The 56,635-nt window shown below is 69.0% G+C and carries 48 protein-coding genes, 2 tRNA genes and 1 pseudogene (1 of these 51 cut by a window edge); 21 read left to right on the forward strand and 30 right to left on the reverse strand.

From position 1 onward, the window contains the following. A pseudogene (locus tag GXW71_RS14420) lies at positions 1-386 on the reverse strand (hypothetical protein); the annotation flags it as partial. 346 nt (positions 387-732) lie between these two features. Here GXW71_RS14420 and GXW71_RS14425 point away from each other — a divergent pair. After that, the gene (locus tag GXW71_RS14425) at positions 733-1,299 is read left to right on the forward strand and encodes a DUF2569 family protein (protein WP_211853231.1); all 567 of its coding nucleotides are present in this window, start codon (positions 733-735) and stop codon (positions 1,297-1,299) included. Positions 1,300-1,305: 6 nt separating this feature from the next. On the opposite strand, the gene argS is transcribed toward GXW71_RS14425, so the two are convergent. Beyond that, the gene (gene argS / locus GXW71_RS14430; RefSeq protein WP_211853232.1) at positions 1,306-3,078 is read right to left on the reverse strand and encodes an arginine--tRNA ligase; all 1,773 of its coding nucleotides are present in this window, start codon (positions 3,076-3,078) and stop codon (positions 1,306-1,308) included. A gap of 16 nt (positions 3,079-3,094) precedes the next feature. After that, the gene (locus tag GXW71_RS14435; protein ID WP_211853233.1) at positions 3,095-4,249 is read right to left on the reverse strand and encodes a deoxyguanosinetriphosphate triphosphohydrolase; all 1,155 of its coding nucleotides are present in this window, start codon (positions 4,247-4,249) and stop codon (positions 3,095-3,097) included. Between the two features lie 217 nt (positions 4,250-4,466). On the opposite strand from GXW71_RS14435, the gene GXW71_RS14440 reads away from it, so the two are divergent. Beyond that, on the forward strand, positions 4,467-4,817 hold the full coding sequence (locus GXW71_RS14440; RefSeq protein WP_211853234.1) for a HesB/IscA family protein: 351 nt from the start codon (positions 4,467-4,469) through the stop codon (positions 4,815-4,817). After that, positions 4,817-5,596, forward strand: coding sequence for an exodeoxyribonuclease III (locus tag GXW71_RS14445; protein ID WP_211853235.1), 780 nt, complete (start codon positions 4,817-4,819; stop codon positions 5,594-5,596). The genes GXW71_RS14440 and GXW71_RS14445 overlap by 1 nt, the downstream gene beginning before the upstream one ends. A gap of 431 nt (positions 5,597-6,027) precedes the next feature. Here the strand turns inward: GXW71_RS14445 and ilvD are convergent, their stop codons facing one another. From ilvD to GXW71_RS14470, 5 genes are all read right to left on the reverse strand, one after another. Continuing rightward, the gene (ilvD, locus tag GXW71_RS14450) at positions 6,028-7,746 is read right to left on the reverse strand and encodes a dihydroxy-acid dehydratase (protein ID WP_211853236.1); all 1,719 of its coding nucleotides are present in this window, start codon (positions 7,744-7,746) and stop codon (positions 6,028-6,030) included. A 40-nt stretch (positions 7,747-7,786) separates the two neighbouring features. After that, a complete protein-coding gene (locus GXW71_RS14455) occupies positions 7,787-10,483 on the reverse strand; it encodes a valine--tRNA ligase (RefSeq protein WP_211853237.1) in 2,697 nt (898 codons plus the stop codon). A 228-nt stretch (positions 10,484-10,711) separates the two neighbouring features. Continuing rightward, on the reverse strand, positions 10,712-11,239 hold the full coding sequence (locus GXW71_RS14460; protein WP_211853238.1) for a DUF2497 domain-containing protein: 528 nt from the start codon (positions 11,237-11,239) through the stop codon (positions 10,712-10,714). A 62-nt stretch (positions 11,240-11,301) separates the two neighbouring features. After that, positions 11,302-12,744, reverse strand: coding sequence for a TolC family outer membrane protein (locus tag GXW71_RS14465; RefSeq protein WP_246526578.1), 1,443 nt, complete (start codon positions 12,742-12,744; stop codon positions 11,302-11,304). 141 nt (positions 12,745-12,885) lie between these two features. Beyond that, positions 12,886-13,578 (reverse strand): protein-L-isoaspartate O-methyltransferase family protein, encoded by a 693-nt coding sequence (locus GXW71_RS14470; protein ID WP_211853239.1) that lies wholly within the window; start codon positions 13,576-13,578, stop codon positions 12,886-12,888. Positions 13,579-13,696: 118 nt separating this feature from the next. On the opposite strand from GXW71_RS14470, the gene GXW71_RS14475 reads away from it, so the two are divergent. From GXW71_RS14475 to GXW71_RS14485, 3 genes are all read left to right on the forward strand, one after another. Beyond that, positions 13,697-13,770 (forward strand) — tRNA-Cys (locus GXW71_RS14475). A gap of 93 nt (positions 13,771-13,863) precedes the next feature. Next, positions 13,864-13,939: transfer RNA gene (locus GXW71_RS14480), tRNA-Asn, on the forward strand. A 172-nt stretch (positions 13,940-14,111) separates the two neighbouring features. After that, positions 14,112-14,261, forward strand: coding sequence for an Arm DNA-binding domain-containing protein (locus GXW71_RS14485; RefSeq protein ID WP_211853240.1), 150 nt, complete (start codon positions 14,112-14,114; stop codon positions 14,259-14,261). Positions 14,262-14,574: 313 nt separating this feature from the next. Here the strand turns inward: GXW71_RS14485 and GXW71_RS14490 are convergent, their stop codons facing one another. Further along, positions 14,575-15,063: a hypothetical protein gene (locus GXW71_RS14490; RefSeq protein ID WP_211853241.1), complete on the reverse strand. Its 489-nt coding sequence runs from the start codon at positions 15,061-15,063 to the stop codon at positions 14,575-14,577. A 534-nt stretch (positions 15,064-15,597) separates the two neighbouring features. On the opposite strand from GXW71_RS14490, the gene GXW71_RS14495 reads away from it, so the two are divergent. From GXW71_RS14495 to GXW71_RS14505, 3 genes are all read left to right on the forward strand, one after another. Next, positions 15,598-15,882 (forward strand): hypothetical protein, encoded by a 285-nt coding sequence (locus GXW71_RS14495; protein WP_211853242.1) that lies wholly within the window; start codon positions 15,598-15,600, stop codon positions 15,880-15,882. Between the two features lie 256 nt (positions 15,883-16,138). Beyond that, positions 16,139-17,281 carry a polysaccharide pyruvyl transferase family protein gene (locus tag GXW71_RS14500; protein WP_211853243.1) on the forward strand — a complete coding sequence of 381 codons (1,143 nt, stop codon included), beginning with the start codon at positions 16,139-16,141 and terminating at the stop codon, positions 17,279-17,281. 27 nt (positions 17,282-17,308) lie between these two features. After that, the gene (locus GXW71_RS14505) at positions 17,309-17,881 is read left to right on the forward strand and encodes a hypothetical protein (RefSeq protein WP_211853244.1); all 573 of its coding nucleotides are present in this window, start codon (positions 17,309-17,311) and stop codon (positions 17,879-17,881) included. Between the two features lie 114 nt (positions 17,882-17,995). Here the strand turns inward: GXW71_RS14505 and GXW71_RS14510 are convergent, their stop codons facing one another. The 13 genes from GXW71_RS14510 to GXW71_RS14570 form a co-directional block, all read right to left on the reverse strand. Continuing rightward, complete coding sequence (locus GXW71_RS14510) at positions 17,996-19,144, reverse strand: glycoside hydrolase family protein (RefSeq protein ID WP_211853245.1); 1,149 nt, start codon at positions 19,142-19,144, stop codon at positions 17,996-17,998. Between the two features lie 14 nt (positions 19,145-19,158). Then, the gene (locus GXW71_RS14515; protein WP_211853246.1) at positions 19,159-19,983 is read right to left on the reverse strand and encodes a glycosyltransferase family 2 protein; all 825 of its coding nucleotides are present in this window, start codon (positions 19,981-19,983) and stop codon (positions 19,159-19,161) included. Position 19,984: 1 nt separating this feature from the next. Beyond that, on the reverse strand, positions 19,985-21,058 hold the full coding sequence (locus GXW71_RS14520) for a GSCFA domain-containing protein (RefSeq protein WP_211853247.1): 1,074 nt from the start codon (positions 21,056-21,058) through the stop codon (positions 19,985-19,987). Positions 21,059-21,089: 31 nt separating this feature from the next. Next, entirely contained in the window at positions 21,090-22,886 is a 1,797-nt protein-coding gene (locus GXW71_RS14525; protein WP_211853248.1) for a tetratricopeptide repeat protein, read from the reverse strand. A gap of 4 nt (positions 22,887-22,890) precedes the next feature. Further along, positions 22,891-24,240, reverse strand: coding sequence for an HlyD family type I secretion periplasmic adaptor subunit (locus tag GXW71_RS14530; protein WP_211853249.1), 1,350 nt, complete (start codon positions 24,238-24,240; stop codon positions 22,891-22,893). 11 nt (positions 24,241-24,251) lie between these two features. Continuing rightward, a complete protein-coding gene (locus GXW71_RS14535) occupies positions 24,252-26,435 on the reverse strand; it encodes a peptidase domain-containing ABC transporter (protein ID WP_211853250.1) in 2,184 nt (727 codons plus the stop codon). Next, a complete protein-coding gene (locus tag GXW71_RS14540) occupies positions 26,432-28,222 on the reverse strand; it encodes a glycosyltransferase family 2 protein (protein ID WP_211853251.1) in 1,791 nt (596 codons plus the stop codon). Before GXW71_RS14540 ends, GXW71_RS14535 begins: the two co-directional genes overlap by 4 nt. A 1-nt stretch (position 28,223) precedes the next feature. Continuing rightward, a complete protein-coding gene (locus GXW71_RS14545; protein WP_211853252.1) occupies positions 28,224-29,333 on the reverse strand; it encodes a hypothetical protein in 1,110 nt (369 codons plus the stop codon). Positions 29,334-29,356: 23 nt separating this feature from the next. After that, positions 29,357-30,796 (reverse strand): glycosyltransferase family 4 protein, encoded by a 1,440-nt coding sequence (locus GXW71_RS14550; protein ID WP_211853253.1) that lies wholly within the window; start codon positions 30,794-30,796, stop codon positions 29,357-29,359. 133 nt (positions 30,797-30,929) lie between these two features. Beyond that, positions 30,930-32,723: a glycosyltransferase gene (locus GXW71_RS35460; protein WP_211853254.1), complete on the reverse strand. Its 1,794-nt coding sequence runs from the start codon at positions 32,721-32,723 to the stop codon at positions 30,930-30,932. A gap of 56 nt (positions 32,724-32,779) precedes the next feature. Continuing rightward, a complete protein-coding gene (locus GXW71_RS14560) occupies positions 32,780-34,072 on the reverse strand; it encodes a glycosyltransferase family 4 protein (protein WP_367617307.1) in 1,293 nt (430 codons plus the stop codon). Further along, the gene (locus tag GXW71_RS14565; RefSeq protein ID WP_211853255.1) at positions 34,069-35,007 is read right to left on the reverse strand and encodes a hypothetical protein; all 939 of its coding nucleotides are present in this window, start codon (positions 35,005-35,007) and stop codon (positions 34,069-34,071) included. Before GXW71_RS14565 ends, GXW71_RS14560 begins: the two co-directional genes overlap by 4 nt. Positions 35,008-35,181: 174 nt before the next feature. Next, positions 35,182-36,435 (reverse strand): calcium-binding protein, encoded by a 1,254-nt coding sequence (locus GXW71_RS14570; RefSeq protein WP_211853256.1) that lies wholly within the window; start codon positions 36,433-36,435, stop codon positions 35,182-35,184. 905 nt (positions 36,436-37,340) lie between these two features. Here GXW71_RS14570 and queE point away from each other — a divergent pair. Then, a complete protein-coding gene (gene queE / locus GXW71_RS14575) occupies positions 37,341-37,976 on the forward strand; it encodes a 7-carboxy-7-deazaguanine synthase (protein WP_211853257.1) in 636 nt (211 codons plus the stop codon). Next, the gene (locus tag GXW71_RS14580; RefSeq protein WP_211853258.1) at positions 37,976-38,353 is read left to right on the forward strand and encodes a 6-pyruvoyl trahydropterin synthase family protein; all 378 of its coding nucleotides are present in this window, start codon (positions 37,976-37,978) and stop codon (positions 38,351-38,353) included. The genes queE and GXW71_RS14580 overlap by 1 nt, the downstream gene beginning before the upstream one ends. An 18-nt stretch (positions 38,354-38,371) precedes the next feature. On the opposite strand, the gene GXW71_RS14585 is transcribed toward GXW71_RS14580, so the two are convergent. Continuing rightward, complete coding sequence (locus GXW71_RS14585) at positions 38,372-39,676, reverse strand: ABC transporter ATP-binding protein (protein ID WP_211853259.1); 1,305 nt, start codon at positions 39,674-39,676, stop codon at positions 38,372-38,374. 123 nt (positions 39,677-39,799) lie between these two features. Further along, entirely contained in the window at positions 39,800-41,554 is a 1,755-nt protein-coding gene (locus GXW71_RS14590) for an ABC transporter permease (RefSeq protein WP_211853260.1), read from the reverse strand. A gap of 127 nt (positions 41,555-41,681) precedes the next feature. Here GXW71_RS14590 and GXW71_RS14595 point away from each other — a divergent pair, with 127 nt between their 5' ends. Continuing rightward, positions 41,682-42,734: a LysR substrate-binding domain-containing protein gene (locus GXW71_RS14595; RefSeq protein WP_211853261.1), complete on the forward strand. Its 1,053-nt coding sequence runs from the start codon at positions 41,682-41,684 to the stop codon at positions 42,732-42,734. 102 nt (positions 42,735-42,836) lie between these two features. On the opposite strand, the gene GXW71_RS14600 is transcribed toward GXW71_RS14595, so the two are convergent. The 5 genes from GXW71_RS14600 to phnF form a co-directional block, all read right to left on the reverse strand. Beyond that, complete coding sequence (locus tag GXW71_RS14600; RefSeq protein ID WP_246526579.1) at positions 42,837-44,423, reverse strand: ABC transporter substrate-binding protein; 1,587 nt, start codon at positions 44,421-44,423, stop codon at positions 42,837-42,839. An 86-nt stretch (positions 44,424-44,509) separates the two neighbouring features. Beyond that, positions 44,510-45,481 (reverse strand): isopenicillin N synthase family dioxygenase, encoded by a 972-nt coding sequence (locus GXW71_RS14605; RefSeq protein WP_211853263.1) that lies wholly within the window; start codon positions 45,479-45,481, stop codon positions 44,510-44,512. Positions 45,482-45,656: 175 nt separating this feature from the next. Continuing rightward, a complete protein-coding gene (locus GXW71_RS14610; RefSeq protein ID WP_211853264.1) occupies positions 45,657-46,841 on the reverse strand; it encodes a M20 aminoacylase family protein in 1,185 nt (394 codons plus the stop codon). Between the two features lie 81 nt (positions 46,842-46,922). Then, positions 46,923-48,053: an alpha-D-ribose 1-methylphosphonate 5-triphosphate diphosphatase gene (locus tag GXW71_RS14615; protein WP_211853265.1), complete on the reverse strand. Its 1,131-nt coding sequence runs from the start codon at positions 48,051-48,053 to the stop codon at positions 46,923-46,925. Continuing rightward, a complete protein-coding gene (phnF, locus tag GXW71_RS14620) occupies positions 48,054-48,806 on the reverse strand; it encodes a phosphonate metabolism transcriptional regulator PhnF (protein WP_211853266.1) in 753 nt (250 codons plus the stop codon). 102 nt (positions 48,807-48,908) lie between these two features. On the opposite strand from phnF, the gene phnG reads away from it, so the two are divergent. Genes phnG through GXW71_RS14660 form a run of 8 tightly spaced genes read left to right on the forward strand, consistent with a single transcriptional unit; the run spans position 48,909 to position 55,175 of the window. Beyond that, positions 48,909-49,367 carry a phosphonate C-P lyase system protein PhnG gene (gene phnG / locus GXW71_RS14625; RefSeq protein ID WP_281417370.1) on the forward strand — a complete coding sequence of 153 codons (459 nt, stop codon included), beginning with the start codon at positions 48,909-48,911 and terminating at the stop codon, positions 49,365-49,367. Next, positions 49,364-49,999: a phosphonate C-P lyase system protein PhnH gene (gene phnH, locus GXW71_RS14630; protein ID WP_211853268.1), complete on the forward strand. Its 636-nt coding sequence runs from the start codon at positions 49,364-49,366 to the stop codon at positions 49,997-49,999. The genes phnG and phnH overlap by 4 nt, the downstream gene beginning before the upstream one ends. 3 nt (positions 50,000-50,002) lie before the next feature. Then, positions 50,003-51,088, forward strand: coding sequence for a carbon-phosphorus lyase complex subunit PhnI (locus tag GXW71_RS14635; RefSeq protein WP_211853269.1), 1,086 nt, complete (start codon positions 50,003-50,005; stop codon positions 51,086-51,088). After that, complete coding sequence (locus tag GXW71_RS14640) at positions 51,088-51,924, forward strand: alpha-D-ribose 1-methylphosphonate 5-phosphate C-P-lyase PhnJ (protein ID WP_211853270.1); 837 nt, start codon at positions 51,088-51,090, stop codon at positions 51,922-51,924. The genes GXW71_RS14635 and GXW71_RS14640 overlap by 1 nt, the downstream gene beginning before the upstream one ends. After that, entirely contained in the window at positions 51,921-52,676 is a 756-nt protein-coding gene (gene phnK / locus GXW71_RS14645; RefSeq protein WP_211853271.1) for a phosphonate C-P lyase system protein PhnK, read from the forward strand. Before GXW71_RS14640 ends, phnK begins: the two co-directional genes overlap by 4 nt. Further along, on the forward strand, positions 52,673-53,371 hold the full coding sequence (phnL, locus tag GXW71_RS14650) for a phosphonate C-P lyase system protein PhnL (RefSeq protein WP_211853272.1): 699 nt from the start codon (positions 52,673-52,675) through the stop codon (positions 53,369-53,371). The genes phnK and phnL overlap by 4 nt, the downstream gene beginning before the upstream one ends. Beyond that, positions 53,371-54,510, forward strand: coding sequence for an alpha-D-ribose 1-methylphosphonate 5-triphosphate diphosphatase (locus GXW71_RS14655; RefSeq protein WP_211853273.1), 1,140 nt, complete (start codon positions 53,371-53,373; stop codon positions 54,508-54,510). Before phnL ends, GXW71_RS14655 begins: the two co-directional genes overlap by 1 nt. Next, positions 54,510-55,175, forward strand: a complete 666-nt coding sequence (locus tag GXW71_RS14660) for a DUF1045 domain-containing protein (protein WP_211853274.1) — start codon at positions 54,510-54,512, stop codon at positions 55,173-55,175. The genes GXW71_RS14655 and GXW71_RS14660 overlap by 1 nt, the downstream gene beginning before the upstream one ends. Here the strand turns inward: GXW71_RS14660 and phnN are convergent. Then, the gene (gene phnN, locus GXW71_RS14665) at positions 55,144-55,692 is read right to left on the reverse strand and encodes a phosphonate metabolism protein/1,5-bisphosphokinase (PRPP-forming) PhnN (RefSeq protein WP_211853275.1); all 549 of its coding nucleotides are present in this window, start codon (positions 55,690-55,692) and stop codon (positions 55,144-55,146) included. The genes GXW71_RS14660 and phnN overlap by 32 nt on opposite strands. A 133-nt stretch (positions 55,693-55,825) precedes the next feature. Between phnN and GXW71_RS14670 the strand changes: the two genes are divergently transcribed. Continuing rightward, on the forward strand, positions 55,826-56,635 hold the 5' portion of the coding sequence (locus tag GXW71_RS14670) for a gamma-glutamyltransferase family protein (protein WP_211853276.1). 975 nt of this gene lie beyond the right edge of the window; the window shows 810 of its 1,785 coding nt (coding positions 1-810); its start codon is at positions 55,826-55,828; its stop codon lies off the right edge, out of view.

The following is a 56,635-nucleotide window of genomic DNA, read 5'->3' on the forward strand; positions in this document are numbered from 1 at the left end:
GCCGGTGCCGCGGGGGCCGGCGCGACCGCGGGCGGGGGCGCGGCGGCCGGCGGCTGCGCCACCTGCTGGCGGAGCGCATCCAGGCGCGGTCCTTCCGATTCGGGCGCCAGCCGTGCCGTGCCGGTGGGGCGCCGGTCGCGATCGAAGATCAGCTCGTCCTGGTTCTGCACCCGGAGCCCGCCGGGATCGGTCGGCCGTACGCGGATCGGCCGCGGATCCGGCTCGATCAGCGGCACGCCGCGGCCGCCGCCGCGCGAGAAGCTCCAGACTGTCAGGGCGCCGATCAGCAGGGCGCCGAGGATCGCCGCGAAGACTCCGAGCATGCGCCAAGGCGGCCCGCTCTCGCGCTCCGGCCGCACACGATAGGAAGGCGTCAGGTCGCTCACCGCGTCACATCCCCTGGGCCCGGCCCGAAACCACCATGATCAACAGCCTCCGCCGACGCACCCGCGGCGGCGCCCCCTGTGTTGTGACACGAACCGGCCGGAATCTAGGCCGGACCGCGGGGACTTCTAGGCGGAACCGGCGGAGGAGGAAACCGCGCGAAGGCCCGGGCGCCAGGAAGCCGCATATCCCATAGCCCAGCCCCCGGATTCGATCGGAGCGGGATCGGTTGCATGGCCGGGCTCGCCGGTGTCATGACGCCTCATAATTCGAACAAAGAAAGAACGAATTCAGGCGACATGGCTCGCGACCTCCTCTAAACTGAAACGACCATTGCCGGAGCCAATGATGGACACCTCCCTGTTTGTGCAGATCTTGCCTGCCCTGATCGTGGTGCTCTTGATTCTAGGAGCAATCAGTTACTTCGCGGCCAAAGGGGCTCGCGAGGAAGCCAATCGGGGCCTCGGCGTCACGCCGGGCTTCAAAGGATGGCTCCTCGTGCTCGTCGTCATATTGACCTTGACGCCGATCCGAATCCTGTTTGGCTTTGTTGGATACTACAGAAGCCCCTTCATCGCGACCCTGATGCACGAGTTTCCGATTTCCTTTTATACCGAAGCAATCCTGAACGGCGCTCTTCTCATCACCGCACTGACGACAGTCGCATATACGCATGGGAAGAAGAGGGAGTTCAAATTCGCCTACTATATTCAGTACTTCGTCGGCGCAATCGCCTTCCCGGTGAATTTGCTGGCCATGACCGTCGCCCTGCATCGCCGCGGCCTCGAGGCCCAACTTTTCGACGAGGAAGGAATGGTGGCGATCGCAGGCTGGATCGCCATGGTGGCGATCGGCGGCCTCTGGGCCACCTACGTGGCGAAGTCCCGGCGCGTGGCCGTGACCTTCGTCAACTGACGAAGGTCACCGCATCTCCTCGACCGGGGTCACGCCCATCACCGCGAGGCCGGCGCGGATCACGCTGGCCGTTGCGGCGACCAGCGCCAGGCGGGCCCGGGTCGCTTCCGGCTCATCCTCGCGGATGAAGCGCAAGGTCGCGTCCTCGCGCCCGCGATTCCAAAGCGCGTGGAAGTCACCCGCCAGATCCGCCAGGTAGAAGGCCACACGATGCGGCTCCCGCGCTTCGGAGGCGGCTTCGATCAGGCGCGGGAAGGTCAGGATGCGGCGGAGCAGCGCCATCTCTGCGACATCGGTCAGCGCATCGAGCGGCGCTCCCGCCAGCACCGCGGCCTCCGGGTCGCCGGCCTGGCGCAACACCGACCGGCAGCGGGCATGTGCGTATTGCACGTAGAAGACCGGATTGTCGCGCGACTGTTCGATCACCCGGTCGAGGTCGAACTCCATCTGCGCATCGGATTTGCGGGTCAGCATCGTGAAGCGCACGGCGTCGCGCCCCACCTCCTCGATCAGGTCGCGGAGCGTGATGTAGGTGCCGGCGCGCTTCGACATGCGCACCGGCTCACCGCCCTTCAGCACATGCACGATCTGGGTCAGCACGACATCGAGCGGCACACGGCCGTTGGAGAGCGCCGAGACGGCCGCCTGCATGCGCCGCACATACCCGCCGTGATCGGCGCCCCAGACATGCACCAGCGCGTCGAAGCCGCGCTCGATCTTGTGCAGGTGGTTGGCGATGTCATTGGCGAAATAGGTGCCGGAACCATCCGACTTGCGCAGCGCGCGGTCCACCTCGTCGCCGAACTGGGTGGCGCGGAACAGGGTCTGCGGCCGCGGCTCCCAGTCATCGGGCGTCTTGCCCTTGGGCGGTTCCAGCACGCCGACATAGATCAGGCCGGCGGCGTCGAGCCGTGCCTCCGCTTGGGCGAGCTTACCGTCGCGGACGAGCCCGGCTTCGCTGACGAACACGTCGTGCTGCACGCCGAGCAACGCGAGATCCTCACGGATCGCTTCCATCATGCGGGCGACAGCGAAGTCGCGGACAGTATCGAGCCAGAGCGCGGGTTCGATCGGGGTCTTCTCCGGCGTCGCCAGGGCGCCGCCATGCGCAGCGGCCAGCGCTTCACCGACCGGGATCAGGTATTCGCCGCGATACTGCAGCCCGCCCGGCACCGCGGCGGCATAATCCTCCTCGGTCATCGCGGTGCCGATCGCCTGGAGGTAGCGCCAGTAGGTGGCATAGCCGAGCGCCTGCACCTGCGCGCCGGCGTCATTGATGTAGTATTCCTTGGTCACGTCCCAGCCGGCCTTGGCCAGCAGGTTCGCCAGCGCATCGCCCACCACGGCGCCGCGGCAATGGCCGACATGCATCGGCCCGGTGGGGTTGGCCGAGACATACTCCACGTCCACGCGCCGCCCGGCGCCGATCGTCGCCTCGCCATAGCGCGGCCCCGCCGTCAGCACTCCCGGCAGCCGCGCCCGCAGCCAGCTCTCGTGCAGGCGCAGGTTGACGAATCCCGGGCCGGCCGGCGCCGCTTCCGCCACCATGGGCGCCGCGATCAGCTTCTCCGCCAGCGCGGCCGCGATCTTCTGCGGCGGCTGCCGTGCCGGCTTGGCCGCGACCATCGCCGCATTGGTCGCCATGTCGCCATGCGCCGCATCGCGCGGCGGTTCCACCAGCACGCGCGCCAGGACATCGTCCGGCAGTTCGGGGAACAGCGCGCGCATCGCCCCGCGCACCTCATCCAGCACGGCAGCGAAGATATGAGTTTCGGTCATTGTCACTCGCGAAAGTTCAACCGGGAATGTCGGGATCGGTGAGGCGGCGATGCTCTTCCAGCGCGAAGCGGTCGGTCATGCCGGCGATGTAGTCGCAGACGGTCAGCGCGCAGTCGCGGCTGCCGGCATCGCCCGCCCGTGCCTGCCACGCGGCCGGCAGCATCTGCGGGCTGCCGTGCAGCAGGGTGAAGAGCAACTGCAGCACCCGGCGGGACTTCGCCATCGAACGGTTGACGCGCCAATGCCGGTACATGCGGGTGAACAGGAAGCGCCGCACCACCTTGTTGGCCTCCGCCATGGTGTCGGAGAAGGCGATCACCGGGTCCGCGGCGGCGCGGATATCCGCGGCGGAGCGCGGCGCCAGCGCGGCGATGCGCCGCCCGGCCTCCGCCACCACGTCGATCACCATGCGATTGATGACGCGGCGGATCATCTCGGGTGCCAAGCGCTCCGGCGGCGCGCCCGGCGCCGCATCCCGCGCATCGGCCAGAGCCTCGCCGAGCAGGGGCAGCGCCGCCACCTCGTCGAAGGTGAAGAGCCGGGCGCGCAGCCCGTCGTCGAGGTCGTGGTTGTTGTAGGCGATATCGTCGGCGATCGCCGCGACCTGCGCCTCGGCCGAGGCATGGCTTGCCAGATCCAGCGGATGCAGCCGGTCGTATTCGGCGATGTAGGGCGGCGGGCTCCGCACCGGGCCATTGTGCTTGGCCAGGCCCTCGAGCGTCTCCCAGGTCAGGTTCAGCCCGTCGAAAGCGGCATAGCGCGCTTCCAGCAAGGTCACGGCCCGGAGCGACTGCGCGTTGTGGCTGAAGCCCCCATAGGGTTTCATCATGGCGTCCAGCGCCTCCTCCCCGGCATGGCCGAAGGGGGGATGGCCAAGGTCATGGGCCAGGGCGAGCGCTTCCGCCATGTCCTCGTCCAGCGCCAGCCGCCGCGCGATCGAGCGTGCGATCTGCGCCACCTCGATGCTGTGGGTCAGCCGGGTGCGGAAATGATCGCCCTCGTGGAAGACGAAGACCTGGGTCTTGTATTGCAGGCGCCGAAAGGCCGTTGCGTGGATGATACGATCCCGGTCGCGCTGGAAGGGCGAACGCGAATCGCCCGCCGGCTCGGGATGGAGCCGGCCGCGCGAGGTTTCGGGCTGGACGGCCCAGGGAGCGCGCTGGCTGGACATGGGCGGGCTCTAGAGCAGATCGCCGTGGGGCGGAAGCCCGGAGGCAGCAATCTGCCCGTCCGGCAGGAGGCCCGCCCCAAGCGGCATGCCCGCAACCCCCGCATCATTGGAATGGATCGCGATCCGCCCTATCTTCCAGGGCAAGATCGTGTTTGCGAGCAGTTTCCCGCCTCCGGGCTTCCGCCCCGCGGCGATCTGCTCCCGGAGATTGCCCACCATGCCAGACGGCGCCCTCACCCAGAGCTTCCGCGTCACCCCAGCCGCCGCCGCCCAGGTCGCGGCCATCGCCGCGCGCGAGGGCAAGCCCGGCGCCGGGCTGCGGCTCGCCGTGGAGGCCGGCGGCTGCTCCGGCTTCCAATACCGTTTCGCGATCGAGGAGGTCCCCGCCGACGAGGACCTGGTGATCGATGGCGGCCCGGCGCGGGTCTTCGTCGACCCGGTCTCGCTGGAGCTGCTGGCCGGGGCCGAGCTGGACTGGGCGGAAGAGCTGATCGGCGCGCATTTCGCCATCCGCAATCCCCAGGCAAGCTCAAGCTGCGGCTGCGGCACCTCCTTCGCCATCGCCTAATGCGCCTCGCCACGTTCAATGTGAATTCGGTGCGCCGGCGCGTGCCGCATCTGGCGCGTTTCCTGGAACGCGCGCAGCCGGATCTGCTCTTCCTGCAGGAGCTGAAGTGCCAGACCGCCGAGATGCCCTGCCTGGATTTCGAGGCGCTGGGCTACAAGGCGCATGCGGTCGGCCAGACCGGCGGGCGCAACGGCGTTGCGGTGCTCGCGCGCATCCCCTTCGAGGTGGTGGCCGAGCGCCTGCCCGGCGAGGATGACGACGCCCAGGCACGCTACATCGAAGTCGCCGCCGGCGGCATCCGGGCCGCCGGCATCTACCTGCCGAACGGCAATTCCGGCGGCGAGGATGGCTATGCCTACAAGCTGCGCTGGATGGCGCGGCTGCGCGCGCTGGTCGAGGAGCGGCTGGACAGCTTCACGCCCTTCGCGGTGCTCGGCGACTACAATGTCTGCCCGGCCGAGGCGGATCTTGCGCCGGGTGCGCTGCCGCCCACCGACGCGCTGGTGCGCCCGGAAAGCCGGGCGGCTTTCCGAGCGCTGATTAACCCCGGCATGACCGACGCGCTGCGCGCGCTGCATCCGGCCGAGCGGATCTACACCTATTGGGATTACGGCCCGGCTTTCGAACAGAACCGGGGTCTGCGCATCGATCACGCCCTGCTCTCACCCGAGCTGACCGAGCGGCTCGCGTCCTGCACCGTCGATACGGCGCCGCGCAGCGAGGAGCAGCCTTCCGACCACACCCCGCTGCTGATCGAGCTTCAGAGCGGATCGCCCTAAGGCGACATCGCCCGGAAGCTCGATCTGCCCGCCGCTTTAGTACGGCCGGACGGTCACAGAAGGCGACGGTGCCACATAGGTTGGCGCCGGCGCCGGCGTCACATAGGTGGTGGACGGCGGAGCCGGTTCACGAACGACGACACGGTCCGGCTCCCGCGGGTTCACGACGCACCCAGCCAACGGGACGGCGGTGGCGGCGAGCAGGACAGCCATGACAACGGTGCGCATTGAGGTCTCCTTTTCTGAAATCGCAATGGCCGACCGGGAACGCGCCCAATCGGCCCAGGGTTTCAGGGAGCTGAAGCGTGGCCATTGCGGAAGCCTGCCGCAGCAGGCCAGGCCAGGATGCCAGCCGGAGGCCAAGGCATTGAAATTGCATACGATTTGGAGCGCGCGGAACGGCTGCTCCAAGGAGCCGTTCCGCGGCCTACTCAGATATCGGCGTAGGTGTGTGTCTCCGCTGCCGCACCCGGCTGGGTCACGGCGCCGAGATAAGCCGGTCCCACCGTCTGCGCATATTTCCAGAGCACGCCGGAATTGTAGTCGGTCCTGCGCGGGGTCCAGGCAGCGCGGCGCTGCGCGATCTCCTCCTCCGGCAGGATCATGTCGATCGTGCCCTTCTCGGCGTCGATGACGATCCTGTCGCCGTTTCGGAGCAGCGCGATCGGTCCGCCGACCGCGGCTTCCGGCCCGACATGGCCGATGCAGAAACCGCGCGTCGCGCCGGAGAAGCGGCCATCGGTGATCAGCGCCACCTGCTCGCCCATCCCCTGCCCGTAGATGGCGCTGGTGGTGGACAGCATCTCGCGCATGCCGGGCCCGCCCTTCGGCCCCTCGTAGCGGATGACGATGATGTCGCCCGGCTTGTAGGCGCGCATCTCGACCGCCTTGAAGGCATCCTCCTCGCAATCGAAGCAGAGCGCGGTGCCCTCGAAGCGCAGGGCGTGCAGGCCGGCGATCTTCACGATGGCGCCTTCCGGCGCCAGGTTGCCCTTCAGGTCCACGACGCCGCCGATCGGCGAGATCGGGTCGGAAACCGGACGGACCACGTCCTGATCCCTGGGGAAAACCACGGCCTTGTGGTTCTCAGCAAGGGTCTTGCCGGTGACCGTCATGCAGTCGCCGTGCAACAGCCCGCCATCGAGCAGCGCCTTGATGATCACCGGCACACCGCCGACCTTGAAGACGTCATAGGCGACATAGCGCCCGCCCGGCTTCAGGTCCGCGATGTGCGGCGTGCGGCGCATGATCTCCGCCACGTCCTGCAAGGTGAAGCGGATGCCGCATTCATTGGCGATCGCGGGCAAATGGAGGCCGGCATTGGTGGACCCGCCGGTCGCGCCGACGATCACCGCGGCATTCTCCAGCGCCTTCAGCGTGACGATGTCGCGCGGACGGATGTTGCGGCGGAGCAACTCCACCACCGCCTTGCCGCTCTCATAGGCCCAGTGGTCGCGATCGAGATCCGGGGCCGGGGCGCCGGCCGAATAAGGCAGTGCGAGGCCGATCACCTCGCTGATGCAGGCCATGGTGTTGGCGGTGAACTGGCCGCCGCAGGCGCCTTCGCCCGGGCAGGCATGGCGCTCGATCTGGCAGAGGCGCTCCTCGGTCATCAACCCGGCGCCGTATTGCCCGACCGCCTCGAACACATCGACGACGGTGACGTCCTTGCCCTCGAACCGGCCGGGCATGATGGAGCCGCCATACATGAAGACGCTCGGTACGTTGAGCCGCGTCATCGCCATCATCATGCCGGGCAGCGACTTGTCGCAGCCCGCGAGCCCGACCAGCGCATCGTAGCAGTGGCCCCGCATCGTGAGCTCGACGGAATCGGCGATGACCTCGCGCGAGACCAGCGAGGACTTCATGCCCTGGTGGCCCATGGCGATGCCGTCGGTCACTGTGATCGTCGTGAACTCGCGTGGCGAGGCGCCGGCCTCCTTCACGCCGCGCTTCGAGGACTGCGCCTGGCGCGAGAGCGCGGTGTTGCAGGGCGCCGCCTCGTTCCAGCAGGTGGCGACGCCGACCAGCGGCGCCGCGATGTCCTCCTCCGTCATGCCCATCGCATAGTAGTAGGAGCGGTGCGGCGCCCGCTCCGGCCCGATGGTCACGTGGCGGCTCGGCAACCTGGACTTGTCCCACTTGGTCATGGCGGCGGCTTTCCCTCCCTATTGATTGCTCAGCGCTGACTTACTTTCCGAGGCGCGCGAGCGCGGCATCGAGCCGCGCGATCTCAGCCTGTGCTGTAGCCAGCCGCTCGCGATTCTCCTCGACCACCTCTTCCTTCGCGCGCGCGACGAAGTCGGGATTGCCGAGCTTGGCCTCGATCTTCTGAGCCTCGACGTCGAGCTTGCCGCGCTCCTTGGAAAGGCGCGCGCGTTCGGCGGCGAAGTCGATGATGCCGGCGAGTGGCAGCATCGCGGTCGCCTCGCCGACCACGAATTGCGCAACGCCGGCCGGCGCCTCGCCGGCCAGGGCGGTGAGCTCGGTGACGCGGCCGAGGCGGCGAATGGCATCGATCCAGCGGCCGGCGCGGGCCAGCGTCTCCGGCGTCGCGCCCTGCAGCAGCAGGGGCGCGGTGACCGAGGGCGGCACGTTCATCTCCGCGCGCACGGTGCGCAGATCGCCGATCAGCGAGACCACCCAGTCGAGCTCGGCGCGCGCATCGGCTGCGCCTTCGACGGTGATGGCCCCGGGCCATTCCGCCCGGATCAGGCTGCAGGGCTCGCCATAGCCGAAGCGGTCCCAGAGCTCCTCCGTGATGTAGGGCATCGATGGGTGCAGTAAGCGCAGGATCACGCCGAGCACATGCTGCGCGACCCCCTTGATCTCGGTCTTCTCCGCCCCGTCCGGGCCGTTCAGCACGGGCTTGGCGAATTCCAGGAACCAGTCGCAGAAGCCGTTCCAGACGAAGCGGTAGCTCGCCTGCGCATAGTCGTCGAAGCGATAGGCCTCGAGCGCGAGCGAGGCATCCGCGACCGCGCGGTTGGTCGCATCCAGCAGCCAGCGTGCCAGCGGCGTCTTGACCGCGGCGGCATCGAACCGCACGTCCGGCGCGATACCGTTCATCTCCAGGAAGCGCGCGGCGTTCCAGAGCTTGGTCGCGAAGGCGCGATAGCCCTCGACGCGCTGCCGCCCGAGCTTCACGTCGCGTCCGGGGCCGGTCAGCGCGCAGATGGTGAACCGCACGGCGTCGGCGCCATAGGCGTCGATCAGCTCCAGCGGGTCCATCACATTGCCCTTGGACTTCGACATCTTCTGCCCGCGCTCGTCGCGCACCAGGCCGTGGATGTAGATGTCCCGGAACGGCACATCGCCCATGAAGTGCATGCCCATCATCATCATCCTGGCGACCCAGAAAAAGATGATGTCGAAGCCGGTCACCAGCACGCTGCCCGGGTAGTATTTGGCGAGCTCGGGCGTCTTCTCCGGCCAGCCGAGCGTGCTGAAGGGCCAGAGCGCGCTGCTGAACCAGGTGTCGAGCACGTCGGGGTCGCGGTCCAGCGCCACGTCATGCCCGAAATGCGCGCGTGCCTTCGCCTGCGCCGCCGCCTCGTCACGGGCGACGAAGATCATGCCTTCGGGCCCGTACCAGGCCGGGATGCGATGCCCCCACCAGAGCTGGCGGGAGACGCACCAGGGCTGGATGTCGCGCATCCAGGCGAAGAAGGTGTTTTCCCATTGGCGCGGGTGGAAAGTCATGGCGCCGCTCTCGACTGCCTTGATCGCCGGCTGCGCGAGGGTCTTGGCGTCGCAGTACCATTGCCAGGTCAGCCGCGGCTCGATCGGCACGCCGCCGCGGTCGCCATGCGGCACGGCATGGGTGTGCGGGTCGATCTTCTCGACGAGGCCGAGCTCCTCCAGCCGGGCCACGATCGCCTTGCGGGCCGCGAAGCGGTCCTGCCCGGCAAGGCCGCGCACGAAATCCGCATCCGCGACGCCGGGAATGTCGCGCAGGTCGGCCTCGATCTCCTCCAGCGTCACCAGCGCATCCGCGGTCAGCACGGACGGCATCGCCAGTGCGTGGCGCCGGCCGACCTCGAAATCGTTGAAGTCGTGCGCGGGGGTGATCTTCACCGCGCCGCTGCCCTTCTCCGGATCGGAATATTCATCCGCCACGATCGGGATGGCGCGCCCGACCAGCGGCAGGATGGCGCGCTTGCCGACTAGGTCCGCGAAACGAGGATCCTCCGGGTGCACCGCGATCGCGGTGTCGCCCAGCATGGTCTCCGGCCGCGTGGTCGCGACCGTGATGAAGCGGCCTTCCTTGCCTTCCACCGGATAGCGCAGGTGCCAGAGGCTGCCCTTCACCTCCCGGCTTTCGACCTCGAGGTCGGAGATCGCGGTCAGCAGCTTGGGGTCCCAGTTCACCAGGCGCCGGTCACGGTAGATCAGCCCCTGGTCATGCAGCGTGACGAAGACCTCCCGCACCGCGGTCGAGAGCCCGTCATCCATGGTGAAGCGCTCGCGTGGCCAATCGAGCGAGGCGCCGAGGCGGCGGAGCTGGCGGGTGATGCTGCCGCCCGATTCCGCCTTCCATTGCCAGACGCGGTCGAGGAAGGCCTCCCGCCCCATCTGGCGCCGATCCTTGCCTTCGGAGGCCAGCAGCCGTTCCACCACCATCTGGGTCGCGATGCCGGCATGGTCGGTGCCTGGCTGCCAGAGCGCGTCCCGGCCCTGCATCCGCCGCCAGCGGGTCAGCGTGTCCTGGATCGTCATGGTCAGCGCGTGCCCGATATGCAGGCTGCCGGTGACGTTGGGCGGCGGGATCATGATGGTGAAGGGCGCGGCATTGCCCTCGGGGCGCGCGCCGAAGGCGCCCGCCTTCTCCCAGCCCTCATAGAGGCGCTGTTCGACGGCGGCGGGATCGAAATTCTTGTCAAGCATGGCGCATCCCTTCCGCGCCCGAGGGGCCCGCGTCAAGTGCGCGGGCGGCATAACAGACGCATCAGCCATAGCGCCACGCGGCCGCAGGCCGCCGCCGGTTCCTGCGGAGCGAGCGAAGCGATGCTCCGGGGCCGCGAATGCGGCCCCGCGCGCGACCATCAGTTGTCGCCGGTGCGCCCTGACAGCGCGAAAGCCAAGCCGGCGGATGCCGGCGCCGGCGATTGAGGACTAAGAAAGGGCCCTACCCACCACGCGCTCGATCTCGGTCCGGACCAGCCGCTCCACCATCGGCGGCAGGTGCTCGTCGAGCCAGGCCTTGAGCAGCGGACGGATCTCCTCCCGCACCAGATCCTCGATGGTCGGGCCGCCACGATGCACGGCGGCGTGGCGATCGGCGCTGACCGCCCGCAGCAGGTTGCCGACCGAAGCGGCGGCGGCGGCCGCGGCAGCCGGCGCGAGCAGATTCGCCGCCTCAGGCAAGGATGGAGCGGGCTCAGGGGTGGCGGGCGGCGGTGCTGCGGTTTCGGTCATCGGTTCCGGCTCCGGCTCCGGCGGGACGGCGGGCGGCGGTTCGACCGCGGCCGGCGGGGTGGGTGTTTCGGCCGGCGGGGCGGCGGGAGCATCGGCGGCGGGCGCATCGCCGCCCACCAGCATCGCCTCGGTCAGCGCGAAGGGCTCCGCCTCGGGCGGCGCAGCGGAAGGCTGAGCATCGTCTTCGTTCAGGATGCGGCGGATGGAAGCCAGGATGTCTTCCATCGTGGGATCGCCAGCGGATGGCCCTGGCGATCCCGGCGATCCCGGCTTCCTGTCCGCCCCACTCACGGCCGCGGCGCTCCGGCCGATGCCGCGGAGGCGGTCGGCACGGCGGGTGCCGCCGCGACGCCGGAGAGGTCGCCGGTGCCGGCCCAGCGGTTCCGCACCGCCCGGTAATAGGCCTCCATGTCATAGGACTGGACCGGCAGGTTGAGGTCCCGCGTGTTCAGCCGCCCGACGGAGCCGGCCAGCGAATAGGATGCGGTGACCACATTGGCCAACGCCTGCACCAGGTTGACGCGGGCGCTCAGCAGCTCCTGCTCGGCGTTCAGCACGTCGAGCGTGGTCCGGCTGCCGACCACCGCCTCGCGCTGCACGCCATCGAGCGCGATCTCGGCGGCACGGATCTGCGCACGTACCGAATCGACCTGGGCGCGGGCGGCGGCCAGCGTCTCCCACGCCGCCTGGGCCTGCTGGCGGGCCTGGAGGCGCGCATCCTCGATCGCAGCGCGCGCCTGCTGCGCCTGCTGGCGCGCCTGGCGCACCAGCGCATGCTCGGCCCCGCCCTGATACAGCGGCACCGACAGCGTGGCCGTGACCTGGGAGCCCGTGAGGCGGGTGCCGCGCGTCTGCGGATTGTCGTTGCGGAAGATCTGCGCCTGCAGGTTGGCCTGCGGCAGCAGCGCGCCGAACTGCACGTCGATGAAGTCGCGGGCCGCCGCTTCATCGAACAGCGCCGCGACCACGGTCGGGTTGTTGAGGCCTGCCCGCTCCACCGCGTCCTGGGCGGAGCGGGTCGGTGGCGCCAGCGGTTGCGGAGGCGTCAGCCGCGCCGGCACAGCACCGATGGTGCGCTGGAAGACGGCGCGGGAGGTCTGCAGATTGCCTTCCGCCGCGGCACGGTCGGCGCGGGCGCCGGCCAGCCGGCTTTCCGCCTGCGCCACGTCGGTGCGGGTGATCTCGCCGACCCGGAAACGCTCATTCGTCGCCTGCAACTGGCGGGTCAGCACCTGCACGTTGTTGGTGCGGAGGCGCAACAGCTCTTCGTCGCGGATGACATTGGCATAGGCCGTGACGCTGTCCTGGAGGACCTGCTGCTCGGTCGCCAGCAGCCGGGCGCGCTGCGCCAGGACCTGGTTCTCGGCGCGCCGGGTCGATGCGACGGTGCGACCGCCCCGATAGAGCGGCTGGGTCACCGTGCCGGCCAGCGACAGGCCGTCGCGGCTGACATCGTTGTAGACCGAGCCGCGGCCCGTTCCGCTCGGCGAGCGGGCGGTCGCGTCGGTATAGCTGCCGGAGGCGGACATGGTGACCGTCGGCCGCCAGCCGGCGAGCGCCTGCGGCACATTCTCATCCACCGCGCGGAGCTGGGCGCGGCCGGCAAGCAGGGCGGGGTTGTTGGCATAGGCGGCGGCCAATGCCTGCTGCAGGGTCTGTGCGGCAGCGGGGGCAGCGGACAGACCAAGCGACGCTGCCCCGAAGAGCATGGCGTATCGTAGAGCCGTCATCGGCGGAACTATCTCCGGGTGGGCGGCGCGGGGCCGCCCGTGAAGGACAAGGTTGGCGCGAGCCTAGCGCGCCCCTCCCCGGCATTGCCAGCGCGCCCGGTCCGGCCCTGCGGGGAACCGGCGCCTATATGGCCTGGGACCTCAGAAAATGAAGTGGGGCCCAGGCAGGAAGGCCGGCAGTGGCGTCGTCGCGCAATCGAAGGCGGGCAGAGTCGTGAAGCTCTCGCCCACCCGCCGGACCAGGATGGCGTGGCGGGCCGGCGGGCGGTCCCGCAGCACCGTCGCCAGCCGCCCACCTTCGGCGAGCTGTTCGAGAATCGGGCGCGGCACCGCCGGCACCTCCCCCTCGATGAGGATGACGTCATAGGGCGCGCCGGCGGAATGCCCGGCGGCCGGCGAGGCCTCGACCAACGTCACGCTGCCGGCCTCGGTCACCGCCGGCAGCGCGGCTCGGGCGATCGTGAGCAGCGCGGCGTCATCCTCCACCGCAGTCACGGCGGCACCCATGCGGGCCAGCAATGCAGCGCCGTAGCCGGTGCCCGCGCCAAGCAGCAGCGCACGCTCTCCGCGCCGCAGCGCCAGGAGCTGCGCCAGCCGGGCCAGCACCATCGGCTCCATGAGGGCGCGGCCGCCGGGCAGCGCCACGTCCTCGTCCTGGTAGGCGCGCGCGGCGAGGCCGGGCGGCAGGAACTGCTCCCGCGGCAGGTCGAGCATGGCGGCGACGATGCGCGGATCCGTCACCTTGTTCGGCCGCAACTGGCCATCGACCATGAAGCGCCGGGCGGCGGCGAAATGGGCGGTCATGTCCTGCGCGGCAGCGGCGGCGGCGTCCATGCGGTGCATATCCTTCGCGTTCGGCGGCGTTATAGGTCGGCGCGCGCCGGGGCGCCAAGCCGATGCTTGACCCGGCGCCCCGCGCACAGGATAGAGGGGGCGCCCGCGAGGGAGCGATGGTCGGTTGGCCGAGTGGTTAGGCTCGGGACTGCAAATCCCGCCACGCCGGTTCGATTCCGGCACCGACCTCCATTCCCGCGCTGGCGGCATGGCGCGCCGAAAAATCTCCCGGCGGGGGGTTTCCATCGGTATCGCTTCCTTGTTATAGGGCGCGCCCGCGGCTGATCCCCGATAGCTCAGTTGGTAGAGCAAGGGACTGTTAATCCCTGGGTCGTAGGTTCGAGTCCTACTCGGGGAGCCATCCACCCTTCCTGGACAGTCCCAGGAAGCCCCAAAGATGGCTCCGCACCGCGGTTTCTGCGCCCTCGCGCTTCCCCTGCCATCCCGCATAGACCACCATCATCCCGAACGATCAGCGGGTATTCAGCGGGTATCGGGTCCGCTCGATACCCGCTCCTGGGACGACGCAGGGAATGCCGCTCACCGATTTGAAGGTCCGCGCCGCGAAGGCGCGTGAGAAGCCGTACCGGCTGCCCGACGCCGGCGGTCTCCACCTCTATGTCCCGACCACCGGCAGCCGCCTCATCCTGATGCTGTCCGTACCCTCACTCGCCCCCGCCTGACCTAGCGGGCCCGTTCCCCCGCTGGCTTCTCGTGTCCGTAGCTGTCTTCATGGTCGGCGCTGCCGGGCGCGTTCCCTCCGCATGAATCCGAACAGCCTTCCTTGGAACTCGGACCCTTTTCAGGAACCGGACGTGAGAGCCACTCTGTTCCAATATATGATCGGGACTGACGCGGAGGGCTGGATCGGATGGCCGGAGTTCGAAGAGGCCTTCAAAGCCAGCTGGGTTGATACTGACGCCATGACCGCGCGCTGCCAGCCGTCGCGCTCACGTTAGGCGGCGGTATGGACGCATCCAACTCGGCCGCGACGCCTCAATTCCGCGCGGCTCCCGAGGAGCGATCCCGGACGGTCTTCGCCAGTTCCTGCAGAACGGTATCGTGAAGCCGGACCATGCCGTTGATGCTCCAGAGCAGATGCTCGGCGTTGGCCCAGTAGTTTCCGCTGAGGGAGCCATCCTTCGCCTCGAAGCCGCCGATAATGTCCTCTGGGGGCACCCGTCCGTTCGGACCTTCCGGCGTTCGGGCATCGATGATGTAGATCCATCCGTCCCCCTGCTCGGCTGCGTCCCGGCGCATCTCTTCGCTGCGCGGCATTATACGCTGGATGGCCTCGTGCATGAGGCCGACGAAGACCGGGTTGGGTTCGAAATTGTCGTGGCCCTCGGGGCCGACGAAGAAGCCGACGATGGCCTCATCAGGCAGCTGTCCGAATTCCCCAACCTGCTCGGGCGGAAGGAAGGACAGCGCCCGCTTCTGGGAAGCCGGCGGCCGATTTGGTTGCTTCGATCGGAACGGCCACATCGAAATCTCCTCGTCACCCGTGAGAAGCGGCGCGCCTCACTCTGAAGTCGCCAAGCCAGGGTACAGCGTCTTGCCGAGAAGGCGCCAGGAGCAGCGCTAGCAGATCTGCCGCGCCTGCGGCCGTCGCGGGCGAGCTTCAGGCCGCTTTGCCCCGGCCGCAGCCTGTCGGTTCTCTCATCTCGGTCTTGAGCCACGCATCTAGTTCGGCCGGCAGGTAGTGGGCGTGCTTGCCGAGGCGCTTACAGGCAGGCCCTGCGCCTCTCCACGCCAGCTTGGCCAGCGCGGTCACCGTGAGGTGCGTGAGGCCCTTCCTGGCGAACCAGGCGACGGCCTGAGAGACCGGTCACCACGGCGTGCTGTTGCAGCATGCGCTCCTGGCTGGCGCGGACTTGCCTCCCTCGGCCATGCTCCCTTACGCCGCAGTGCACAATCCCGGCCTGACCCGGGGCACCGCTCGACGCCTTTGTTTGATCGCGTGATTCAGATTTTTCGGCGATTCCGCCTCAAGTCATCACGCTCTAGGGAGACATCCAGATGTCGCAGCCGGAGATCGCGTTCGTGGACAACCCGCATGCGCCGGACGTCTTCGCCGATGAAGCCGTGGGCTTCCTGATCCACCGCGGGGTCGTGCGGGTCACGCTCACCAGCGGGCATGTCAGCCACAACATCAATCCAAGCCCGGCCAGCCGCGTGGTGATCGGCCGGCTGGTCATGCCCGCGCAGTCGGCGGCCGAGTTGGCGGTCGGGCTCTTCGACTTCCTGCAGAAGCACGGCGTGCAGGTGCCCGGCCTCCGGCGCGAGGGCGAACGCGTGCAGTAAGCGACGGCGGCGCGGCGAGCCGCCGCACAGCACTTTGACGGAGCGCGGGACAGATTCAGGATAGATTGCAGCCGCACGGGTGTTCCTGGTCGCCGCCCGGGGCTGCAGCATCGCGCGTTGCCGCACCGCAATAAAGCGAAGTTGTATATCCATACCTTGCTCAATGCACGGTTGTGAGCGACCTTGCGTAGAGATCGCCGGGCGGTCAGCCCCACCCCTTGGCAATACGAAACGCGTCGCCATAAGGAATTGACGAATGCGCCGTCCAATTGTCATGGGTGGTAACCCATACATCACGGACTACTACCGTAGAAACGCGCAGGACTTATTCGACCAGACCGGCGGCAATACCGGCAATCTCGCTTTCATGTTCGCCGTGGCAAGCCATGCCGTCGGCGCAAAGTTTCTTCCCTTCAGTACGCCCGCGGAGGAAGTCCGGCGGCAAGGCGACATCATTCTCCTGCCGCTGGCCAACCAGCTCGGGCGGCACACCGATCTCGGCTCGGCCGCCGACCGGCTGATCGACTTCAATCTTCCGGTGCTCGGTCTCGGCCTCGGCGCCCAGGCCGATAGCCGGGACGCCGATATCACGCTGACATCAGGCACCGAGAAATGGCTGCGGGTGATCGCGTCCTTGGCGCCGGCCGGCGCCCCGAACCTCGGCGTGCGCGGCGAATACACCAAGACCCAGATCGCGCGCTTCGGCCTCGGCGACAGTGCCCTGGTCACCGGCTGCCCTTCCAACTTCATCAATGCCAATGCCGATATCGCGCTGAGCATCGCCGAGGGTTTCCGCAGGAAGCCGCGCCACATCGCCGTGGCCGCCGGCATCCCCTTCATCCCGGCGCTGGCGCGGCTGGAGCGGGATCTGGCGGACATGGTCACCCTGACCGGCGGTGCCTACATCGTGCAGCACGGCCTGCAGATGCTGCAGATCGCCCGCAATGAGTTCGACAGCATGTCGGACGAGGTACTGGAGACATGCCGGAGCTACATCGCGCCCGCCCAGTCGAAGACGGAGTTCATCACCTGGTGCCGGCGCCACGCCCATGGCTTCTACGACGTGCGCGGCTGGATGGATTTCCTCCGGCGCTTCGATTTCGTCATCGGCACCCGCTTCCATGGCGCCATGCTCGCCTTGCAGGCTGGCGTTCCCGCGGCCTGCATCGCCCATGACAGCCGGACGCAGGAGATGTGCGAGACGATGGGCATACCGGTCCGCCACTACAGCGAGATCCCGGGCGGCCTGACGCTCAACAACCTGCTCGACTACTTCTCCTTCGATGCGGAGGCCTACATGGCCCGCCGCAGGCAGCTTTGCGAAAGCTACATTTCCATCTTCGACACCGCCGAGGTGGAGATCCCCAAGCGCCTGCGTGCCCTCGCCACCGCCGCCTAATCCGCCGAAGCCGCCGAGGACCAGCGCATGAAGCTCGCGATGAAGCCTGAAGAGATCGCGCTGTTCAAAAGTCTCCTCGCCTGTTCCCGACGCTATGTGGAGTTCGGTGCCGGCGGCAGCACGGTATTGGCCGCTTCCCTGGTGAAAGAGGCCGTGACCTCGGTCGACAGCTCCAAGGAATGGCTCGACCGGGTGCGGCAGGACTGCGAGGCGCAGAAATGCCCCGTCTCGCCGACGCTGATCCATGTGGATATCGGCGAGCTGAAGGACTGGGGCTATCCCAGGGACACCAAGCGGAGGCCGGATTGGCCGCGCTACTATTCCTGGCTCGGCGACTCCCGGGACGGCGCTTTAGCGGATCTCTTCCTTGTGGATGGCCGCTTCCGGGTCGCCTCCTTCCTGCAGGTCTTCCTGCAGGGGAATCCGGACTCCCTCATCGCCATCCATGATTTCGCGAACCGCCCAAAATACCACGTCATCCACGAGTTCGGCCGGGAGGTGGCGCGGGCGGAGAACTTCTCCGTCTTCCTGCGACGCCCTGGCGCGGACAGGAAGCGCGCTCTGGAGGTTCTCGAGGCGCACGCCTACGTCGCCGACTGATTCCGTCGGCTCTCAGACGCCGGAAGCGCGCTATTCACACGACGCCTATTCCGGCGCTCGGCACAAGTGAAACTCGTGCCGTTGGCATGAGGGCTCGCGCGAGCCCCCTCCCCGTCAGTCGACGCGCAGCCGCACGTAGCGCAGATCCCGGTTCATGGTGCCGGTGCCTCTCCCGGGCGCCAGATTCTGCACCGTGAAGATCAGCGCCGGCGCATTGGAATCCAAGGTGTCGAAATTGCGCGAGCGGCTGCCGGGATCGATGATGGCCGGATAGTCCATCGTCTCGGTGGTGGAATCCGTGCGCGCCCGCGTCGGTGCCATCATGATCCGGCGCGGCCCCTCCCAGCGCAGCAGATCCGCCGAGGTCGCGTAGTAGAAGCCAGGCACCGGCTGCGTGTCGCCGGCAAGTTGCAGGCGATGGCGGATCACAGCGATCCAGGTATGCCGCCGGCTGTCATAGCTCAACGAGCGCACCTCCTGGGACAGCACCGAAGGGCTGACCGGCCGGCAGGAACGCGACGCGGCGGCATCGCGCATCTCCACGGTGAATGCCTGGCCATCCCAGGCGCGCCAGCGTTCCGGCGCGAAGGGGTCGTCGCTGCGGAAGAGGCAATTGCCCGGCGGCTGCACGCCCTCGCCCTGCAGATAGACCATGACGTAGTAGGCGCCGTCATGCTGGACGATGTTCGAGGTCGTGAACGCACCGTAGCGCCTGGTGGCACGGTCCGGATAGCGGCCGAGCGTGGCCACCGTCCGCGCCTCCGGCCGCACCAGCGCGAAGCTCCGCCCGCCATCCTCGGAGGCCGCCGCGAGGATGTTGTTCAGCCAGCAGCGCCCGGCCTGGCCTTGCGGGTCGCAGCCGCCGCGTTGCGTGGGCCGGCGCAGATCCTCGCTCACCAGCGCGGCGACGCGGCGCCCGTCCGGCGTATAGGTGGCCTCGATCCAGAGGAAGCCATCATCCTGAGGCCGTTCCCGGGAACTGCGCAGCGTGGCCTCGCAGGATGGCCGCAGCGATGCGAAGTCCCGCCCGACGAGCGCCCAGTTCTCGCGATGCGACGCCATCAGCACCATCTCGCCATCCGCCCTGCGGAAGGCGCGCGCCGGCGCATCGGGGATGAACTCATCCTCGCATCGGTCGCTCGTCCAACGGTAGAGCGTCTCAGGCGGGCCTGCGGGCGCCAGCGTCGGCGCCTGTGCGGCGGCGCGCCCGATCGCGAAGCTCAGCATGATGGTCGCCAGGATGAATGGCTTGGATCGCATCATCGTCCAACCCCCCTTCAGTGTCGAAGTTGCTCCAGCATTGCCGCGACCCGTGGCTGGAAGCGCAGGATGCTGTCGTCGATCTGGTCATTGCGGTTGTGGAAGTGGAAATGCCCGTCCGGCCGGACCGCGACCGCATGGTCCGCGTTCACCGCGGCGCGCCCCCGGTTGCGCTTCCGCTCCCACTCCGCCCAGGACTTCCCGAAGTAATGGTTCACCTGGGCCTTGCTGAAGCTGACGAGGTCCTGCCGCGCCGCCGGCAGCGGCTTCAGCTCGACATGATCGGGATTGACGAACAGCCTGCCCGGCTTCAGCCGCGGCGTGTGGATGCCGATCTCCTCCACATCCGCGACGCGGATGATCGCCTTGCCGAGGTGGTTGGGGCCGAAATCCTCGGCGGCGGCGGCCGTGAAGCGTTCGATCACCAGGCCGGGCAGATGCTCCTTGTGACCATTGTCGCCGAACAGCCGCCAGTTGAGACCGATCGCCCCCGGATCCGGATAATCGGCCAGGAAGGCGCCGATGGTGTCGTGGCGCTTCAGGTTGATGAACTCGTCGAGGTCGAGCGGCGCGACCCATTCGGTCTCGGGCCCGAAGCGGCGCAGCCAATCCGCATAGGCGCGCGCCTGCGGCGCCTTGCCGTCGACGGTGCGCCACGGCGTGACCGTCACATGTCTCGCCACACCCGGCAGGGACAGCAGCGCCGCGGTGTCGTCCGTGCTTTCATTGTCATAGAGGAAGATGTGGTCGAAGCCGACCGCCAGATGGAACGCGATCCACTCCAGGAGATAGGGCCCCTCGTTCTTGGCGATGGCCAAGACGACGGCCTTGTATCGCGCCATGTCACGCCGCTCCGGCGGCGGCGGACATCATCTCGCCGCGCGCCGCGGGCGCCGCTTCGGCTTCCTCGTCCAGGTAGCAGGCGCGGAAGCTCCGCATCACATGGCCGACCATGCGATGGTTCACGTGCAGCCTGTCCTCGCTCCAGGCGAGCTCGCGCGGGCTGTTGGTGACGATCTCGTAGCTCGGGAAGTAGTCGACGAAGTCGTGCCGCGACGACACCTCGTCGGTCAGCGTCCGCAGCAGCGACTTTGACAGGGTATTCGCGGTGACGACGTCGAGCGGCCGGAAGGTCGCATGGAAAGGCACGGGGCTTACCGTGATCACGAAGTGCATGTCCGGATTGCAGACCTCCCGGATCAACGCGATCGTCTCCTCGAGTTCCACCAGGGCCTCGCCATAGCTCGGCACGACGAAATTGAAGCGATCGGCCAGACGCATCATCGGACGGCCGCCCGGCGCCCGGTTCATCGCGAGACCAGTCTTCGTATCGACCCATCCCTCGACCAGGCCGAGCGTCAGGAAGACCACATCGGCCTTGCGGATCTGCGCCGTCGCCGCAGCGATCTGCCGGCGGCATTCGCGGACCATCTCATACGGCCCCGACCTGGTTCCCGCAGCGTGCGGATCGAACCAGAGATCGCTCTGGAGCTCGATCAGGCCATCATCCTCGTGCTGCTCGTCCAGCAGCACCCGCCGGATCTCATGCGTCATCGACGCGACGGTGTATTTGTTGAAGGCGCCACGGCTCAGACGCCCCTTGGGGACGCCACCGCCGGTACCCTTGGCCTCGTCCCAGCTATCGAAGAGTTCCGGCGCGATCCCGAATTCCTTGGTGACCAGCGGCACGCCGGACTGGATCAGGACGTTCTCCACCTCCCGCGCGAAGCAGGACCCCATGGTGAAGATCCGTGTGTCTCGCTTGATCTTGAACTTTGGCTGGTGCCGGATCGCGAAATACTCGCCGGTGTCGAAGCGATCCTTGGCGCTGCTTCCGGCAGCGCCGCCGACCCATTGGCGCGCCGGGTTCCGGCTCGCCACGGACAAGGCTGCGGAGCCTGCGATCTCGTAAGCCATCACGATCTCCCTATGCGCTGGTGGTCGTCCGTCATGATGCGGCCTGCATCACTTGGCTCTCGCCGATCGCCGCGAGTTCACGGGCGCCATCCGGATCGCCTGCATCCGCAGCCCGCCGCAGCCAGGCGATCCCCGCCTCGCGATCAACCTCGCCGCCATGCCCGCGCAGCAGGTAACGGCCCAGCATGAGCTGCGCCTTGCGATGGCCGCACTCCGCCGCCGAGCGGAACCATTGCCGCGCCGCCTCGCGATCGGCGGGCTGGTCATGGCCACCGCCCAGCAGCGCGCCGGCGGCGAACATCGATCCGACATGGCCACCCTTGGCGGCCTGCTCGAAGAGGCGCAGGGCCGTCGCGACATCGCGCGGTCCGCCGCGGCCATTCGCCAGCAGCTCGGCATAAGCGGCGGCCGCATCCATCATCCCTTCCGCGGCCGCGCGCTTGAGCCAGATGCGCGCCTCCCGCAGCGACGCATCGTCGCCGAGATCGCGCATCAGCATCACCGCGTACCAGAACTGGGCATTGACGACCTGCTCCGCGGCCTGGCGCATCCAGTGCCGCGCCTTCTCCAGATCACGTCTCGCGCCCAGCCCTTCCGCGTAGCAGACGGCGAGATTGTAGGCGGCGATCGGATCACCCGCTTCCGCGTCGCGCGTGAACCAGGCTTCGGCCTGGATCTCCTGGCGCTCCAGCTCCAGCCCGGCGAGCGCGCGGCGGCCGACTTCGGCGCGCGCGAAATCATCGCCGCGCTGCGCCGCGATAGCGAGCCAGCGCCGCCCCTCATCCTCGTCGCGCGCGACCCCGAGCCCGAGCAGGTAAAGCAGGCCGAGCGCGCGCGTCGCCTGAGCGTGCCCGGCCTCGGCGGCCAGGCGAAACCATTTGCCGGCCTCGATATGGTTGGGCGGCAGCCCCTCCCCGCGCGCGTAGAGGTCGCCGACCAGCACCGCCGCTTCTGCATCACCCGCCAGCGCGGCGCGCCGCAGCCAGGTCTCGGCGGCCACGGGGTCAGCCTCGACGCCACGCCCGACCAGCAGGGCGAGGCCGAGCCGCGCCTGCGCCGGCCGCACATTCTGGCTGGCGGCGACGCGATATCTCGCCACCGCCGCGACCGGGTCGCTGATCACCCCGTGGCCCCGTTCCAGCAATACGCCATGGGCATAGAGCGCGCTGGGCAGCCCGGCCTCCGCCGCCCGGCCGATGAGGGAGGCCGCCTCCACCGCGTAGCTGACGCCGCGCCCGGACAACAACAGGCCGAGGCCGAGCAGACCCTGCGGGGAATCGGCCTCAACGGATCTCCGGTACCAGCGCTCCGCCTCCTCCAGGCTGCGCAGCTCCTCCGGCCCATTGGCGAGGATATAGCCGGCGATCGCCTGACCATCGGCGGAGCCGCCCTCGGCCGCCTGGCGTGCCCAGCTCAGGGCGGTGCGGTAATCGGGCGCGCCGCGATCGGCCGTCGTCTCGAAGAGCAGCGCCGACGCCTCCTCCCCCACGGCGGGCGGGCGCCCATGCAGGAAGAGCGCCGCGAGAAGCGCCTGGGCCGGTGCCGATCCCGCGCCGGCGGCGCGCTCCAGCCAGAGAACGGCGTGGGAGAGGCTGGCGGGAGCGCCCCTGCCGCTGGCATAGGCACGGCCGACCTCGTACTGCGCTTCCGCGATGCCGGCCCTGGCGGCGCGCAGCTCCAGCCGCAGCGCTTCGCCGTCTCGCCCTTGTGCGCGGAACCGCGCCGCCGCGGCGTGGCAGCGCCGCGACGAGGCGACGGTGCCGAGCCGCAGCGCCAGCCGGTCCAGGATGCCCGGCGCCGGCGGTGCCGATGCTGTCGTGGCCGACATGGCGCTAAGGCTCCCGGAAAGCTTCGGTGGTCGGCTGCAGGAAGCGGTCGAAGAAGTAGGTGACGACATTCCGCTCGCCGACCCGGACGTCGACCGTCACCGGCATGCCGGGCACCAGACGGAAATCCGATTGCACGTTGTGCAGCTGGATCGCCTCGATCGAGACCCGCGCCCGGTAGAGCGGCGCGGTCGGGCGCCCCTGCTCGTCGGTGACGAAGCTGTCCGGACTCATCACACGGACGCGGCCCTCGAGCTTGCCGTAGCGCATGAAGGGGAAGCTATCGAGCTTGATGTCCGCGGTCTGGCCGGCATGCACGAAGCCGGCGTCGCGCCCGGCCACCTCGGCTTCCACCTCGAGCACGGCATCGAGCGGCACCAGGTTGATGAACTCGTTGCCGGGCTGCATGACCGACCCGACCGAGACCCGTGCCACCGACAGCACGATGCCGTCACCCGGCGCGGTCAGCTCCACCAACTGCCGGCGCAGCCGCGCCTTGTTGATCTGCTCGCGCACATCCGCGAGCTCGCGCTGCCGCGCGACCAAGTCCTGCGAGGTCTGGGTACGCCATTGCCGGTCATAGGCGTCACGCTCGGCGCTTATACCCAGCAATTCCTCCCGACTGGAGCGCGACGTTGCCTCGGCAACCGTCAGGGAGCGCATCATCTCGACGCGGCTGTCGGTCGCGACCAGCGCGTTCAGGCGGCTGCCGACCTGCTGGCGCTCCAGCTCGCGGCGCATGCCCTCGATCTGTGTCGCGAGCTGCAGCCGCTGGCGGAGAAATCCCGCCTCCGCTTCAGCGCGCGCGATATTCGATTCCACCCCCGCCGCGCGTTGCCGATAGACCTCCGAGCGGAAGGCGCGCTCGGCCCGGCGTTGCGCGAAGAGCCCAGCCTGCAGGACGGCGGCCGGGCTGTTCTGGGTGGGCGCGAAGTCGACCTCGTTGTTCTCCGCCTCGAGCCGTTGCACCTCCGGCTCCAGCGCCGCGTGACGATCCTCGAGTGCGGTGAGATCGGCCGTGGCAAAGGTCGGATCCAGGCGCGCTACGACGTCCCCGGCGCGCACGACCTGGCCGACCCGCACGTCGATCGAGCGGACGATGGCCGTCTCCAGCGGCTGCAAGCGGATCGTCGGCGCCTGGGAGACGATACGGCCCTGCGCCACGACCACACGATCGACCGGAATCAGGGTCGCCGCCGCCAGCATGCTCGCCACCATCGCGAGGATCAGCCAGGGCAGCACGCGCGCGGCCAGCGGTGCCCGCGCCTCGATCAGCGCGCTCGTGGGCGGGCGGAACTCGAGCAGGACGACATTGTCGTTGGAGCGTACCGGGACCGGAAGCTTGGAGGCGGACATGCTCTCTTCCCTCAGACCCTGGCTTTCTGTTGCAGCCAGAGGTGCCGGTAGGTCGCGCAGCGGTCGACCAGCGTCGCATGCGGCGCCACATCCTCGAGCTTGCCTTCGTTCAGCACCGCGATCGCGTCGCAGTCGGTCAGCGACGACAGACGGTGGGACACGATGATGAGGGTCCGGCCGGCGGCGATGCGCCGAAGGCTCGCATTCACCAGCGCCTCACTCTCAGGGTCGAGTGCGCTGGTCGCCTCATCGAGCAGCAGGATGCGCGGATCATTGACCAGGGCCCGCGCGATGGCCAGGCGTTGGCGCTGGCCGCCGGAGAGGTTGGCGCCCCCCTCCTCGATCAGGGTGTCGTAGCCGCGCGGCAACTGCTCGATGAACTCCTCGGCGCTGGCCAGGCGTGCCGCCCGCAGCGCGTCGTCCATCGTCAGGTGCGGCCGGCCGGCCAGGATGTTCTCGCGGATCGTCGCGCGGAACAGGAAGCTCTCCTGCAGCACCACGCCGACGCTGCGCCGGAGATGCCCAAGATCCAGTTCGCGCAGCTCGACATCGTCGAACTTGATCAGGCCGGAGTAGTTGCGCGTGCTGCCCTGCAACAGCCGTACCAGCGTGCTCTTGCCCGAGCCGCTGCGACCGACCACGCCGAGCATGGTCCCGATCTCGAGCTTCAGCGTGAGCTCCCGCAGTGCAGGCCGGGCAGCGTCCGGATAGGTATAGGACACGCGGTCCATGCTGAGCGCGCCGGTGAAGCGCGGGCGCACGCCACCGCCGCCCGCCGCCGTCTCGGGCGGTGCATTCAGCACCTCCCCCGCCTGATGGATCGAGGCCTTGATGTCCTCGAGATCGGTCAGGACGCGCGCCAGCGTGACCAGCGGCCCGGACACCCGCCCGGACAGCATCATGATGGCCATCAGCCCACCCACCGGGATCGATTCCGGCCGCACCAGCGCGAGATAGGCGCCGATGAGAAAGACGCCGCGCCCCATGAAACGCTCGATCGGAATGCCGAGCACATTCGGCCAGACCGCCAGCAGCCCGGCGCTGCGGCGGAGCGAGGTGGAGTCCGCGACCCGCTTGTCCCACTCCGCCTTGCGTGCCGGCTCCATCGCCAGGGTCTTGATGGTGCGGATGCCGTGCACCGTCTCGACCAGGAAGCCATTCTTCCGCGTCTCCGCCACCAATGCCTTGGCCGAAGCCCGGCGGATCGACGGGATGAAGACGACGATGATGGTCGCGAGCAGGAGGGCGGCGCCAAGGACGAAGAGCGCAAGCATCCAGTTCAGGGCAAAGAGCACCGGCAGCGCGAAGAACAGCACCGTGCCGTCCAGCACCAGGGTGCCGACCCGTCCGGTGATGAAGTCCCTGAGGCGCCAGACCTGCTGCAGCCGATGCGTGGTGTCGCCGGCTGGCTGCCGCTCGAAATAGTCGATCGGCAGGCGCAGCAGCCGATCCAGCACGAAGGTGTTGATCCGCACATCGACGCGCGTCGACAACGCGAGCAGCAGGTGTTCGCGGGCGAAGGTGAGCCCCGCCTCATAGAGCGCGACCGTGCCGAAGAGGACGGCGATCAGGGTCAGCGTCGCGTAGCCTTCATGGGCCAGCACGCGATCGAGGGTTCCCATTACCAGCAGCGGCCCGGCCAGGGCCAGGAAGCTCAGCACCAGCGCCGCCATCAGCGTGCCGCGGGCAAGCCCCTTCTCCTGCCCCAACAACCGGAGCAGCCAATGCAGATCGAAAGTCGACTCCTCGCTGGCGGCGACGCGCTGGCGCCCGACCAGCACGGTGGTGCCATCCCAGACCGCCTCGAGGCGCGCCTGGTCCACAGGCACTGGCCGCCCACCCTCGGGTGCCGAGGGATCGCGCAGGAAGACGACGTCCTTCCCCGGGGTGGCGCCCACCGCCAGCGCCGCACCGCCATCCTTCAGCAGCGCTACCACCGGACCATTGCCGGTCTCGCCGACCAGATGGCTCCAACGCAGCCGCACCGCGCGGGCGCTCAGGCCATTGTCGCGCGCCCATTCGGCCAGCCGCGCCGGCTCGCTGCCCGGCCGGGGCGCATTGGAGGCGAGGGGGTCGAGCTCCACGCCGTGGAAGCGCGCCGCCGCGATCATCGCCAGCACGCGCTTGTCCTCTGGCCGGCGGGCCGGGACCGAGGGAGCCGCGGCGACTTCGGTCGTGCCTTCGGGCGGGCTCATGGCCGTGCCCCTTCCTTCCCGCGCTGTGGGGAAGCGCCACGGAACCATCGCCGCGTATGCGTCCAGGCGTTCAGCAGGCTGACATACATCCGCCAGCGCCGATCCGGCGTCACCTGCGACTGCCGTTCCAGGTGATACAGCACCGCGCGCGCATCGACGGCCGCACCGAGCCCGCGTGCCTTCAGCCGCAGGCAGAGATCCGAATCCTCGAAGTCGCCGGTGACATAATCCTCGTCGAAGCCGCCAAGCTCATTGGCCACGGCCCGGGAGAGCGTCATGCAGGCGCCGGTGACCGCCTCCATGCGCTGGATGCCAGTGCCCTGCTGCAGCCGGCGGCCCTTCCCGGGATGCTTCGGGAAAGGCCAGTTGCCGAATTGCGGCAGCCGCTCGAAGGCCAAGCCATCATGCTGGACGGTGCCATCCTCGAACAGCAGCAGCCCGCCCACGATGCCGAGGGTCGGGTCGGCCTGCAGATCCTCGATCATCAGGTCGAGCCAGCGCGGCTCCTTCGGCATGATGTCGGAATTGAGGAAGCAGATGTATTCGCCGCGCGCGTAGGTGAGCCCGACATTGTTGGCCGGCGCGAAGCCGAGATTCTCTTCGAGCAGCACGGTGCGGAACGGCAGCCCGAAGCGGGCATAAGCCGAATGCGCGAGGTCGAGCAGCTCCCGTTTGCGCGGCGGATCGTCGAGCACGAAGATCAGCTCGTGCCGCTCGAAGCCATGCTCGGACAGCAGCGCGAGCTGGTACATCGCGAAGTCCATGCGGCCATAGAGCGGGATGATCACCGAGCAGACCGGCTCGGCGGGCGGCTCGCCGAAGGTGATCTCGGTCGCACGCCGCTCCGCCGTCAGCCTGGCGCGGTTCACCGCCACCAGCGAGGGGCCGAGCACCTTGTCGAAGGCGGGTTCGAGCTCGTCGGGCGGCAGGTCCACGCATTCCAGCACCCGCCGGATCGCGGCGAGGCCACGGCGGACCGGCTGGGGCACGTTCTCGTAGCCGATCTCGCCATTGACGAGCTCGACCTCGAGATAGAGCCCGCCTTCCTCGGCAACGCTCGCCGGCGCATAGGCGACGAAGCCGCAGCGCCGGTCCACAGCGCCGTATTTCGGCGCCAGCGCTTCGACGATGTCGCCCCGCTCGGTGCGGATCCAGCGCTGGCCCAGCGGGTCGGAAAGCCCCCGCCCGGAGCGCAGGCGGATGGAGGAGACGGAGCTGGTCGGGTCGACGAACCAGCCGATCAGCAACAGCCCGTCCGGCGGCACCAGCACGGTCTCGTCGACCGCGAGATGCAGCGGGACCGGCAGGCGGCCGAGCGTGCTGCTGCCGTCATAGACCTGCCGCGACAGCAACGCGAGCAGGCGGGAGCGCCCGACGCCGAGGCCATTGACCAGCAGCGGCCGCGCCCGCCCCACCAGATCCGCCTCGCGCAGGTGATGCAAGGTGCGGGCGGCAACGATGCGGAGCGTACCGGCGGGCGTCGCGATCTCGAGCGCCAGGAACTCACCGAGGGAGCGTCCGGTGGCAGCCAGGAAGATGACCACGCCCATGCCACGGTCGGCGATGTCGGGGCGGTCATGCCAGCAGGTGATGACATCCGCCGAAAGCTGGCCGCGCTCGAAATGCGCGACGACGGCGCCGGGCGGCAGGTCGTCCGCCCAGCGCTGCGTGCTCCAGCCGCAGAACAGCCAGCCGCCCGCGGCCGTTCCGTAGCCGTGGAAGTCGACATAGCCGTGCTCGGCCGCCGCCGGCTTCGGCGCGACGCTGACGCCCGCCTTTTTCAGCACCTCAGACAGTGAGCGACGCTCCCGAGAAGTGTTGCAGGGTGAAGGAGCCGCCGCGCCCGAGCAGGAAACGCACCGGCGTCTGGCGCGCCGGCGCGCACGAGACCAGCAGCGCGGTGGCCTCGCCGGCGGCCGGGCGGAGGCGGAAGATCGTGCCGGGCCCGAGAAGCATGACGTCTCCGGGCCTGAGGCTGTTCGTCTGGATGGAGGCGCCCTGCGCGACCGCGATGGCGGTCGGTGCATTCGTCTCGGGCAGCCAGCGGGAGCGGCCGTCGGCCGTGAATTCCGGGAAGCGGTGGCTGTGCCGGACCAGATCGACCAGGACCGGACCGCCGATCGCGGCCACCGTGAGCAGGCATTCCGTCGGCGACGGCAGCACGTCGAAGGCGCTCGCCTGCAGGAAGGCCTCGCCATCGCTCCGCTGCGCCTCGACGCGGTAGACGGAGGGGTTGTCGTCCAGCACCGCGCGCATCAGCCGCAGCGGCGTCTCGCCGAACAGCGCATCCGGGATTGCGCGGATGAGCCTGTCCACACCTTCGCCGAGCCGCGGATGCAAGGGGACACCTTCCGGGACGTCGGCCGCCGCGCCGAGATCGGCCGCCAGGAAGCCGCTCCGCGCGTGCAGGCCGGTCAGCAGCAGATGGCCATCGGCGATCAGGCGCGACAGTGATGTCTCCAGATCGGCCGGGGTCGCGCCGGTCGCGATGCGGCCGGCCAGCACCTGGGCGGCATCCGAGCGATCGATCCAGAGGCCGCCGAAGACGCTGCCCGTCCAGCCGGCCGCCGGGAAGCGGGCCCGCATGACCGAGAGGAAGTCGATGAACCCCGTCAGATTGGTGCGCGGCAGCTCCAGGTCGCTGCCCTGCGGCTTGATCTGGACCGTCGGCAGGAGTTGCGCCGCGATATCCTGGTAGAAGGCGATGCTGAACCCGCAGCGCCCGTCGCCGAGCCCCGCCGCGGCCAGGTCTGCCCGTTCCTGATCGGCGACGGCCTCGCCGATGATGGTGCCGTTCATCATCGCCTGCACGATCAGCGGCGCGTCCTGGCGGCCGGCGAAGAGCCAGCCGCTGGCGCCACTCGTCGACAGATCATCGATGGAACCTCGAATGCTCATGCGGTGCTCCCGGCCTGCGACGGTCATAGGACAACCCCTGGCTGCGCCCGGTTCGCCGCCACAGGAGCGGGATCATGGGGCGCGACTTCGGATGCGTCGGCGCTGCGGCGCGCCGGCTTCAAACTGTCGTAGAGGGCGAGCGTCGCCGACACGGTCTCCGTCACCGTGGAAGGCACGGCGAGGCCGTCGCGCAGCCGCGCGAGCCGGTGCGGCTCCTTCGCCAGGCGCTTCAGCAGCGCCGCGAGCGACCAGCCGCTGCCCGCGTGGAAATGGAAGCCGTCGACGCCGTTGCGGACCTTCTCGGCCATGCCGCCGATATCCGAGCAAATCACCGGGCGCCGGTTCAGCAGCGCCTCCTGGATCACGAGCGGCGAGTTCTCCCACCAGATCGAGGGGATCAGCACGGCGTGGACGCTGCGCATCAGGCCGTGCACCCGGACATTGTCGTAGGGGCCGCAGTAGCGGATGTTGACCGGCGCCTTGGCCAGGCGCTCCTCGAAATCCTTTCGGAACTCCGGCGGCTGGCTCGACGCGTCGCCATGGACGTCGATCCGGATGTTCGAGATGCCTTCCTTGGCGAGGAGATCCGCCGCCTCGAAGAGCACGGCGATGCCCTTGAGCCGCGAGATCTGGCCGAAGAAGCCGAAGACGAGGCCTTCCTCGATGTCCTCCTCATAGGCATCCGCCCCCTCCGCGGCCCGCAGCGTCACCGGCATGCCGTTCTCGATCACCGAGATGCGGTCCGCCTCGATGCCCCAGGCGATGTAGCGTTCGGCGAGGAAGCGGCTCGGCGACACGAAGTGGTCGACCAGCCGGAAGAAGCGCTTCAGGAAGAGATCGCGGAGGAAGAAGTCCTGCTCCGTCCGTTCGGGGAAGCAGCGCGCGCAATCCCTGAGCCCAGATGCGTAGCACGGCGCGAAATTGGGCTTCTTCACCATCTGGCCGAAGTGATTGCAGACCGCCAGGTATTCATGCAGCGTCAGGACGATGCGCGCCTCCGGTACGGCACGGCGGATCTGGTAGAAGACCTCGACCCCGAAGTTCGCGTAATGATGCAGGTGCACCACATCCGGCCTGATGTCCCGAAGCAGCGTCATGAACTCCGCGGGGAATTCCGGGTCCGGGTTCGAGTGGATGAAATGGTCGTAGCCACCGCCGACATAGACGTACTCATTGGCCTCGAAGGGCTGAATCAGGCGAACGCCCAACCGCTCGGAGAAGCGACCCGCCGAGGCGGAGATGAAGAAGGTCCGTATCCCCGGACGCGTCCCCAGCTCCCGGTACATCTGGAAGGCGGAAATCTCGGCGCCGCCTTTCGACACGCGCGGATCGGCATGGGACATGACGAGCACGCGCAGCTCGCGTCCATCGGCCATGGCTTCCGGCGCCCTCGAGGCGACCGGCAACCGTGACACGGGCCGCGCTGCGGCGGCCTTCGCGACATCCTTCGGCTTACGCGCCATCGAATCCCTTCCTTTGGTGGCAGTGGCCGCACCCTCCCACTCGCGGAGCCGCATGGCCGTCTTTGAAGCGCGGCCCGCGCGACGATGACGTTATTGAACAAATCAAATATACTGAAATAGAATTCTCGTGTTTCTATGCCACTTTTCTTTTCATTTCAGAGAAATTATCTATTTTGTTCTTGGACGCCGCGTGCCTCTGCCCGGACACGGCGAAGTACCTCTCCCAGCGCCGATTGAAGTGCCAGGCGTTGAAGGCCGTCAGGTTGTGGCGCCACTTCGCGTTGCGGCCCTGGGTCTGGCGCTCCAGATGAAACAGCGTCACATCGGCTGCCACGGCGCAGCCGAGCCCGCGCGCCTGCAATTTCATGCAGAGGTCGGCATCCTCGAAATCGCCGATGGCGTAATCCTCGTCGAAGCCGTCGACATCCTGCCAAACCGCACGCGGCATCATGATGCAGGCGCCGCTCACCGCCTCGCAGTCCATGCGCCCGGCCATCCCGGCCACCGCCGGCCGCCCCTTGTCCGGGTGCAGGGGAAAGCGCCAGCCGCCGAACTGCGGCAGCGCCGTCAGGCGGCATCCGCCATGCTGCACCGTGCCATCCTCGAAGAGCAGCAGCGGCGAGACGATGCCGAGCGCCGGGTCCCGCTCCAGATGGGCGGAGAGTCCGTCAAGCCAGCCCACGGCATGCGGGAAGACATCCGAATTCACGACGCAGAGGTGGCGCCCGGACGAATACCGCACGCCGAGATTCACCGCGGGACCGAAGCCGAGGTTCCGATCCACGCAGAGCAGCCGGAAGGGCAGGCCCAGTCGCGCGAACAGCGAATGCGCCAACGGCTCCGCTTCCCAGCGCTGGCGGGGGTCGTCGAGGACGTAGATGATCTCGGTCCCCTCACCCAGCGTCGCGCTGAACTGGACGAGCTGATAGGTCATGAAATCGAGGCGGCCATAGAGCGGCACGATCACACTGCGGAGCGGATTGGCAGGGCGATCGCCGAAGTCGAGCACCGTCGCGGTCGCCGGCTTGCGCAGACGCTGGCGATTGAGCCCGAGGATCACGGGACCCAGCACCTGATCGAAGATCGGCGCGACCGCGGTGCCGTGCGGTAGATCAACGGCGCTGAGGATGCTGCGGATCGCCGCGAGCGGTGCATAGCCGGGTGCCGGAAGCGGCAGCCGTGCCACCTCTCCTGCCCGGGTCTCGATCTCGAGCATGGTCGCAGCGCCGGACTGCAGGCCTTCCGGGAAAAACGCCAGGAAGCCGAGTGCGGGATCATCGAGGCCAAGCCCCACGCCGATGCTCTCCAGCACGTCGCGGCGGCGGATCGGCAGCCAGTGTCCGGCGGCGAGCGGCGTGACGCGGTCGCCGGAGCGGAGCCGGATCGCCCGCACTGCATCCGCCGGGTCCGCGAGCCAGCCATAGAGCGCGAGACCATCCGGCGCGATGAGGAAGGTCTCCTCGATCTCGCAGCGGAGGCGCACCGCAAGCTTCGCGGGATCGACCGCATCCGGCATGTCCGGCCTGGCGAGGACCGCGATGATCCCGCCATCGTCCGGCGCATCGGCACCGGGCTCGGCGAGAATCGCCTGGGCCATCGCCCGCATCGCGCCCACGCCGAACGCCATCGCCCCATCCGCGCCAAGCCGCAGTGCGGCGCTGCCGTCCCAGAGATCGATGGCGACGAGGTCCGCCCCGTCCCCCATTTCCTCGACCAGCGCGACGAAGCTACGGCGGGCTTCGCGGCCGCCAGCAATCGGCGCGCCGGCACAGGCCTGGAGCGGGCCCGCCCCGCCCCCGGCCCGGAAATGGACGATGGCGTGCGGTGCGGCGAGAGACGCCCGGCATGCCTCCGGCACCCAGCCGGCCAGCAGGATGCCGCGACCGCCACCCAGCCGGGACCAGGCGGTGACGCGGCCTTCTGCCACGGACCTCACCTCCGCCGGTGCCGCCAAGGCGTCGCTGTGCGCCGTGTCGCGCATGGTCAGTGCAGCACCGATTGCACGAGGCCGTCGAAGACGGCGTGCTGCGCATCGATATCCAGCGTCCGCTCGGCATGCCGTCGCACCGCCATGCGCAGGCGCCGCGCGAGCCGTGTGTCCTCGAGCCCGCGGAGGATGGATTGCGCCAGCGCATCCGCATCGAAGAAGGGGGTCAGCAGCGCCGTCCTGCCGTTCGTCAGGAAGTTCTGCACCGGCGGCGTATCACTCGCGACGATGCAGCAGCCGCAGGCCATGGCCTCGCGGAGCGACCAGGAGGCGACAAAAGGGTACGTCAGGTAGACATGCACATCCGAGCGCTGCAGCACCGCGACATGCTGCTCGAAGGGGATGCGGCCCGCGAAGTGGATCCGGTCGGGATCGAGCTGCCCACGCAGCTCCTCGAGCAGCATCTGCCGATAGGACCGGCCTCGCGGCGGCGGCATGCCATAGCTGACACCATCGCCGCCCACCATCATCACATGCAGGTCGGGCCGCGCCTGCAGCAGCCGGGGCAGCGCCCGCATGAAAACGTGGAAGCCCCGATAAGGCTCCAGATTGCGTGCGACATAGGTCAGCAGCGGTGCGCCAGGCGGAATCGCGGGAAGCTTGCCGATCTGCAGCGGCGCCGCGGCGGCTTCAGGATCCGGCGCGCAGCGCGCGAGATCCACCCCCTCAGGCACCAGGCGGACGCGGCGGCGCGCCCAATCCGGATAGGTGGAACGCTGCCAGCGGGTCGGTGTCTGGCCGAGCGTGGTCTGCTGCAAGGTCAGGAGATTGACGGCATTCTTGGCGCGCACCCGGGGGTTCAGCTCCGCCGGCGTCGGGAATTCCGGGTCGAAGCCGACATCGGCGCCTTCGGTCTGGTAGTAGAATTCGTAGTAGCCAATGACCGGCACCCCCGGCCAGACATCCCGGATGTTGAGGAGCTCGCCCCAGCCGGCATGGCCGATGACCACGTCCGGCGCGAAGCCCAGGGTCTGAAGCTGGCGGCAGACCGTGGCGACCGCCTCGGCACGGGCCAGCGCGACATGGAATTCGCGGCCATGATGGTGCACCGCGCTGACGCCGCGCGGGTCGAAGCTGTAGGCGATCCTGCGCACGCCGGGGATCTCGACCGATTCGTGCAGGCCGATCATCACCACGTCGTTCGCCGGGTTCGCCGCGAGCCGGCGCAGGACATGCAGGTACTGGCCCGGCGCATTCTGGTGGATGAAGAGATAGCGCATGCCGGCCGCGAGCTGCGGCGGCATGCCGACCGGCGGGGTTGGCAGCGTGCGGGAGAGAAGCGCGCTCACGTCTTCATCCGGACGCTCTTGCGCGCTCCGCGCGGCGGCATGGTGCTCACATTCGCTGCCGCGAATTCACCGGCATCGAGCCCCTTGGGCGCCAGCATCAGCCGGAAGCTCTCGAGCGGAGCCAGCGTATCGGATTCACAGGCGATCTCGGCGCCGACCAGCGGGCCGATCCGGGTGCCGTCGCCGAAGGTCGCCTCCGCCTCGCAGGCGTAGTTCAGATGGGCAGCGCCCTTCAGCCGCACCCGCAGGCCGAGAATGGGCAGCGACATGCCGCGGCTGCCGCAGAAGCCGCCGCTGAGGATCCAGGGGGACAACCAGCCGCGCCCCAGCACGGCCTGATATTCGAGATCCTGGGTCGCGACGCCCTCAGGCGCCGCGATGCTGAAGCCTTCGATCCAGCGGCCGGCACCGGCCGCACCGACCCATTCCCCGAAGCCGCGGGCGACATCGCCGTCGCGTTGGACATGGGCCACGATCGCGGGCGGTGGCGCCTGATCCGGGACGGCCTCCGCCGGCGGCGCGGCCGCGATGGCTTCGGCAGGCGCCGGCATGGCGGCCGCGATATCGCCGAGGCGCTGGATGTGCAGCTTGGGCGGCGTCGCCGTCGCATCCCCACGGGGCAGGTAGTTGGTCAGCAGAAGCCGGCTGTTGGGCGACGAGGCCCGCACGAGAACGGCTTGCCCCGGCGTATCCAGCCACTCATTCGACGGCAGGCCGACCGTGCTGATGCTGCCCCCCTGGCCGGTGCCCGGTGCACCGGAGATACGGGTGCTGGGCAGCATCGCCGATTGCGCCAATGCCCGGCCTGGCTCGAGGACGGAAATGCAATAGAGGCCTGGCTGGATTGTCAGCATATGGGCCGAGGAGCGAACCTCGGCCACCATGTCGCTCCGGTCGGCGCCGGACGGGGGAAGCCTGACCTCGGGCTGAGCCATGCAGAAGGAACCTCGCTGGCGGCCTGGTTGCGACCTTCGCAAGCCGCGCATGTGGGGGAATCACTTCGCGACGCGCCGCAATACGGCATCCGTCGCGAAGCTCATTCCGGCCCGGGCCATGACGGCCCGGGCACCTGACAGGAACGCCCCGCGAAGGAGCGGATCCCGGCTGCGTTAGACGAAGTCGCTCCGCTTGAGCTCGTCCAGACCGGTGAAGGTGATCTGGGTGCCGTCGGAGAGCGAGACGACGGTCCCCGCCGGCGTGTTGACCTGGTCCTTGAGCAGATGGGCGATGTTGTCCTTGCCCTTGAACCCTTCCAAGTCGATCTTGTCGGAGCCGGAGACGAAGTCGGCGATGGTGATGCTGCCACCGTCCGTCAGCCCCTTCATGAAGGTGAAGACATCGTCGCCAGCGCCGCCGACCGCGGTGTCGTCGCCGCCGCCAGCGAAGATCGTGTCGCTGCCGATGCCGCCGATGATGAGGTCATTGCCGCTACCGGCCATGAAGGTGTTGTCGCCGGTCGAGGTACCGCCGCTCAGCGTCGTGTTGCCGGAGCCGGCGATCAGCAGATCGCCCGTGGAGCCGGCCGCGAAGAGGACATCGCCGGCACCGCCGCCGATCAGGGTGGTCGCACCCTCGCCGGCCGTCATCACATTGTCGCCCGCGGTGCCGCCGACATAGAGGCCGCCACCCGCACCACCGAAGATCGTGGTGCTGCCGGAGCCCCCGAGAACGGTGCTGGCGTCCTGCCCGTTAATGAAGGTCAGGTTACCGGAGCCGTTGGTGACGAAGACATTCCCGAAATCGACGCTGACCGTGTCGTTGCCGCTTCCGGTGAAGATCGTGTCATTCCCCTGGACGAAGGCGCTGTCGTTGCCCGCACCCAGGAAGGTCAGGTCGTCGCCGCGGCCGGCGACCACCGTGTCATCGCCGCTGCCGGCGATGATCGTGTCATTGCCGTCGCCGAAGCGGACTTCGGAACCGACGGTATCGTTCAGGATCGCGAAGTTCGTGCCGCCGGTATCGATCAGCGTGCTCGGACCATTCACGAAGTAGGTCCCGTTGCCGGTGCCGCCGACCACCGTGACCGGCGAGTCCTCGGAACCCTGGACGGTGACCGGGACGCTGACACCGTCCTCGATCACCAGGTAATCCACGCCCTGCGGGACATTGATCACCGGAACCGCCCCGCTGGCGTCGAGGGTCTCCTTGTCGACCAGCAGGACGAAGGGCTGATTGGCCGCGCGCGCCTGCCCTTCCGATGCCGAGGGCGGATTCAGCGGGTCATAAACTTCGACCCGCGCCCCGCCATCGATGGCCCCTTGGATCTCGGAGATCGCGTGGTTGAAAGCCTGGACGTTGCCGTCCCCCGTCGCCGGGGGTGGAGAAATGGTGACTTCAGCGCCACCACCACCGATTGTTGCCATGACCGTTTTCACACCTCTCACGTGCCGCACTTACGGCTACCTATCTTTGCTGCAATGCGCAATCGAGCTGAGCTTCACGTCTTGGTTAAGCTCAAGGTGCCTCGAAATCCGAGCACCGCAGCAGAGATTCTCGCTATTTTGGATTATCGGTAATTTTATGGTCATCACAAGACTGCGCCATCACGTTGCTTTGGCCCAGCGGTTACAACTCCAGATATCGCGATCAGCGGCCCCGCTCCGCGCTGCACCTTCCTCAGGCATATTTGGCAATTTCAGGGCGCTTCCTGCCGATGGCGACATGGGATAAGGCGCCGGCTGGTGTGGCAAAACGCGACGGGAAGGGCCGGCTCGCGAAAACCCTGCACAAAGAATCTGCAATCACGGGTTGTTTATTGCGATTGCACCACAATACATTATCCCTCGATGCACGCCTTGGTAGAAGCAATTCGGTCAATATCACCCAAAGAGCATTGGGCGAATTTCTGGACGAAACCTCCGTGGCGCATCACCAAGTGCCCTCTGCGCTCTGACCGCAGGACAGATTCAGCTTCCCGTCGACTGCCGGTCGCGGCGGCCCTCCCGCCCTGTCGGCATCGGCGGGTTGCGCCCGCATGGGTTCCCGGCCAAGGCGGAGACGCTAGGATCGGGGCGGCCGACAACCCCGTCGTATGCCCCTTCCGATCGAAGACCTTGCCTTGGCCCGCGCGCCCGCCCCTTCCCCGCACCGCTTCGCCTTCGAGGCGGCGCGCCGCCGGTCCCACATCCTCCACATTGCATGGCTCGCGCCCGCGCGCGGCCGCGCCACGCCAGCGGGACGCTGCTCATCCGCGATACCGGGGCGGCGTGACGAAGCGGCCGGCGGCCTGTATCGCGTCGCGTCGAGACGGATGGCGGGGTAAGGCCACATGGCCTACGCGGCGAAGGAAATCTTCTACACCCTGCAGGGCGAAGGCCGGAACGCGGGCCGCGCCGCCGTCTTCTGTCGCTTCGCCGGCTGCAATCTCTGGTCGGGCCGCGAGGCCGATCGCGCGAGCGCCGTCTGCAGCTTCTGCGATACCGACTTCGTCGGTACCGACGGCCTCGGCGGCGGGCGCTTCGCGACGGCATCCGACCTTGCGCAGGCGATCGCAGCGACCTGGCGCGGCGGCGCCGCAGGCCAGCGCCTGGTCGTCCTGACCGGCGGCGAACCGCTGCTGCAGGTGGACGCGGCGCTGATCGCAGCCCTGCATGCCGAAGCCTTCGAGGTGGCCGTCGAGACCAACGGCACCATCCCGCCACCGCCGGGGCTCGACTGGATCTGCGTCAGCCCGAAATCCGGCAGCACGCTGGCGGTGACGAAGGGCGATGAGCTCAAGCTGGTCTTCCCGCAGCACGGCACCAATCCCGCCCGCTTCGAGGCGATGGATTTCGATGCCCTGCTGCTGCAGCCGATGGACGGCCCGGCGCGCGAGGCGAATACCGCGGCGGCCGTCGCCTATTGTCTGGAGCATCCGCGCTGGCGGCTCAGCCTGCAGACGCACAAGCTCCTGGGAATCCCCTGATGTTCGAGCTCACCAAGCAGTTCCGCTTCGAGGCGGCGCATACTCTCGCGCGGCGTATCGAGGCGGAGCCCAGCCGCCGCATCCACGGCCATTCCTACCGCGCCGAGGTCACGATCCGCGGTCACGCCGATCCGGAGAGCGGCATGGTCGTCGATCTCGGCCTGTTCCGGCGCGCCATGGAGGAGGTTCGCGACGGCCTCGACCACCGCTTCCTGGATGAGGTCCCGGATCTTGGGCCGGCGACGCTGGAGAATCTCTCCGTCTGGATCTGGCGCCGGCTCGCCGATCGTTGCCCGGGCCTCAGCAAGGTGACGGTGCACCGCGATTCCGAAGGCGAGGCCTGCAGCTATGCCGGTGCGGGCGGCGACGCCCGGTAGGCACGAGCGCCAGCCCGGTCAGGCGGGATTGTCGAGGCTGAAGAGGTCGGCATCCTCGTCATAGGCGAAGATCTCGGCGTAGCGTCCCCATTGGATGACCGATTTCAGCGTCTGCGCCGCGTACTCCTCGGACATGAAGTCCTCCAGCTCGTCGCGGAAGCGACGTGCCGGCGCCATGTGGGAAGCGCGGTCGTCCAACACGCGGCGGATATGCGCAGCCAGCGGCACATGCGCCAGCAGGTGCTGCGCAAAAAGCTGCTTGCGTGCATCCACCTCGGCCTCGGCATAGCGCCGCCCGGCGGGCAGCAGGCTGAGGTCGCCGCCCGCGAGATCGGCGAAGCGCAGCAGTTGCAGCAGCTCGGCGACCGGGAACAGGTCGTCCGCCTCGTAATGCAGGTCGTGGGCGAGCTGCGGCAGATCGGCCTTGCCGTCATGCGGCCCGCCCGCCACCGCCTCCATCAGCCCGGCCATGGTGTTGGTCGAGACGCGCGGCAGCGGCATGCCGATCCCCGTCCCCGCGAAAAGCCCCTCGCGCGGCTGGCCGGGCGCCCCGCGCTCGGTCATCCGGACATAGATGTCCTCGACCAGCATCCGGAAGCCCGGATCCTGCCGGTCGCGCGGCCGCGGCAGGTCGACCTTGATCTCGGCGGCCACGCGGCCGGGATTGGAGGAGAAGACCAGGATGCGGTCGCACATCAGCACCGCCTCCTCGATGTTGTGGGTCACCATCAGGATGGAGCTGATCGGCATCCGCCCTTCGATCCAGAGATCGAGGAGATCGGTGCGCAGCGTCTCCGCGGTGAGCACGTCGAGCGCCGAGAAAGGCTCGTCCATCAGCAGGATGTCGGGATCGACGACCAGGGCGCGCGCCAAGCCGACGCGCTGGCGCATGCCGCCCGACAGCTCCTTCGGATAGGCGCTCTCGAAGCCGTCGAGCCCGATCAGGTCGATCGCCGCCAGCGCGCGCCGGCGCCGCTCCTCCGGCGCCACCCGCTTGGCCTCCAGCCCGACCTCGACATTCTGCAGCACGGTCAGCCAGGGAAACAGCGCGAAGCTCTGGAACACCATGCTGACCGTCGCGCGGCTGCCGTCCGCCTTCTCCGGAAAGACGACGGCGCCGCTGCCGGGCGCGATCAGCCCGGCGATGGTGCGGAGCAACGTCGACTTGCCGGAACCGGAGCGGCCGAGCAGACCGACGACCTCCTTCTCCTTCAGGGTCAGGTCGACATTGTCGAGCACCAGCAGCTCGGCGCCGCCGGGCTTGCCATAAGCGTGACGGACGCCGCGCAGATCGACGAGGCTGCGGTCCTGGACGAGGGTCATGGCGGAACTCCTCTCATAAACAACGGCACGAGCACTTCGCTCGTGCCGAGCGCCCGAATGGGCGCCGCGGCTAGTGCCGCGAAGCCAAGGCCGGCGGATGCCGGCCGCCCGGCGTCTGAGGGCTTAATCAATGCGAAGGCGGCGCTCGGCGAAGCCGTAGAGCGGGCGCCAGAGGATGCGGTTGAAGGCGATGACGAAGATCGACATCACGGCGATGCCGAGGGCGACGCGCGGGAAATCCCCCGCTTTCGTCGCCCGCGCGATGAAGGCGCCGAGGCCGGCCGCTTCCACATGCCGGTCGCCCCAGGACACCGCCTCCGCGACAATGCTGGCGTTCCAGGAGCCGCCGGAGGCGGTCAGCGCGCCGGTCACGTAGTAGGGGAAGATCCCCGGCAACCCGAGCTGGCGCCACCATTGCCAGCCACGGATGCCATAGATGCTGGCCGCTTCCCGCATGTCGGTGGGGATGGCGCCGGCGCCGGCGATGACGTTGAAGAGGATGTACCACTGGGTGCCGAGCACCATCAGCGGCGACAGCCAGATATCCGGATCCAGGCGCCAGACGACGATCGCCGTCACCGCGAAGGGGAACAGCACATTGGCCGGGAAGGCCGCCAGGAACTGGGCGAGCGGTTGCACCCGCCCGGCCCAGGCAGGCCGCAGCCCGATCCACATCCCGATCGGCACCCAGATGAGGCTGGCGACCGCGATCAGGACGACCACCCGCGCCAGGGTCGCCAGCCCGAACCCGAAGGCGGCGAGCACATCGCTCCAGTGCAGACTGGTGGCGATGAAGCCGGCGACCAGCCACACCGCCCATGCGACGGCGAGGATGACCACCCCAAGCCATAACCGGTCGAGCAGGCGCCCGGTGGCGGCGCTGATCCGGAGCCTCGGGAGGGGCGGCAGATGCGGCCGGGGGATCGCCGCCAGCCACCGCAGCGGCCAGCCGAAGGGCGCCAGCAGCCGGCGCACCAGCCGCGTCCGCCGCACCAAATCATAGAGCCAGGAGCGGGGACGCTGCTGCGACGCGGTCTGCTCGAAGCGGAACTTGTCCGCCCAGGCGACGACCGGACGGAAGACGAGCTGGTCGTAGAGCGCGATGACGACGGCCATGGCAGCGACAGCCCAACCGACGGCCGCCACGTCCCGCTGCGCGATGGCAAGCGCCAGCCAGGAGCCGATGCCCGGCAGGGCGACCGTGGTGTCGCCGACCGTGATCGCCTCCGACGCGACCACGAAGAACCAGCCGCCGGACATCGACATCATGATGTTCCAAACGAGGCCCGGCGTCGCGAAGGGCACTTCCAGCCGCACGAAGCGGAGCCAGGGCGAAAAGCCGAATTGCCGACTGACCTCCGTCAGGTCCTTCGGCAGGGTCCGCAGCGACTGGTAGAAGCTGAAGGCCATGTTCCAGGCCTGGCTGGTGAAGATCGCGAAGATCGCGGCGCATTCGGCACCGAGCTGCCGCCCCGGAAACAGCCCCATGAAGAAGGTCACGGTGAAAGTCAGGAACCCCAGCACCGGCACCGATTGCAGGATGTCGAGCGCGGGGATGATGACCATCTCGGCCTTGCGGCTGCGGGCCGCCAGCATTGCCACGGTGAAAGTGAACACCAGCGACGCCGCAAGGGCGGCGAACATCCGGAGCGTCGTGCGCAGCGCGTATTCGGGCAGGTTGGCGGGATCGAGCACGACCGGCGCCACGTCGAGCTGCGCGAGCGGCTGGCTCATCTGCCCGGCGCCATGGACGACCAGCACGGCCGCCGCGGCGAGCAGCAGGAACGCGAATACATCCGCCCAGGAGAGCGCGCCGCCGCTGCGCAGGAAGCGCAGGCGTGGACGGGCGCCCCTGGTGTCCTCGAAGAGGAAGACCATGGCTCACCTCGTGTTCAGCCGCTTCGGCCGCCACGGGTGAGCCTGGAGATCAGGCCCGGCCGGGCGCCCTCGGCGGCAGATATTGTCGACTACTGTCGCTTGGCATGGGGTCGGGGTTGTCCTTGGGTTGCCTCGGCGGCCTGGCGGCGCGTCGGGGCGGCGCGGAATTGATCCTCCGGACGCGGGATGTCAAGAGCGCCTCCGGCGCACCGCGCATTCGGCATGGACGCGCGTCCATGATGGCCCATACTCACCGCAATCATCCCCACGCGAGGATCCGCCGATCGCATCCCGCCTGCCGCCGCTCCGTGGTCTTCGCGCCTTCGAGGCGGCGGGCCGCCGCCTGAGCTTCACCGCCGCCGCCGAGGAGCTCGGCGTCACGCCGGGCGCCATCTCCCACCAGATCCGGCAATTGGAGGAATTCCTCGGCACCCGCCTCTTTGACCGGCAGCACCGGGAAGTGGTGCTGACGCCGCAGGGCCTCGCCTATCTGCGCTCGGTCGGCGAGGCGTTCCGCCGGATCGAGGACGACACCCGCATCCTCTTCGCGGCCAGCGACCCCACGACGCTACGTGTCTACGCGTCCACCAATTTCGCCATGCGCTGGCTGGTGCCGCGCCTGCCGCGCTTCGCGGCATCCCATCCCTCGATCGCCGTCGACATCGCCAACCCGATCGGGCCGCCACCTGCCCTGCATCCGCGACGCTTCGACCTGGCCATCACCCATGGTCCGGCGCCGCTCGCCAAGGAGGCGCCGGCGCGGCTCTTCGATGGAAGGCTGGTACCGGTGTGCAGCCCGGGCTTCCTCGCCGGGCACCCGCCCCTCACCCACCCGCGCCAGCTCGACCCGGATCGCCTGATCCATTCCCGCCAGCGCAAGGGGGATTGGCGGAGCTGGCTGCGGCTGGCGAAGGTGCCGGAGATCGACGCCAGCCGCGGCATCAAGTTCGACGACCTGAACCTCGGTTATATCGCGGCGCTGTCCGGCATGGGGGTGATGCTGTTCTTCGCCAATCTGATCAGCGAGGACCTGCGCGCGGGACGGCTGATCGCACTGTTCGACGTGGCGCTGACGGATGAGCCGGACTGGCTGGTCTATGCGACGCCCGCCCCGGAGCGGCAACGCGCTACTCTGCTGTTCCGGGACTGGCTGCTGGCGGAGAGTCAAACGCCCCGCTGATTGGAGCGTGATGACTTGAGGCCGTTGGCCGAGAAGTCTGAATCACGCGATCAAACAGAGGGCTGGAGCATGGTGCGTGCGCCCTTGCGAGCGCGTCATGCTCTAGCGCCGCGACATGTTCCAGAAGACCGGGATCGGAAAGGGCACCACGCCCACCAGATCGGCGCGCCAGGCCGCCGGCGCCGAGAACTGCCCGCCCAGCAGGTAGTTCACATTGTCATGGAAGGCAGCCTGCAACTGGTCGGCGAGCCCGCGCCGCTGCTCCGGCGTACGCGCCAGGGCCAGGTTACGCAGCAGCTCCGTCTGACGCGGATCGCAATACCAGCCTGGATAATGCGGCGCGCAATTGTAGGCGACGCCGGGATTGGCGAGCGGGTTCACCAGGTCGATGCCGTTCCAGACAATCGGGACCGCGCCCCAGCCGCCGCGCTCCACCGGCTCCCGGCTCAGGCGCCGCTGCGCGACCGTCGCGTAGTCGGAGGTGCGCACATCCACAGTGAAGCCGGCGCGGCGGAGCTGGTCCGCGATGACGAGGCTGGTCGCATTCAACAGCGCCGAGCTTTCGGAATGCAGTAGCACGACGGGTTCGCCATTGTAGCCCGCCTGCCGCAACAGCGCCCGGGCACGCTCCGGCCCTGCGCCGCGGAAGATCTCCGTGCCGGCATCGCTCTGGCCGGGCGTGTCGCACATGTAGAGGGCTTCGCACCGCTCCATCGAGAGGCCGGGCGGCAGGCCGAGCGCTGCCATCACCTCCGCCTGGTTGATCGCCAACTGCGCCGCGCGGCGGATCAGCACATTGTTGAAGGGCGGCTGCGCGTGGTTCAGGTTGACGATCGACATGATCTGGCCGGCGCCGCGCGGCTCACCGATGACGATGTTGCGGTTGCGCCGCATCGGCGTGATGAAGTCGGACGCGATGATCTCGAGGAAGTCCACCTCCCCGGTCTGCAGCGCCGCGACCCGCGTCGACTGGTCGGGCATGCTGATGGCCTCGACCCGGTCGAAACGCACGACCTTGCCGCCGGCGAGGCCGGAGGCGGGCTCGGCGCGCGGGCGGTAGCGCGGGTTGCGCAGGAAGACGGCGCGCTCGCCTGGGCGCCAGCCGGCACGGTCGAAGAGGAAGGGACCGGAACCGACGACCTCCGGCACCGCCGCATTGGCGGGGAGATTGGCGAGCCGCGCCGGCATCATCACCGGGATGACATTGCCCGGCTTGCCGAGCGCCTCGATCACATAGGCATAGGGCTCGCGCAGCTTCAGCTCGAAGGTCCGCGCATCGATGACCCGGAGACCCTCGGCCTGACGCATGATCTGCACGCCGAGCGCCTCGCGCTGCGCCCAGCGGCGGATGGAGGCGATGCAGTCCTCCGCCGTCACCGGCTGGCCATCGCTCCACTCCAGCCCCTCCCGCAGGCGGAAGGTGTAGGTCAGACGGTCCTCGCTGACCTCATAGCGCTCGATCATCTGCGGCTGGTAGTTGCCGTCCGCGTCGATCGCGAAGAGCATGTCATAGACCAGATAGGCGAAGACGCGCGTCGCGTTGATCGTGGTGACGATGGGATCAAGCACCTGGATCTCGGTATTCAGCGAGACGCGCAGTACCCGGTCCTGCGCCCGCGCGCCCGCCAGGACGGCGGGCAGCAGCACGGTGGCGAGTGCGAGCGCGCAGGCCAGGCGGCGCAAGATCATGAGGCTCTCCATCGATCGTTCCATTGCCGATGGCCGTGTCGTTGGCGCTTGTGCTTGGGCGCGGAAGGCGCCGGGTGCGGCCGCGCCTATTGGGCGGCGGCCGGCAGATCCTTGCGGAGATGAGCGTAGTTCCTGCCACGGAACCACGCCATGTATTCCGCCATGGTCATGGCCGGGAAGCGCGGCGCCTCACCGGCGACCTCGCAGCCCGGCAGGCAGTCGATCAGCGTCTCTGCGTTCGGATGGAAGAAATAGGGAATCGCGTAGCGCGGCCGGGCGGAGGTGTTGAAGGCGCGGTGCGGCGTCGACAGGAAACGCCCATTGGTCCAGCGGTTCAGCACGTCGCCGGTGTTGACGATGAAGGTGTCCTCGATCACTGGCGCATCCATCCAGCTCCCGTCCTGGCGGCGGATCTGCAGCCCCGGGATCTCGTTCTGCGCCAGCAGGGTGATGAAGGTGGAATCCGTGTGCGGCGCGATGCCGAACTCGTTCTCGGCATAGGCCGCAACCGGCGGGTAATGGCTGAGGCGGAGCGAGCTCAGCGGCTCGTCGCATTTCGCGTCGAAGTAGTTCGCCGGCAGCCCGAGCGCCCGGGCATAGAGCGGCAGCATGCGCCGAGCCAGGAATTCCAGTGCGGTGTAGTAGCGGAGCGTCGTCTCCCGGAAGCCCGGCAGATCCTCCGGCCAGCGATTGGCGATGCCGGGCATACCCTCGCGCTTGACGAAGAAGGCCTCGTTCTCGTTCGGCTTATTGTCGGCCTTGGGATCGAAGGTGCGCGTCGTGCTGCCGCGCATCGGCAGATAGCCCTGCATCTGGGCATCGACCTTCACCGCGAGCTTGGCTTCGACAGGCTGGGCGTGGAAGCGTGCCGCCTCCGCGAAGGTCGCATCGACCAGGGCGCGCGGCACGCCGTGATTGGCGATGTAGAGAAAGCCGATCGTCTCGCAGATGTGGCGGAGCTCGGCCGCCGTCCGCTCCAGCGCGCCCTCCTCCCAGGCAAGGAAGGGGCCGAGGTCGAGCACGGGGATCTCGCTCGGGGTCACGGGGGTTGCGGCCATGATCACCTCCACCGCTCCTGCGCCGGGCCCATCACCCCGCGCTCCGGTACCGGAAGCCTCGGCGCCGAAAGCCCCTGGGGTCAAAGCAGAAGAACTCAGCCTGGGTTGAGGAAAATTCACAGATGCCGGCCCGATCGCGCCGTACCAGGTCAGGCGAGGCGCCCCCAGGGATCGGTCAGGCCCCAAGCTCCTGCCGCACCACCCCTAGCCACCAGGCCACGCCGAAGGGCAGCGCCGCGTCGTTGAAATCGTATTTCGGCGTGTGCAGCGCATGCGAGTCCGCGCCGACGCCGTTGCCGAGGAAGATCATCGCACCGGGCTTGCGCTGCACCATGAAGGAGAAATCCTCGCCGCCGGTCACCGGCGCGACCGCCTCGTCCACCACCGCACCGACCATGTCCTTCGCCGCAGCGGCCGACACATCCGTCTCGCGTTCCGCATTGATCATCGGGATGGTGCCCCAACGCGTCATGACCTCGGCGGTGGTTCCCGCCGCCGCCGCGCAGAGATGCGCGAGCTCGGTCATCCGCCGCTCCAGCAAGTCCTGCATCCCGGTGTTGAAGGCGCGCATGGTGCCGCCGAGGACCAGCTCCGACGGCATGACGTTCAGCGCCTCCGGCGAGCCGGCGGCGATGTGGCCCAGGCTGATGACCGCCGATTCCAGGGCCGGCACGTTGCGGCTGACGATGGTCTGCAGCGCCTGCACATACATCGCCTGCGACACCATCACATCCGTCGCGAGATGCGCGGAGTTGCCGCCGTGCCCGCCGGTGCCGCGGAAGGTGACCGTAAAGCGCCCCGATGCCGCCATCAGCGGCCCCTTGCGAATGGCGAACTGGCCGACCGGCACGCCCGGCATGTTGTGCATTCCGTAGACCGCATCGCAGGGGAAGCGGTCGAACAACCCATCCTCCAGCATCGCGACCGCGCCGCCGCGCCCTTCCTCGGCCGGCTGGAAAATCAGATGGACGGTGCCGGCGAAATCCCGCCGCTCGGCCAGCAGCCGCGCGGCGCCGAGCAGCATCGTGGTATGGCCGTCATGGCCGCAGGCATGCATGCGGCCGGTCGTGGTCGAGGCATAGGGCAGGCCGGTCGTCTCGGTCAGCGCCAGGCAATCCATGTCGCAGCGCAGCCCGATCGCCCCCTGCCCCGGCCGCGTGCCGCGGACCGTGCCGACGACGCCCGTCCGGCCGACGCCTTCGGTGGTCTCGATGCCCCAGCTCCGCAGCTTCTCGGCCACCAGTGCGGCGGTCCGCGTCTCCTCGAAACCCAGCTCAGGGTGGGCGTGGATGTCCCGCCGCACCGCCAGCAGATCGGGCAGGATCGCCTCGATGCGTGCTTTCGTGTCGTCGCTGCCCATGGCCCTGCCTTTCTGCGCCGAGTTTGGATGCCCTTTCCTAATGGCCCCGGGAGGGTTCCGGGTCCAGGCCGCGTACCCGAATCAATCGAGGCGGGCCGCGCCTTCCGCGCTGATCCAGGCAAGCTCCCCGGCGACGAAGGTCGCGACCGGGGCGCGCCGTCCGGCATCCACCAGCAGGATGTCGCCGCGCAAGCCATCGGCGATGCGGCCGCGATCGGCCAGGCCGAGCGCCGCCGCCGGATTCCCCGAGACCAGCGCCCAGGCCTCGCCGATCGAGAGAGCACCGCGGCCGGCCAGCACGAAGGCCGCCTCCAGCATCGCCGGCCAGTAGTAGTCGGAGGCGAGCACCGTCACGATGCCGCGTTCGGCGAGCGGCGCCGCCGAGGCCCAGCCGATATGGCTGCCGCCGCGCACCACGTTGGGTGCCCCCATCACCACCGGCTCCCGTGCGTCCCGCGCCGCCTCGGCCACCGCCTCGGTGGTCGGGAACTCGCAGATGTCAGCGCCGAGGGCACGGAAGGTCGCACGCTCCTCGAGCGTCGTGTCGTCATGACTCAGCATCGGCACGCCGGCCGCGCGTGCCGCAGCCGCCATCCGCGCCCGGGCCGCCGGCACCTCGCCGCGCCTTGCCGCGACGCGCGCCGCGAGTTCCCGGAAGGCATCGAGTGCCATGCCGGCGCGGCCCGCATACTTCGAGGCCTCCTTGTCGTTTCCGAGCTTCTTCAGGATCGCCGGCGTGTGGTCGTTGAAGCCGAGCACGTGCACGCGGCCGCCGGCGATGTCCTCCAGCGCTTCGTCCAGGGCGTCCAGGTTGTCCGCCTCGAAACGCAGATGCACCCGCAGGTCGGGGCCGGAAACGCCTTCCGCCAGTGCCGCGCGCAGCCCGCGCCATGCCTCGATGGAGCGCAGCCCCGGCTCCCAGGAGAGGGTCACGCCGAGGCAGGCGGTGGTGACGCCGGAGGCCAGGATCTGTGCCGCGGAATCGCGCAACGCTAGCTTTGCGTCGAAGCCGATGCCAGGGCGCGGCTGCAATTGCCGCTCATGCGCATCGCCATGGATGTCGACCAGGCCCGGCATCACCAGCAGCCCACGTGCATCGATCCGCCGCGCCCCCGGCGCCGCCGCGGCGATCGCCCCTTCGAGCAGGGCGACGTCGCCCTGCTCCAACACGGTGCCGCGCAGCACCGCGCCCCCCTCGATCAGCCACGCCATTCATTCACCCTCCACCAGGATCTGCACGCGGCCCGAGGCATAGCGCGCCCATGTGAAATCGACCGGCCGCCCATCCGGGTCGCAGTTCAGCGCTTCCGAGACGATCACCGGACGGATGCGCGCCTGCTGCAGCAGCGCCGCCTCCTCCGCCGTCGGCATGCGGGCGGTGATGCGGGTGCTGCGACGGCGGTAATCCGGCACACCGCAGGCAGCGAGCGCCACGCTGATGGAGGCCTGCTCCGCCAGCATCGCCGGCATCGCCTGGAAACGCGGCAGCGGGAAGTGATGCGACCCGATGGTGATCGGCGTGCTGTCGGCCATGCCGAGCCGGTCCACCCGCAGTACCGGCCGTCCGCGCCGCACCCCCAATGCCGACGCGACCGCCCCTTCCGCCTCGATGGTCAGGATGCGGATGATGCGGCCCTGCGGTTCCTTGTTCTGGCGCCGGATATTCTCGGAGAAGCGGGTGCGGCTGCCGAGCGGATAGTCCAGAACATCCTCGGCGACGAAGCTGCCGCGCCCCTGCTCGATGCGGATCAACCCACGCCCTTCGAGGGATTCCATCGCCCGCCGCACGGTGTGGCGGTTGACGCCGAAGCGCGCGGTGAATTCCGCCTCCGTCGGCAATCGCGCGCCAGGGACGCGCAGGCCCTGGGCGATCTCCTGCTCGATGGCGCCGGCGATCTGGCGCCAGAGCGCCACGCCCTGGCCGCGATCCAGCCCTGCGATCGGGGCGCTGTCATGCTCTGTCATCGAAACTTCAACCATGGACAGTCCGCTTCGTGGCAACCGAGGACTTGACCGATAGCCTGTCAGGCCTCTAGTCGTCTAGACGTTTAGTCAGGACAGCAGGCGATGCCGCAGACGGCGCAACGATCCGAACCCGAAGCGAGACGGCGATGGATGGGCGTACTGGCGCATGCCGGCGCCGATGCCATCGAGGACCGCCTGGCCGGGCATGCCTTGCCCGGGTATCGCCGCCTGCGCGGACCGGAGACCGGCCTCGTCATGCTGCGCGGCCGCGCCGGCGGCGATGGCGCCGCCTTCAACCTCGGCGAGATGACCATCACCCGCTGCACGCTCCGCACCGAGGACGGGCTCGTCGGCCACGCCTATGTCGCCGGCCGCGACGCGCGCCAGGCGGAGCTCGCGGCGCTGCTCGACGCGCTGCTGCAGGATCCGGCACGGCACGACGCGCTGCACGAAGCGGTGATCGCGCCGCTGGCCGCGGCCCAGGCCGCCCGTGCCGCCGAGCACGCGCGCCGCGCCGCCGCGACGCGGGTCGATTTCCTGGCCATGGCGACGATGCGATGAACGACCTGCTTCCCGGCTTCGCGGACCCCGTCCTCGATGCGCAATCCGCCTTTCGCGCCGTGCTGGAGGCGATGAGCCGCCCCGGCCGCATCGTCGCCATCGACCGCCTGCCCGAAGCACCGGTGCCGTTGATGCCGGCCGCCGCCGCCGTGCTGCTGACCCTCGCCGATGCCGACACGCCGGTCTGGAGCGATGCCGGTGACCGTGTCGTCGCCTGGCTCGGCTTCCATGCCGGATGCCCCATCGCGTCCACGCCGCTCGCGGCCCGCTTCGTGCTGGCAACCGGCGCAGCGCCGGCCCTCGATGCGCTCGACCCCGGCTCCGAGGAGGAGCCGCAGTTCGCCGCCACCCTGATCCTGCAGGTCCAGGCGCTGGAGCGCCCGATGGACGGAGGGCCGGAGGCCCGGAGGTCTGAATCGGCCGCGTACGCTGACAAGCTCGGCAGCGGCTGGCGCCTCACCGGCCCCGGCATCGAGCATGCGCATCATCTGCACGTCATCGGCGCACCGACGGATTTTCTCGCGCAATGGCGGGCGCAGCGCCCGCTCTTCCCCTGCGGCGTCGATGTGATTCTCTGCGCCGGCACGCGCCTTGCGGCGCTGCCGCGCACCGTCCAGATCGAGGAGGGCTGAGCCATGTATGTCGCGGTCAAAGGCGGCGAGGCGGCGATCGACGCCGCGCATGGCTGGCTCGCCGCCGAGCGGCGTGGTGATCCGGCCCTGCCGGAGCTCACCCTCGATCAGATCGCGCAGCAGATGACGCTGGCGGTCGATCGCGTGATGGCGGAAGGGAGCTGCTATGACCGCGGTCTCGCCGCGCTGGCGCTGAAACAGGCGCGGGGCGATGCGATCGAGGCCGCCTTCCTGCTGCGCGCCTATCGCACCACGCTGGCGCGTTTCGGCGCTGCCGAACCACTCGACACCGGCGGCATGCGCATCGCACGGCGCATCAGCGCCACCTACAAGGACCTGCCTGGCGGCCAGGTGCTGGGGCCGACCTTCGACTATACGCATCGCCTGCTCGACTTCGCGCTCGCCGCCGAAGGCGCGCCGCCGGCCACGGTGCCGGAGCGCGAGGCCGATACCGCGGTGGTGCCCCGCGTCGCCGAGCTGCTGGCGCGCGAAGGTCTGATGCAGCGCGAGCCACAAGGGGAAGCCGAGCCTACAGACCTGACCCGCGACCCGCTCACCTTCCCCGCCGACCGCAGCGCCCGGCTGCAGAACCTGGCGCGCGGCGACGAGGGCTTCTTGCTCGGCCTCGGCTATTCCACGCAGCGCGGCTACGGCAATGCGCATCCCTTCGTCGGCGAGATCCGCCAGGGTCGCGTGACGGTGGAGTTCACCCCGCCCGAGCTCGGCTTCCCCATCGCGATCGGCGAGATCGACGTCACCGAATGCCAGATGGTGAACCAGTTCAAGGGCAGCCTGACCGAGCCGCCGCAATTCACCCGCGGCTACGGCCTGGTCTTCGGTCATGGCGAGCGCAAGGCGATGGCGATGGCGCTCGTCGACCGGGCGCTCCGCGCCGAGGAGCTCGGCGAGGAGGTCACCGCGCCGGCGCAGGATGCCGAATTCGTTCTCTACCATTCCGATAATGTGGAGGCGACGGGCTTCGTCGAGCACCTGAAGCTGCCGCACTACGTCGATTTCCAGAGCGAGCTCGAGAATATCCGCGCCATGCGCGCAGATGCGATGGGCGCGCTGAAGCAGGCCGCCGAGTGATGGAACAGGGATACAACTTCGCCTATCTGGACGAGGCGACGAAGCGGATGATCCGCCGCGCCATCCTGAAGGCCGTGGCCATCCCCGGCCACCAGATCCCCTTCGGCGCGCGGGAGATGCCGCTGCCCTATGGCTGGGGCACCGGCGGCATCCAGGTAACGGCGAGCATCATCGGGCCCAACGATACGCTGAAGGTCATCGACCAGGGCGCCGACGACACCACCAACGCCATCTCCATCCGCCGCTTCTTCGCCCGCGTCGCCGGCGTCGCCACCACCGAGCACACGGCGGAGGCGAGCATTATCCAGACCCGCCACCGCATCCCGGAGCGGGCACTGCGCGAGGACCAGATCCTGGTCTACCAGGTGCCGATGCCGGAGCCGCTGTTCCGGCTGGAGCCGCGCGTCGCCGAGACGCGCCGCATGCATGCGCTCGCAGAGTACGGGCTGATGCAGGTCAGGCTCTATGAGGATATCGCGCGGCTCGGCCGCATCGGCACCGCCTACAACTACCCGGTGATGGTGAATGCGCGCTACCTGATGTCACCCTCCCCGATCCCGGCCTTCGACAATCCGAAGATGGACCGCATGCCGGCACTGCAGCTCTTCGGCGCCGGGCGCGAGAAGCGCATCTACGCGGTGCCGCCCTATACGCCGGTCAAGAGCCTCGACTTCGACGACCACCCCTTCCGCGCCATCCGCGCGCCGCATGCCTGCACCCTCTGCGGCAGCACCAGCTCCTATCTGGACGAGGTGGTGACCGACGATCGGGGCGGTCGCGTCTTCGTCTGCTCCGATACCGATTACTGCCAGTCCCGGCGGGAGAAGGCGGCATGACCCCGCTGCTCGAAGCATCCGGCCTCTCGCTCCGCTTCGGCGCCATCCGTGCGCTGGACGACGTCGCGATCGATGTCTGGCCCGGGGAGGTGCTGGCGATCGTCGGCGAGTCCGGCTCCGGCAAGTCGACGCTGCTGCGCGTGCTTTCCGGCCAGCAGGCGGCCGAGGCCGGTACCGTGCGCTATGATGGCGCCGATATCCGGAGCCTCAGCGAGGCGGCGCTGCGCCGCCTCTCGCGCAGCGACTGGGGCTTCGTCCACCAGAACCCGCGCGACGGGCTGCGCATGGCGATCTCCGCCGGCGGCAATATCGGTGAACGGCTGATGGCCAATGGCGCCCGTCACTATGGCGATATCCGCGCCGAAGCCCTCGCCTGGCTCTCCCGCGTCGAGATTGATCCGGCGCGCATCGACGCCCTGCCCCGCACCTTCTCGGGCGGCATGCAGCAGCGGCTGCAGATCGCGCGCACCCTGGTCACCCGCCCGCGCCTCGTCTTCATGGACGAACCGACCGGCGGCCTCGACGTCTCGGTGCAGGCCAAGCTGCTCGACATGCTGCGCGGCCTGGTGCGCGACCTCGGCCTCTCGGTCGTCATCGTCACGCACGATATTGCGGCGGCACGGCTGCTCGCCCATCGCATCGTCGTCATGCGTCACGGGCGCGTGGTGGAGGAAGGCTTGACCGACCGCGTGCTGGACGATCCGCAACACCCCTACACGCAACTCCTCGTCTCCTCGGTGCTCGCGGCATGAGCTGGGCGCTGAAGGCCGAGGGGCTGGCCAAGAGCTTCACCCTGCATCTGCAAAACGCGGCCCGCATCCCGGTGCTGGGTGGCGTCGACCTGGCGGTGGCGCCCGGCGAATGCGTCGCGCTCTCCGGCCCCTCCGGTGCCGGCAAATCCACCCTGATGCGTTGCCTCTACGGCAATTATGGCGCCGGCGCGGGCCGCATCCTGATCCGTCACCGCGGCGAGGAGATGGATCTCGCCACCGCCCCTCCCCGCCTCGTGATCGAGGCGCGGCGGGAGAGCATCGGCTATGTCTCGCAATTCCTGCGCGTCATCCCGCGCGTCTCCTCGCTGGCGATCGTCGCCGAGCCGCTGGTCGCGCGCGGCGTGGCGCGCGGGCAGGCCGAGGCCCATGCCCGTGCCCTGCTGCTCCGCCTCAACATGCCGGAGCGCCTGCACGCCCTGCCGCCCGCGACCTTCTCCGGCGGCGAGCAACAGCGCGTGAACCTCGCGCGCGGCTTCGCGGCGGACTACCCGGTGCTGCTGCTGGACGAGCCGACCGCTAGCCTCGATGCCGCGAACCGTGCCATCGTGGTGGCCCTCATCGATGAAGCCAAAGCGCGCGGCGCCGCCATCATCGGCATCTTTCATGATGCCGAGGTGCGCGATCGCGTGGCCGACCGCCTCTTCACCGTGCAGCCCATTCCGGACGCCGCCTGATGTCAGAGACCATCCTCACCAATGCCCGCATCGTCACCCGCGATGCGGTCGTCTCCGGCAGCTTGCGCATCGCGGATGGCCGCATCGTGGAGATCGCGGAGGGGCCCAGCGCCGCTACCGGCGCCATCGATTGCGAGGGCGACCTGCTCATCCCGGGCCTCGTCGACCTGCACACCGACAATCTCGAACGGCAGGTGCTGCCGCGCTCCAATGCGCGCTGGCCGGGCGTCTCCGCCTATCTCGCGCATGACGCGCAATGCATCGCCGCCGGCGTCACCACGGTGCTCGATGCTCTCTGCCTCGGCGATCTCGGCTTCGACACCGAGCGTGGCCAGACCTTCCGCGACGGCGTCCGCGATCTCGACCGCCTCGCCGATGCCGGCGTGCTGAAGGCCGATCACCACCTGCACCTGCGCTGCGAGATCCCAGCCCTCGACATGCCGGAGGCGCTGGACAGCGTCGCCGACCACCCGCGCGTCGTCATGGCCAGCCTGATGGACCACTCCCCCGGCGTCGGCCAGTACCGCGACCTGGTGCGTTACCGCGCGATGCGCGTCCGCCAGACCCGGATGACCGATGCCGAGGTCGAGAAGCGCGTCGGCGAGTTGCTGGAGCGCCGTGACCGGCTACGTCGCCCGCAACGCGACTGGATGCTGGCCCGCATCGCGCATCGCGACCTGCCGCTCGCGAGCCATGACGACGACACCGAGGCGACGATCGCCGAGAATCTCGCCGACGGGATCAAGATCAGCGAGTTCCCGGTCACCCATGCGGCGGCGAAGGCCGCCAAGGAGAACGGCATGGAGGTGATCGCCGGCGCCCCCAACATCGTCCGCGGCGGCAGCCATAGCGGCAACGTCAATGCCGCGGAGCTGGTCGAGGCCGGCCGCGTCGACGCCTTCGCCAGCGACTATGTCCCGAGTTCCATGATCGAAGCCGCCTGGGGGCTCGCGGCGCGCGGCACCCTGCCGGTGCCGGAGGCGATCGCGCTGGTGACCGACCGTCCCGCACGGATGGCGCGCATGGAGGACCGGGGCCGCATCGCACCCGGCCTGCGGGCTGACCTGGTGCGGCTCAGGCCCTTCGAGGCGCTGCCGGCGCTGCGCGGCGTCTGGGTCGCGGGCGAGCGCGTCGGCTGATGCGGGTCGCGCTCTACTGGGCCCCGGAGCTCGATGACCCGCTGCATGCCCGTGCTTCCGCCTGGCTCGGCCGCGATGCGGAGACCGGTGCCGCCATTGCGCAGCCGGAGGTCCCCGGCATCGTCGAAGCGACAGCCGATCCGCGCCTCTATGGCTTCCACGCGACGCTGAAGGCGCCGTTCCGAATCGCGACCTCCTGGGAGCAGGTGGTCGCGACGTCGGAGGCGCTCGCGGCGGAGACCACCCCATTCACCCTGCCGCCGCTCATGGTGCAGAACCTGCGCGGCTTCCTGGCGCTGATCGAGAGCGAGCCGTGCCCGGCGCTCGACGCCTTCGCGGCTGCCTGCGTGCAGGCTCTGGAGCCGCACCGCGCGCCGCTCACCACGGAGGAGATCGCCCGCCGCCGCCCGGAGCGGCTGAGCGAACGCCAGCGTGCGCATCTCGGCCGCTGGGGCTATCACTTGGTCTTCGAGGACTTCCAGTTCCACGGCACGCTCACCGGCCGCTTGCCAGACGTGCAACGCGCGGTGATCGAGCCCGCCGTCACCGAATTCCTGGGCGACCTCCCGGCACGCCCGCGCCTGGTACGCGAGCTCTGCCTCTTCACCCAGGCGGCACCCGGCGCGCCGTTCGCTATCGCCCGGCGTCTTCCGCTGCGCGGCTGAGCTCGGCCAAAACCCGCGCGGCGCCTTCCGCAGGCGTCGCGTCGTTCATCACCGTCGCGACATCGAGCCCTTCCGGCAGCGGCGCCTCTCGCGACAGGCGTGCCGCGACATCCGCCGCATCCTCCCGGCCGCGGGCTGCCAGCCGCGCCGCCCGCAGCGCGATCGGCGCGGTGATCAACAGCACCCTGAGCGGATACCGCATGGCGGCCTCGGCCAGCACGCCACGGGAGAGATTCGCGATCACCACGCGCTGCGCCGCCAGATCCTCCTCGATGCTGCACGGAATGCCGTAGAGCAATCCATGCGCCCGCCAGTGCAGGGCGAAGCCGCCCGCCGCCAGCCTTGCCGCGAAACCGGCCTCGGTCTCCGGCTCATGCGCCTCACCGCCGGCATCGGCGGGGCGGGTGATGACGCGCCGGGCGAAGATGAAACGCATGTCATCGGCCAGCCGCGCCCGCGCCGCGTCCATCAGCGTGTCCTTGCCCGCCCCGGAGGGTCCGACCACCGCGACCAGCATCTGCGGAAACTCCCGGATTGACGCGCGCGCGATTGCGCGCGCCCAATACGCCGCGCGCAGCGGCGCACGCTTGATGTACCGCGTGCGCGGTAGCGCACGACCCGTTACCCCGCAAGCGGCGCGAGGACCAGCCATGTTCACCACCCGTCCCGAGATCGCCGGCACCTTCGGGGCCGTCGCATCCACCCATTGGATCGCATCCCAGGTCGGGATGGCGGTGCTGGAGCGCGGTGGCAATGCCTTCGATGCCGCGGTCGCCGCCGGCTTCACCCTGCAGATGGTGGAGCCGCACCTGAATGGCCCGGGTGGCGACTGCCCGATCATCCTCCATGACGCGAAAGCGGGCGTGCAGCGCGTCATCTGCGGCCAGGGCCCCTCGCCCGGCGCAGCGACCGTCGCCAGGATCAAGGGCGGGCTCGGCCTCGACCTGATCCCCGGCACCGGCTTCCTGCCGGCCGTCGTACCCGGTGCCTTCGAGGCCTGGACGGTGATGCTGCGCGACTGGGGCACCTGGCCGCTGCGCAACGTGCTGGAATTCGCGATCGGCTATGCCCGCAACGGCGCCCATATGGTGCCCCGCGTGGTCGCGACCGTCGCCACCGTGAAGCCGCTCTTCGAGAGCGAGTGGCGGAGCTCCGCTGCGATCTGGCTGCGCGACGGCGGCCCGAAGGCCGGCGCCCTCTACGCTAATCCCACCCTCGCCGACACCTATGAGCGCGTGCTGCGCGAGGCCGAGGCGGCCGGCGGCAGCCGGGAGCGGCAGATCGATGCGGCGCGCGATGCCTGGTACCGCGGCTTCGTCGCCGAGGCGGTGGAGAAATTCGTCCACAGTTTCGAAGCGCTGGACGCCTCCGGCCGGCGCCACGCAGGCCTGCTCACCGCCGACGACATGGCGCGCTGGAGCGCGCCGATCGAGGCGCCGCTGCGCTACGACTACAAGGGC

Origin of the sequence: Plastoroseomonas hellenica (genome assembly GCF_018129085.1) — a bacterium.
Taxonomy (GTDB): Bacteria; Pseudomonadota; Alphaproteobacteria; order Acetobacterales; family Acetobacteraceae; genus Plastoroseomonas; species Plastoroseomonas hellenica.

What these genes read in the sequence shown, in the direction of transcription:
- GXW71_RS14525 (WP_211853248.1), bottom strand. Translation starts at nt 22,886, where the DNA reads ATGTCGGCCACGACAGCATCGGCACCGCCGGCGCCGGGCATCCTGGAC.
- GXW71_RS14605 (WP_211853263.1), bottom strand. Translation starts at nt 45,481, where the DNA reads ATGGCCGCAACCCCCGTGACCCCGAGCGAGATCCCCGTGCTCGACCTC.
- GXW71_RS14660 (WP_211853274.1), top strand. Translation starts at nt 54,510, where the DNA reads ATGCGGGTCGCGCTCTACTGGGCCCCGGAGCTCGATGACCCGCTGCAT.
- GXW71_RS14635 (WP_211853269.1), top strand. Translation starts at nt 50,003, where the DNA reads ATGTATGTCGCGGTCAAAGGCGGCGAGGCGGCGATCGACGCCGCGCAT.
- GXW71_RS14535 (WP_211853250.1), bottom strand. Translation starts at nt 26,435, where the DNA reads ATGAGCCCGCCCGAAGGCACGACCGAAGTCGCCGCGGCTCCCTCGGTC.
- ilvD (WP_211853236.1), bottom strand. Translation starts at nt 7,746, where the DNA reads ATGACCAAGTGGGACAAGTCCAGGTTGCCGAGCCGCCACGTGACCATC.
- GXW71_RS14580 (WP_211853258.1), top strand. Translation starts at nt 37,976, where the DNA reads ATGTTCGAGCTCACCAAGCAGTTCCGCTTCGAGGCGGCGCATACTCTC.
- GXW71_RS14435 (WP_211853233.1), bottom strand. Translation starts at nt 4,249, where the DNA reads ATGTCCAGCCAGCGCGCTCCCTGGGCCGTCCAGCCCGAAACCTCGCGC.
- GXW71_RS14520 (WP_211853247.1), bottom strand. Translation starts at nt 21,058, where the DNA reads ATGGCTTACGAGATCGCAGGCTCCGCAGCCTTGTCCGTGGCGAGCCGG.
- GXW71_RS14515 (WP_211853246.1), bottom strand. Translation starts at nt 19,983, where the DNA reads ATGGCGCGATACAAGGCCGTCGTCTTGGCCATCGCCAAGAACGAGGGG.
- GXW71_RS14425 (WP_211853231.1), top strand. Translation starts at nt 733, where the DNA reads ATGGACACCTCCCTGTTTGTGCAGATCTTGCCTGCCCTGATCGTGGTG.
- argS (WP_211853232.1), bottom strand. Translation starts at nt 3,078, where the DNA reads ATGACCGAAACTCATATCTTCGCTGCCGTGCTGGATGAGGTGCGCGGG.
- queE (WP_211853257.1), top strand. Translation starts at nt 37,341, where the DNA reads ATGGCCTACGCGGCGAAGGAAATCTTCTACACCCTGCAGGGCGAAGGC.
- GXW71_RS14460 (WP_211853238.1), bottom strand. Translation starts at nt 11,239, where the DNA reads ATGGAAGACATCCTGGCTTCCATCCGCCGCATCCTGAACGAAGACGAT.
- GXW71_RS14490 (WP_211853241.1), bottom strand. Translation starts at nt 15,063, where the DNA reads ATGTGGCCGTTCCGATCGAAGCAACCAAATCGGCCGCCGGCTTCCCAG.
- GXW71_RS14610 (WP_211853264.1), bottom strand. Translation starts at nt 46,841, where the DNA reads ATGGGCAGCGACGACACGAAAGCACGCATCGAGGCGATCCTGCCCGAT.
- phnK (WP_211853271.1), top strand. Translation starts at nt 51,921, where the DNA reads ATGACCCCGCTGCTCGAAGCATCCGGCCTCTCGCTCCGCTTCGGCGCC.
- phnG (WP_281417370.1), top strand. Translation starts at nt 48,909, where the DNA reads ATGCCGCAGACGGCGCAACGATCCGAACCCGAAGCGAGACGGCGATGG.
- GXW71_RS14440 (WP_211853234.1), top strand. Translation starts at nt 4,467, where the DNA reads ATGCCAGACGGCGCCCTCACCCAGAGCTTCCGCGTCACCCCAGCCGCC.
- GXW71_RS14465 (WP_246526578.1), bottom strand. Translation starts at nt 12,744, where the DNA reads ATGACGGCTCTACGATACGCCATGCTCTTCGGGGCAGCGTCGCTTGGT.
- GXW71_RS14445 (WP_211853235.1), top strand. Translation starts at nt 4,817, where the DNA reads ATGCGCCTCGCCACGTTCAATGTGAATTCGGTGCGCCGGCGCGTGCCG.
- GXW71_RS14585 (WP_211853259.1), bottom strand. Translation starts at nt 39,676, where the DNA reads ATGACCCTCGTCCAGGACCGCAGCCTCGTCGATCTGCGCGGCGTCCGT.
- GXW71_RS14485 (WP_211853240.1), top strand. Translation starts at nt 14,112, where the DNA reads ATGCCGCTCACCGATTTGAAGGTCCGCGCCGCGAAGGCGCGTGAGAAG.
- phnF (WP_211853266.1), bottom strand. Translation starts at nt 48,806, where the DNA reads ATGACAGAGCATGACAGCGCCCCGATCGCAGGGCTGGATCGCGGCCAG.
- GXW71_RS14590 (WP_211853260.1), bottom strand. Translation starts at nt 41,554, where the DNA reads ATGGTCTTCCTCTTCGAGGACACCAGGGGCGCCCGTCCACGCCTGCGC.
- GXW71_RS14500 (WP_211853243.1), top strand. Translation starts at nt 16,139, where the DNA reads ATGCGCCGTCCAATTGTCATGGGTGGTAACCCATACATCACGGACTAC.
- phnN (WP_211853275.1), bottom strand. Translation starts at nt 55,692, where the DNA reads ATGCTGGTCGCGGTGGTCGGACCCTCCGGGGCGGGCAAGGACACGCTG.
- GXW71_RS14640 (WP_211853270.1), top strand. Translation starts at nt 51,088, where the DNA reads ATGGAACAGGGATACAACTTCGCCTATCTGGACGAGGCGACGAAGCGG.
- GXW71_RS14510 (WP_211853245.1), bottom strand. Translation starts at nt 19,144, where the DNA reads ATGATGCGATCCAAGCCATTCATCCTGGCGACCATCATGCTGAGCTTC.
- GXW71_RS14545 (WP_211853252.1), bottom strand. Translation starts at nt 29,333, where the DNA reads ATGAGCATTCGAGGTTCCATCGATGATCTGTCGACGAGTGGCGCCAGC.
- GXW71_RS14565 (WP_211853255.1), bottom strand. Translation starts at nt 35,007, where the DNA reads ATGGCTCAGCCCGAGGTCAGGCTTCCCCCGTCCGGCGCCGACCGGAGC.
- phnL (WP_211853272.1), top strand. Translation starts at nt 52,673, where the DNA reads ATGAGCTGGGCGCTGAAGGCCGAGGGGCTGGCCAAGAGCTTCACCCTG.
- GXW71_RS14570 (WP_211853256.1), bottom strand. Translation starts at nt 36,435, where the DNA reads ATGGCAACAATCGGTGGTGGTGGCGCTGAAGTCACCATTTCTCCACCC.
- GXW71_RS14550 (WP_211853253.1), bottom strand. Translation starts at nt 30,796, where the DNA reads ATGGCGCGTAAGCCGAAGGATGTCGCGAAGGCCGCCGCAGCGCGGCCC.
- GXW71_RS14470 (WP_211853239.1), bottom strand. Translation starts at nt 13,578, where the DNA reads ATGGACGCCGCCGCCGCTGCCGCGCAGGACATGACCGCCCATTTCGCC.
- GXW71_RS14655 (WP_211853273.1), top strand. Translation starts at nt 53,371, where the DNA reads ATGTCAGAGACCATCCTCACCAATGCCCGCATCGTCACCCGCGATGCG.
- GXW71_RS14505 (WP_211853244.1), top strand. Translation starts at nt 17,309, where the DNA reads ATGAAGCTCGCGATGAAGCCTGAAGAGATCGCGCTGTTCAAAAGTCTC.
- GXW71_RS14530 (WP_211853249.1), bottom strand. Translation starts at nt 24,240, where the DNA reads ATGTCCGCCTCCAAGCTTCCGGTCCCGGTACGCTCCAACGACAATGTC.
- GXW71_RS14455 (WP_211853237.1), bottom strand. Translation starts at nt 10,483, where the DNA reads ATGCTTGACAAGAATTTCGATCCCGCCGCCGTCGAACAGCGCCTCTAT.
- GXW71_RS14600 (WP_246526579.1), bottom strand. Translation starts at nt 44,423, where the DNA reads ATGATCTTGCGCCGCCTGGCCTGCGCGCTCGCACTCGCCACCGTGCTG.
- phnH (WP_211853268.1), top strand. Translation starts at nt 49,364, where the DNA reads ATGAACGACCTGCTTCCCGGCTTCGCGGACCCCGTCCTCGATGCGCAA.
- GXW71_RS14615 (WP_211853265.1), bottom strand. Translation starts at nt 48,053, where the DNA reads ATGGCGTGGCTGATCGAGGGGGGCGCGGTGCTGCGCGGCACCGTGTTG.
- GXW71_RS14495 (WP_211853242.1), top strand. Translation starts at nt 15,598, where the DNA reads ATGTCGCAGCCGGAGATCGCGTTCGTGGACAACCCGCATGCGCCGGAC.